A 56951-nucleotide genomic window follows, 5' to 3' on the forward strand; every position below is an offset into this window, starting at 1 on the left:
GCGCGTGTGGCAAGGAGTCCAACACCCTGCGCTACGGCCATCATGTGATGTTCCAGCACGGCTGCCGTGAGAACTTCCTCGCCGAGGCCGGGCGGCGTGGCCTCGGGGTGCGGGACATCGTCTCCAACCTCAACTGGTTCATGAACGTGCCGGTCGAGGCGGACGGCGCGCTGGGCATTGTGGACGGCATGTCGGCGCCGGGCCGCCGGGTCGCGGTGCGCGCCGAGACGGACGTGCTGGTGATGGTGTCCAACTGCCCGCAGATGAACAACCCGTGCAACGACTTCAACCCCACCCCGCTGCGGATGATCGTCGTGGAGCCGGCACCGGCCGACGTCGACGCACGGTCCGCGCAAGCCGCTCGCACCGCGAAGGAGGGCGCGTGATCCGCCCCACCGCCGTTCTCGTCGCCAACCGCGGTGAGATAGCCCGCCGTGTGATCCGCACCGCCAGGAGGATGGGCCTGGGCACCGTCGCCGTCTTCTCCGACGCCGACCGGGCCGCCCCGCACGTCCGCGAGGCCGATCACGCGGTCCGCATCGGTCCGGCGCCCGCCCGCGCGTCGTATCTGCGCGGGGAGGCGATCATCGAGGCCGCGGTCGCCCATGGCGCGGACATCATCCACCCCGGCTACGGCTTCCTCTCCGAGAACACCGTCTTCGCCCGTGCCGTGGAGGAGGCCGGTCTGCGTTTCGCGGGACCGACCGCCGACCAGATCACGGCCTTCGGTGAGAAGCACACCGCGCGCGCCCTGGCCAAGGCCGCCGGAGTGCCGCTGCTGGCCGGGACGGAGTTGCTCGCAAGCGCCGAGGAGGCCGTCACCGCGGCCTCCTCCATCGGGCTGCCCGTAATGGTCAAGGCCACCGGCGGTGGCGGCGGCATTGGCATGCAGGCCTGCGCCACCGCCGATGAGGTACCCGGGGCCTTCGCGCGCGTCGCGGCGCTCGCGGAGTCCAACTTCGGGTCCGCCGGGGTGTTCCTGGAGCGCCTCGTGCGCCCCGCCCGCCATGTCGAGGTGCAGGTCTTCGGCGACGGCACCGGCCGGATCGCCGTCTTCGGCGACCGGGACTGCTCGTTGCAGCGCCGCAACCAGAAGGTGATCGAGGAGGCCCCGGCCCCGGCCCTGCCTCCTCATGTGCGGGCATTGCTGCACGACTCCTCGCGCCGGCTGCTCGCCTCGGTCGGCTACCGGGGCGCGGGGACCGTGGAGTTCGTCTACGACCCCGTGCGCGAGGAGGCCGCCTTCCTGGAGGTCAACACCCGCCTCCAGGTCGAGCACCCGGTGACCGAGGAGGCGTACGGCGTCGACCTCGTCGAACTGATGCTCGTCCTGGCCCGCGACGGCTGGGTCGAGGACGCGGTGTTCGAGCGGGATTGGACGCCCGCCGGGCATGCCGTGGAGGCCCGCGTCTACGCCGAGGACCCCGGCAAGGACTCGCTGCCGTCCCCGGGCCTGATCACCCGGGCGGCCTTCCCCGGCCAGGGCGCCGACAACATGCCCGGCGTGCGCGTCGACGGCTTCGCCGAAACGGGTCTGGAGGTCTCGCCGTACTACGACCCCATGCTCGCCAAGGTGATCGCGAAGGGTCCCACCCGGGAGGCCGCGTTCGACGTGCTCGGCGGGGCCCTGGCCGCGAGCCGGGTCGACGGCATCGTCACCAACCTGGGCCTGCTGCGCGAGCTGACCTCGCGGGGCGAGGTGCGCGAAGCCGTGCACAGTACCAGCACGCTCGCCACCACGGCCGACCCCGAGCCGCGCATCGACGTCCTGGTGCCGGGCGCGATGACCACCGTCCAGGACCTTCCGGGCCGGCTCGGCCACTGGCACGTGGGCGTGCCGCCGAGCGGCCCCTTCGACGCCGTCTCCTTCGCCGAGGCCAACCTGGCCGTCGGCAACCCGGCGCAGGCCCCTGGCCTGGAGGCCACCGCGGGCGGGCTGAGTCTGCGCTTCTCGGCCGCCACCGTGGTCGCCGTCACCGGCGCTCCCGTCCCGGTCACGGTCGACGGCAGCCCGGTAGCCCTGTGGGAGCCCGTCACGGTCACGGCCGGCGCCACCCTGGTGCTGGGCGCCTGCCGGGGGCCGGGCCTGCGCAGCTACGTGGCCGTCCGGGGCGGCATCGACGTACCCGAGTACCTGGGCAGTGCCTCCACGTTCACCCTCGGCGGCTTCGGCGGGCACGCCGGTCGGGCGCTGCGCGCCGGGGATGTGCTTCGACCCGGAGCTTCGGCGACGGCCGGTGGCGGCCCGACCCCGCGCGAGCGCCGGCCGGCGATCACCTCGCACTGGCAGATCGGTGTCACCGAAGGACCGCACGCGGCGCCCGAGTTCTTCACCCGCGAGGACATCGACACCCTCTACGCCACGGACTACAAAGTCCACCACAACTCGGCCCGCACCGGCGTCCGCCTGATCGGGCCCAAGCCGCGGTGGGCGCGCCAGGACGGCGGTGAGGCCGGGCTGCACCCCTCCAACATCCACGACACTCCGTACGCGGTGGGTGCCCTTGACTTCACCGGCGACACGCCGATCATCCTGGGCCCCGACGGGCCGTCCCTCGGCGGGTTCGTCTGCCCCGCGGTGGTCGCCAGCGGCGATCTGTGGAAACTCGGCCAGCTCCGCCCGGGCGACACCGTCCGCTTCGTACCGGTCAGGGAAGCCGAGGCGGCCGCCCTGGATGCCCGCCGCTCCTCCCCCACGCTGATCAGCACGGGCGGAGACGGCGACGACGGCGTACTCGGGCGCCTGGAGGCCACCGATGCCCGCCCCGCCGTCACCTACCGCCGGGACGGCGACGACAACGTCCTGGTCGAGTACGGCCCCATGGTGCTCGACCTCGGCCTGAGGATGCGGGTCCACGCCCTGCAGGAGACCCTCGCCGCGCACGCGCCCGACGGCGTCCTCGACGTCACCCCGGGCATCCGCTCCCTCCAGATCCACACCGACGCCCGCCGGCTGAAGGCCCGTGATCTCACCGCCCTGCTGCGCGAGCTGGAGGACGAAGTCCCGCCCAGCGACGAACTGGTGGTCCCCTCCCGCACGGTGCGGCTGCCGCTCAGCTGGGACGACCCGGCGACCCGGCTCGCCATCGAGCGGTACATGGCCGGGGTGCGCGACGACGCCCCGTGGTGCCCGTGGAACATCGAGTTCATCCGCCGAGTCAACGGTCTTCGGACCGCCGACGACGTCTACCGCACCGTCTTCGACGCCTCCTACCTGGTGCTCGGCCTCGGCGACGTCTATCTCGGCGCCCCCGTCGCCACCCCGCTCGACCCGCGGCACCGCCTGGTGACCACCAAGTACAACCCGGCCCGCACCTGGACCGCGGAGAACTCCGTCGGCATCGGCGGCGCCTACCTGTGCATCTACGGCATGGAAGGCCCCGGCGGCTACCAGTTCGTCGGCCGCACCGTGCAGATCTGGAACCGGTTCCGCAAGGGCGGCCTGTTCCGGGACTTGCCGTGGGCGCTGCGCTTCTTCGACCGCATCGAGTGGTATCCCGTCACCGCGGAGGAACTGCTCGAACTGCGGGCCGAGACCGACGCCGGGCGCGGTGACTTCCCGACCGAGGAGGGCACCTTCTCCATCGCCGAGTACAACGCCTTCCTGACCGCGGAGGCCGACTCGATCGCCGCGTTCCGCCGGCGGCAGAGCACCGCCTTCGAGGCCGAGAAGCAACGCTGGCGAGCCGCCGGAGAGTTCGACCGCGACGACGATCCCGAACCCGTGACCGCCACTGCTGCCGTCACCCTGCCGGACGGGGCGGTCCCGGTCACCGCGCCGTTCACCGCCACCGTCTGGCAGATCGCCGCCGAGCCGGGCGCCACCATCGCGAGCGGCGATGCGATCCTCTCCCTGGAGGCGATGAAAATGGAGTCCACCGTGAACGCCCCCGCCGCCGGGACACTGCTGGAGATCTACGTCAAGCCCGGTGAACAGGTCGCCCCCGGCCAGATCCTCGCGGCGGTGCGGGCATGAACGCCATGACACCGGCCGCACGCGTCCAGGCCGCTTACGACCGCATCGAGGGCGCCGGCCGGCCCGAGATCTGGATCAGCCTCAGGCCACGCGAGGAGGTGCTCGCCGAGGCGGCCGGCATCGACCCGGCGCTGCCGCTGGCCGGCCTGGTGGTGGCCGTCAAGGACAACATCGACGTGGCCGGCCTCCCCACCACCGCGGGCGCCCCGTCGTACGCCTACGAACCGCAGGCCGACGCGCCCGCGGTGGCCCGGCTGCGCGCGGCCGGCGCGGTGGTGCTCGGCAAGACCAACCTGGACCAGTTCGCCACCGGCCTGGTCGGCACCCGCAGCCCCTACGGCGCGGTGCGCAACGCCTGGGACGCGGCCCGCATCTCCGGCGGGTCGTCCTCCGGATCCGCCGTCGCGGTGGCGCTGGGCACTGCCGACATCGCGCTCGGCACCGACACGGCCGGCTCCGGGCGGGTGCCCGCCGCCCTCAACGGCATCGTCGGCGTCAAGCCCACCAAGGGTCTGGTGCCCGTGACCGGGGTGGTCCCCGCCTGCTACACCCTCGACTGCGTGACCGTCTTCGCCCGCGACCTGCAACTCGCCCGCACCGCCGCGGAGTTCGTCGAGGGCCCCGATCCGGCCGATCCGCTCTCCCGCACCGGCACCCAGCTCCCGCCGCCCCCCGCGCGCCCGCGGATCGCCGTACCGGCCGGGGAGCATCTGAAGGGCATGGCCGGCGGCTGGCACGAGGCCTTCGACGCCGCCGTCGCCCGCATGGCGAGCACCGGGGCGGAGATCGTCGAAACCGACGTCACCCCGCTGCTTCAGGCCGCGGAACTGCTGTACGGCGGCGCGTTCGTCGCCGAGCGGTACGCCGCCGTGGGCGCGCATCTGGAGAAGCACCGCGACCTGATCGGAGCGGACCTCGATCCGACCGTCGCCGCCATCGTGCTGGCAGGCCGGGAGAAGACCGCCGCCGACTGGGCCGCCGACGCCGCCAGGCTCGCCGCGCTCGGCGCCGCCGGACGCGCGGTGCTCGACGGCTGTACGGCTCTCCTGACGCCGACCACCACCTGGCACCCCACCCTCGACGAGGTGGCGGCCGACCCGGTCGGCGCCAACGCCCGGTTGGGACGGTTCACCAACTTCGCCAACCTGCTGGACTGCGCCTCGCTCGCCGTTCCCGCCGGGTTCGTGGACGGCCTGCCGTTCGGCGTGATGTTCACCGGACCGGCCTTTTCCGACCACGCCCTGGCCGTGCTGGCCGAGCGGTTCGCCAACCCTGGGCTCGACCTGTTCGTGGTCGGCGCCCACCTCACCGGTCAGCCCCTCAATGCCCAGTTGGTGCAGGCGGGCGGCACTCTGACCGGCAGGGCCCGCACCGCAGGCGGTTACCGGCTGTACGCCCTGGCCACCGAGGTGCCCAAGCCCGGCTTGCTCCGAGTCACCGAGGGCGGGCGGGACGCCGGCGCCGGGGCGGGTCACGCCACGGCGTCAGGCGGCGACGTGGGCATGGGAATCGAAGGCGAGATCTGGCGGCTGCCGGCTTCCGGGCTCGGGGCGTTGACCGCCGCCGTGCCCGCGCCGATGACCATCGGCACCGTCGAACTGGCCGACGGGCGGCAGGTCCGCGGCTTCCTCGTCGAGCCGTACGCCGTCGAGGGCGCGCCCGACATCACCCGCTTCGGTGGCTGGCGGGCGTACACGGCGTCCGCGTGACCGGAGGCCGCGGGGCGGACACCTGGTGGCAGGATGGGACCATGACGACGACGCGTCCCCGTCAAGGCAGGCCCCGGCACACGCCGCCGTCCGACCCCGGCACCTCCGCCCGGGAACAGATCCTCGACGCCGCCGGGGCGCTCTTCGTCGACCATGGGATCACCAGCACCAGCACCCGCATGATCGCCGAGCGGGTCGGCATCAGGCAGGCCTCGCTCTACTACCACTTCGCCACCAAGGAGGAGATCCTCGCGGAGCTGCTGGCGACGTCCGTGCGGCCCAGCCTGCAGATGGTGGACCGGATCCGGGCCCTGGTGCCCGAGCATGCGGATGCGGCCGCCGCACTCTACGCCGTGGCCGCCATGGACGTACGCACCCTCTCCCGTACTCCGTACAACATCGGCACGCTCTATCTGCTGCCGGAAGTGCGGGCCGAGCGGTTCGACGCCTTCCGGGCCGAGCGGGGCCGTCTGCAGTCGAGCTACGGCACGCTGGGCGCCCTGGCGGCGAGCGAGGACGTCGCGCGCGGCCTGCCAGCCGAGCGGCTCGGTGAACTGCTGATCCAACTGGTGGAGGTTGTCATCCAGATACGGCGCTCCCGTGATCCGGATGCGGCTGACACCGAGGCCATCGCGTCGTCGTGCCTGCGCCTGTGCGGGCTCGGAGAGCCGGCGGTGGCCGCCGCCCGGGAGGAGGGCCGAACGCTGCTGAGCAGCCTGGACTGACCGGCGGCCCACCGCACACCCTCCCGCGCCGCCATGCACGCCGTCGCTGTCGGGGAGCCGCAACGCACCTTCTACGGCTCCGTTCCGGCACCTCCTTCCCCGTCTTCGTCCACTTCCGCATCCCTCTGTGGGTCCCGGAGGTCGGCCGCCCGATCGACCCGGACAATGAGGCACACGATCTGGTCATGTCCTTCTTCGGCGGCATGAGCAAGGGAGAACGCAACCAGACGCACCACCCCTCGCTCTCGGTGCGCTCCTCCAGGCATCCTCGTCCTGCTTCTGCTGCTGCGCTCCGTCCGAAACGTCCGCCGATACCCAGCGGGATCACGGCCTCGCCTGTCCCTCCCGCTCGCGAAGGAGCCGAATGACGACCGCCCCTGCCACCGTCGACTACTGGGAGCCGCTCTGGGCCAGCGGACGCCGGTACCGGGAAGTCAGCAGGCCCGAGGCCACGCTTCTGGCGGAACATGTCGGACCCGGCCGTGGACGCCCGGCCCTCGACATCGGCACCGGCGACGGCGCCCTTGCCCACCACCTCCACGAACTCGGTTACCGCACCACCGGTATCGACTTCTCCCCCAGCGCCATCGCCGCAGCAGCCCAGAAGACCCGGAGCCACCAGCACCGCGAAGGGCCCGCCTGGCATCTGATGGACTTCGCCGACGACGACGTCAACGCCCTGCCAAACCGCTCGTACGCGGTCGTCACCTGCCGCCTGGTCTACCGGTGGATGGACGACAAGCCGGCCTTCCTCGACCGCGTCCGGAAGGTCCTGGCACCCGGCGGGACCTTCTGGGTCGTCACCGAACTCGCCGGCCGCCGCGAGGACAGCGACCCCTGCAAGCACCTCGGGATCACCGCCACCGAGGCCCAGACGCTCACCGCGGGCTGGTCGGTCGTACGCACCGCCGATCTCGACGTGCTGCGCTGCTACGCACTCCGCCCCTGAACCCGGCACGGGAGACAACACGTTGGACATCGAACGACAAACACGCCTCGCCTGGGACGCCTACGGAACACACCACCTGCGGCGCGGTACGCCCCTGACGGAGGTGGACCAGATCACGTGGGGCCCGGCCAACGGGCCGGGGGACGGCATCCTCGGGGACCTCAAGGGCCTGCGCGTCCTGGACCTCGGCTGCGGCCCCGCCCGGCACGCCGCACACCTGGCCCGCACCTACGGCGCACACGTGGACGCCATCGATGCCTCCCCAGCCAGATCGAACGGGCCCGCACCCGCTACTCCGACGTGCCAGGACTGCGGCTGGTCAACGCCGACGCCGTCGAGCACCTGGACACGGCAGCTCCCTACGACGTGATCTACTCCCTGAGCACCATCCACTTCCTCAACCCCCACCGGCTCCTGCCCGCCCTGGCGACCGCCCTCAAGCCCGGGGGGCGGCTGTACTTCACCGTGCTGCACACCAACTCCGCCGGCGACGGCCCCACCTCCACCGTCACCCCACGCCCGGAGATCCTGCACCTGGCCGGCGGCGGCGACCTCACCGTGCACATGTGGGTGCTCACACCCGAGGTGTGGGAAGACCTGCTCGAGCAGTACGGGCTCCGCGTGCAGGACGTCACCGTCCTCGACGCGCCGCAGGACGACAGCCACGCCTCCTACCGGCTCTTCCAGGCCCACCGACCCGCCCGCATCACCGCACGCCCCCGCACCGCGAAGCCACCTGTCGCCAGCGCCGCAGTAGGCGTCGGCGCCGTGCTGCTCGGGCCCCAAGGCCTGCTCCTGGGCCGACACCGGCTGGCCACACGAGAGCTGCCCGGCGGGACCGTGGAGCCGGGCGAGACGCTGCAGGAAGCAGTCGTACGCGAACTCGCCGAGGAGACCGGCCTCTACGCCGACCCCGACGACGTCCGCCTCCTCGGCATGCTCCTCGACCAGGTCGACGACGTCGTCCGCATCACCTTCGGCGCACTCGTCACCCGATGGCGCGGGGAACCGGCCGACCAGCCCGACGAGAGCGTCGGCGACTGGCGCTGGTGGCCTCTGGACACCCTGCCCCCAGACCTGTTCGAGTGCAGCGCCCAAATCCTCACCGCATGGCGCCCCGACCTCCCGATCGACCACGCACCCGCCCGCTTCACCCCCATCACCGACCCGCACACGCCCACCACCGCGTGATCCCCCCTACATACGGGCGGGGACAATACTGTAATCGCCAAACACGAAGGACCGGTCCCGTGACCGCTCCCCACCGCGCCGCGCCCTGCTACGGGAATCGTGGGGTTACCGCAGGTGCTCGGCGAACTCGCCGTCTACGGCTGGCGCGTCACACGGTAGCGGAGGTAGACGACTCTCGAGCTGAAGGTGCGGGTCTCGAGGAGTTCGAGATCCACCCGGCGCTCGTGCTGGGGGAAGAAGGGGATGCCCCCGCCGACCAGCACCGGGTGGACCCTGGCGCGGTACTCGTCGATCAGACCCAACGCGGCCGCCTCGGCGGCGAGAGTCGCGCCGCCGATCGCGATGTCACCCTCTCCCGGCTCGGCTCGCAACCGCTCGATCTCCTCCGCCAGGCCGCCGGAGGCCAGGCGGGCATTGCCCTGGACTGCCGACAACGTGGCGGAGAACACCACCTTGGGCAGCGACTTCCAGATCGCGGCAAACTCGAGCGTGGAGAAGTCGAGCGATGGATCCTGGTCGGCGGTCTCCCAGTACAGCATCGTCTCGTACAGCCGTCGCCCCAGCAGGTGGACGCCGACCTCTCTCACCCCGTCGGTGGCGAAGCGAAAGACCTCCTCGTCGGGCACCGTCCAGTCGAAGCAGCCGTCCGGCCCAACGATGTAGCCGTCAAGTGAGACGCTCATGGAATAGGTCACGCTACGCATCAGAAGTCCTCCTCAGTAACGGGTTCGACCCTACGACCGCCGGACACCGCAGGACTCGTCGCCGCTCGCAGAACCTCCTGGGCTGAGTCAGCCCACGAGATCATTTCGTCGAGAAATCCTCATTGCCTCACAGGCATCAAGTGCGCAGGGCATTTCAAGGACGACGGCCATATCTCGACGCATGGCGTCGCCGGGGCCACGCAATCCGGCCACGCAGGCGGAGCCTTCAACCCATTGCACAGCAATCTTCACTCGTTCAGGTCAACATTCTGTATTTCTGTGCAGCCGACCCGCTCTGTCCGGGCAGGGCCACGGTGAGGCAACGCACAGCGAGCAAGGGGAGGCGCCGATCATGGGAGCGCCGCACCGTCCGGCCGAACAGCCCCCTACGGGTCAAGTCTTCTTGACCGCTTGGGCCCGTAATTGGTCTCCCGGCTCCTCCCCCGTCGGCATGCCGTCCGCCAGTGGTCTGCGGTTTGCGTCCTACGGCCGGGTGTCGGCCGAGGACCATCAGGACCCCGCCACGTCGCAGGCCTGGCAACTGCTTGGCGCGCAGGCCCTGGTGTCCGGGCACTGGCGGATCGTCTCCGAGTTCTTCGACACCGGCCGCAGCCGCACCATCCCTTGGGCGCGGCGGCCCCAAGCCGCCGCACTGCTGGCGGCGATGGCCGATCCCGACCGGGAGTTCGAGCCGTTGTCATCGGCTCCAGTGAACGGGCCTTCCACGGCAACCAGTTCGCGACCATGGCTCCGCTCTTCGACCACTACGGCGTCGAGGTGTGGGTGCCGGAACTGGGTGGAGCCGTCGACCCGCGGGTCGGCGGGCAGGAAGAGTTGATGATCGTGCTCGGCATCCTGTCCAAGCGGGAGATCGCCCGCGCCCGGATCCGGGTGCGGGCCGCGATGACCGTGCAAACACGCGACCAGGGTCGATATCTCGGCGGTCGCCCGCCGTACGGTTACCGCCTCGTCGATGCCGGTCCGCACCCCAACCGGTCGCTTGCCCGCCGCGGTGTCCGCATGCAGCGTCTGGATGCCGGTCCCGAGTGCGGGCCGTGCGGTCCATCCTCACCAATCCCCGCTACACCGGCCGCCAGGTGTGGAATCGCCGGCGCACCGACCACGACCTAATCGATCCTGCAAACACCGCCCTCGGCCACCGCGACGTCATGCGCTGGAACACCCCCACCGACTGGATCATCTCCGCCCGCCCCGCGCACCCGGCGCTGGTCAGCGAGGCCGACTTCATCACAGTCCAGAACCTCCCCTCGCCGAGCGACGGCACCCGAACGCATCTATCTCCTGACCGGGCTGCTGTGGTGCGGTGTTTGCGGCCGGCGCATGGAGTCCCGCTGGACCCACCACCGTGCTGCCTACCGCGCCACGGCCATACCAGCGCCATCCGCCCCGATTCCCGGCCGCGCCCCCAACGCGTACGTACGTGGGATCATGTCCTGCCACACCTGCCGGCCCTGCACTTCCGCCTCACCGGCCACCTGGATATTCCTGGACCGGATTCGGTGAGCAGCAACTCGGTACGGCCCACACCGGCCCAGGCGATCGCCCACCTCCGCAGCGAGGAGATCACCCTGGCCTACGACCCCGCGGCCAGGACCCTGACCGCGAACACACCCCGGGCAGAAAGGATCACCATCGGCTGACCAAGGCCCGGCGAAAAGCCGGCGAAGGGAGAGAAGCCGCACCGAAGGCACCGCAACGACGAACACCCGCCCCGGCCGGGAGCCGGAACGGGTGCCAATGTCCCCTATCCGGAAACCGGGCGCCGTGGGGCAACTCTGTGTCCGAGAGGTGAGTTGACGGCTGACGATAGGGTCGTGCTGGCACGAGGGCAGCTCGACCAGTAAACCGAACACGAGTCAGACCGCTGCCGATGGCTTGCCGCGTGCCCCGCCAAGGGTGCTGAGCGTGGAGGCCCCCGGCCGACGCGCAACAACAACTCCAGGCCGCCCGATCCCCCGCCGCGCCGACCGCCGGCCCAGCCCGCCCGTCCCAACCCTTCTCTTTTCTGTTTCGGGGTCGGCTGCGAGAGGCGCATAGGGGGATGTCGGGCTCCCGACCACCGCCGGTTACGCCGTCCAGGGTGCGGCAGGGCACGGTCAGTTGTCGGAGGAGATATCGGCGGGGATGCCAGCACGGTCGGGGGCGGTGTTGTCGCATCGTGACCGTGGTCGGGCCTTCGTGGTCGGTGGTTCGGTCGGGGTTGCCTGCTGCTGTAGCCGGTATACGCGGCGCCGGGCAGGACGGCGCCGCTCCGTACGAGAGAGGCTGTCGGCGACGCGTGAATCGTGACCCACTCCCGACGCTCCGACGTAGGGCAGATGACGCGCCCCTCCGTGCTCGTCATCGAGCAACTTGAGCATGGAAAGGTGCTGCTCGACCTGGTCCACGAGCGGCTCGGTGCCGAGCGACGACGTCATTCGGGGCGTGTACTGACCGCGTCCCGCAGTGCCGTCGAGGTACTGGGCGACGATCGCGAGGAGTCCCGCGCCCGAGATCGCAAGGAACCGGCGACGTTCGACAAGCCCTCCCATCACCCAGTCCTCCACGATCGCCTCCATGCCCTGCACGGTCCAAGGCCGCGCGAGATCCGTGTCCGCAGGGGCCAGCGCTGACGAGTCGCCCACACGGCCCTGCCACAGTTCGGCCACCGAGACATTCCTACCCAACTCCTGGGACAGCACGTAGGCGGCCATCATCGGCAACGGCGAGCGCGGCAGGGAGCCGGCGTCCCGCCAGTGGTACGGCGCCGACTCGGCCACCGTCCCCGCGCCGAAGACCCGGTTGAGCTTGCGAGCGAGCGCCTTCGGGCTCCACCCGAGTTCGTCGAGGCACCCCGCCAGTACGACGTTGGGCTCGCCTGTCTGCGGTGCCACGTGCGACCACCCTTCGCTCCAGAGGTTCGTCCCATCACTTCGCGGGCCCCATGGTGATGCCCCTGAACGGACGATTCACCACCGCCGCATGGAAGTTGACCGAGTTGACCCACTGATCGGGTCCTGTCTGACCGTCCCCCTCCTGTGTTCTTGGATCCCGGCGGAGGCGCCCGTCTTCCGCGCCGACGGAGAAAGAGGTGGGCCTTGAGACAGCACACGAGCACCTCCCCAGGCCGACCGGGCGGTGTGCTGGACCGTGACGCCGGACGACCAACCTCCGCCCCCGGACGCGGGCTCGCCGCTGGCGACGGCACGACCACCCTGATCACGGATCTGCCGTATGGACCGGAAGCGGCCGAGGTCGCCCGGTGCGCCGTGACGCTGGCACTGCGTGGCACTGAGACGGACGTACTTGCTGACGCCCGCCTGATCGGGTCGGAACTCGCGACGAACGCCTTCGTCGCGGGCAGTCCTCCGTTGGTTCTGTGCGTCGACCGCAGGAGTCTGGCCAGGGGCGGCCTGGAGGTCGAGATCACTGTCACCGACGGCGGCTGTTCCTGCCCCGCACCCGCTTCTCCTGCCGCTCCCTACGAGCAGGCCGAATCAGGACGGGGACTGGTCATCGTCGATGCCTTGGCCGATGCCTGGTCGCTGACGACTGGCACCAGCGGCTCTCGTGCCTCGTGCCGACTCACCCACAGGCCGTGCTCCTCGTCCGCCGGCGCCTGACGTCCACACCTGCCCAAACCCGTCCTCCAAGGAGGCACCACACAGTGCGCATCGACCATGCGACTTCCCCACCCCCACTCACGGCTGTGCCGGAGGCCGCTCGCCAGCCCAGGGTCGTCGTCGCTCTCCACGAGGGCTTCTACGGCGCGGAGTCGGGCACCGGCTTCAGCAACCGCGCCTTCCTCACGGCACTGGCCCGGCTCCTGCCGGCAGGCCGCCTCTCAGTGATCACCCCGCACGTGCCCGAGACCGCGGGAGCGCACAATCAGCGGTGGGCCGGCGAGGTGCGGCAGATGCTGCGACAGGCCGCAGCCGAGGTCATCACGATCCCCAAGGTCAACGCGCCGCCCGACTCGGTCCGCGGCTCGGTTCAGCTGTGCGACCTGGCGGGCGAGGCGGCCATACGCATCGCCGCGCGGGCGAGCCGGTGCCTCCTCGTCGGCCTCGACATCCCGTTCCTCGGCCTCGCCTCCTACACGTCGCCGACCACGGACCTGCTGCTCGTGCCCCGCTCCACGACCGCGCTGACGCGGCCCAAGGACGTCTCCCGAGTCCGCTGGGAGCGAGACGCCCTGCGAGCGGCGACACTCCGAGGTGCGCGCGTCGGGGCTATCTCCTCCCACATGCGAGGCCACCTCGTCGTCAACTGCGCCGTCCCTCGGTCGAGCATCGTGAGCATCCCGAACGGACTGATCCGTGAAGAGATGGTCAGGCCGGCCACGGCTCCGCCGCTGCCTTTCAAGGTCCGCGCCGGATTCCTTCTCACCATGGGCCGCGCAGTCCCGACCAAAGGCTTCGAAGACCTCCTGGAGGCGTTGCGCCTGCTGAGGGAACCGGTGTCCCCGTTCCTCACCTGCTGCTGGCTGCCGTGGCCTCGGAGGAACACAAGCACCCCTCCGCCCCGGACCGGCTCTCCGCCACCATCGAAGCGCTCACCCACGCGAGCGCCGCAGCGAGCACTGCAGAGCCCCAGACCCCCGAACAGGCTCAAGCACGCCAGGCGATCAAGGACTGCGAGCGGCGACTCGCCCGCTACCAGGCAGCCCTCGACGCCGGAGCCGACCCCGCCGTCGTCACCCAGTGGATCAACGAGGCCCAGCGGGACAAGGACGCTGCGCAGAAGAAGCTCGACGCGTACCCCGCCGTCCCCCGGAAGAAGCAAGCGCCGCTCGACGCGCGACAGATCCGGGAGATCACTGAGAGCCTTGGAGATATTGCACAGCGCATCCAGACTGCCGCCATCGAGAAGAAAGGTCCGCTCTACGAGGCCCTGGGCATCACCATCAGCTACGAACACGCAACGAGGGCCGCGACCGTAAGGTCGAGGCCCTCATCACCGTATCGTCAATCGTTGTGTCCGAGGGGGGACTTGAACCCCCACGCCCGATAAAGGGCACTAGCACCTCAAGCTAGCGCGTCTGCCATTCCGCCACCCGGACCAGGTGCCTGTCGCCTTGCCGGAGGTGTTCCCCGCGGCGACATGGACAACAATACCAAGGTTTCGGAGTGCGTTTCACCTGCGTATCCGTGCCGTGGGGGCAGCCTGGGCCGGGTCGGGCCGCCGGGATCGCCGACGGTATACAGAATGCAAGATCCTGTGTACACCAAGTGAGGATCGCGGCATGAGCTGGTACTCCGGGAAGTTCCCGGGCGGCCGCTCCCCCGCCGGACCCCGGGTGACGGCGCGCACGAGGAGGTCGCCACCGACGAAGGCGCCGACCGGGGTGCTGGGGGCGGTTCATGAGGTGAGTGACGGGGGCCGGCCGACTGTCGCACCGCGCGCGACGGCACACCGTGCTGGGCGCGGCCTGTGCGCTACTGGGAGCCGCGCAGTTCGGGGTGCTGGTCGCCCTGCGCACGGGCTCCGGCGCCGTCCTGCTCGGCTGCGCCGCGATCGCCGCTGCCGCCGGTGGAACACCGCACGCACGCCGGACCGTCGGCGCACTCCAGCTGCTGGTGGCCGTGGCAGCGGCCGGTTCAGGAATCGTTGCGGTGGTGGTAGGAGTGCCGGGTGTGCTCGGTGTGCTCGCGCATCAGCCTGGCGGCCTTCTGCTCGTCCCGCTCCTTGATCGCGAAGACCAGGTCGGAGTGCTCGGCCCAGGAGGTGCCGCCGCGCAGCTTGGCGACGGGGGTGTAGTACCAGCGGACCCGGCGGTCCACCTGGGCGGCCAGTTCGGCGAGGACCGCGTTGCCGGCCAGCTCCATGACCTTGGCGTGGAAGGCCGCGTTCAGCGCGACGGCGCGGGTCACGTCGTTGACGCCGACCGCCGTCCGGCCCTTCTTGACGATGTCGAAGAGCGCCTCGACGCCCTTGGCGTCGGCGTTGAGGGCCGCGAGCCTGGCCGCCTCGGCCTCCAGCAGGGTGCGGACCGTGAGCAGCTGGTCGGCCTCCTCCTCGGTCGGCTCGTGCACGAACGCCCCCTGCGCGGGCCGCAGATCGACCCAGCCCTCGGTGTTCAGCCGCTGCAGCGCCTCGCGCACCGGCTGCCGGGAGACCCCGAGGTGCCCGGCCAGCTCGCTCTCCACCAGATGCTGGCCGGGCTGCAGCGCGCGGGTGGTGATCAGTTCCAGCAGGGCCTCGTAGACGCGGTCGCGCAGCGGGCCGGGGCGGTCCAGTTTGGGCACGGCCCCCTGCGGCAGTCCGGTCGACAACATCGCGGTCCCCCTCCTGGGCAGCTCTGGCGCGTAGACGCTGGCGGCTCAGTGTCGATTGTGTTTTGTCTACAGACTACGGTGAACAAAATCCAGGCCCAGTGTCTGCTTCATCCAGACCTGTTGCACCGCTCGGTCGGGCTCACGGGCAGCGTACGACCTGTCCGGCGTACGACAGATTGCCGCCGAAGCCGAACAGCAGCACCGGTTCGCCGCCGCGCAGCGCTCCCTGCTCGAGCAGCTTGGAGAAGGCGAGCGGGATGCTGGCCGCCGAGGTGTTGCCGGATTCGGTGACATCCCGGGCGACCACGGCGTTGACGGCACCGAGCTTCTCGGCGAGCGGTTCGATGATGCGCAGGTTGGCCTGGTGCAGGACGACGCCGGCCAGCTCCTCGGGGGCCACGCCGGCCTTCTCGCAGGCCTGGCGGGCGATGGCCGGCAGCTGGGTGGTGGCCCAGCGGTAGACGCTCTGTCCCTCCTGCGCGAACCGCGGCGGGGTGCCCTCGATCCGCACCGCGTGCCCCATCTGCGGCACCGACCCCCAAAGCACCGGCCCGATCCCGGGCTCCCGGCCAGGCGGGCACGCCTCGACCACGGCGGCCCCGGCCCCGTCACCGACAAGGACGCAGGTGGTGCGGTCGCTCCAGTCGGTGACGTCGGACATCTTGTCGGCGCCGATGACCAGCGCCCGGGTGGCCGCGCCGGCCCGGACGGTGTGGTCCGCGGTGGCCAGGGCGTGCGTGAAGCCGGCGCACACCACGTTGACGTCCATCGCGGCCGGCTGCGCGATGCCGAGCCGGGCCGCGACCCGGGCAGCGGTGTTCGGGGAGCGGTCGATCGCCGTGGAGGTGGCGACCAGGACCAGGTCGATGTCGCCGGGGGCCAGCCCGGCGGCCGCGAGGGCCTTGGCGGCGGCGTGCGCGGCCAGCTCGTCCACCGGCTCGTCCGGTCCGGCGATGTGGCGGGTACGGATACCGACCCGGCTGCGGATCCACTCGTCGCTCGTGTCGACCAGACCCGCCAGATCGTCGTTGGTCAGGACTCTGGCGGGCTGGTAGTGACCGATGGCCGCGATGCGCGAGCCGTTCATGGCGGGGTCCCCTCGGTGCCGTGGGTAGCGGGATCCACCAGTCTGATCAGTGACTCACGGGTACGACGGCAGGTGAAGCCACAGGAATAGCGTGTTCGAGTTGTGGGCTTCGCTCAGGCCCTCGGACGCCCGAGTACTCACTTCGTGAACAGCTGCGTCGCCTTCTGCACGAGTTCGTACACCCCGTAGGCGAGGGGTGCCGCCACCCACAGCCAGGCGAGGACGATCAGGCCCCTCCGGTTAGGCGGGCTGCTGTCGCTGGGCATCTGCGGTCTCCCTCTCGTCGCGGACGTGGTGGCGGGCGTGGACGGGACGGACGAGTTCGTTGGCGGCGAAGCCGACGACGAGCAGAGCGATCATGATGCCGAACGACAGCGTGTACAGCGCCGAGCCGTGTTCGCCGGCGCGTTTCTGCCGGTCCGCGATCCAGTTGACGATCAGTGGACCGAGCACGCCCGCGGTCGACCAGGCGGTGAGCAGCCGGCCGTGGATCGCGCCGACCTCGTACGTGCCGAAGAGATCCTTCAGATAGGCGGGCACGGTCGCGAAGCCGCCGCCGTAGAAGGAGAGGATCACCAGCGCGCACACGACGAACAGCGGCTTCGCCGAGTCCCCGAACACCGCGATGACCAGGTACATCAGCGCGCCGGCACCGAGGTAGAGACGGTAGATGTTCTTGCGGCCGATCCTGTCGGAGGCGGACGACCAGCCGATCCGGCCCGCCATGTTGGCCGCCGACAGCAGCGCGACGAAACCGGCGGCCGCGGAAGCCGACACGGGGGTGGAGCTGTCCGCGAAGAAGTCCGTGATCATCGGGGCGGCCTTCTCCAGGATGCCGATGCCGGCGGTCACGTTCGTGCACAGCACGATCCACAGCAACCAGAACTGCGGGGTGCGCACCGCGTTGCGGGCCGACACCCGCACCCCTTCGACGACGGCGGGCCCGTCCGCGCCCGCGACGGGAGCGTCCGCGCGCGGCACGCGCACGAGGAGCACACCGAGCGTCATGAAGGCGGCGTACGACAGACCGTGCACCAGGAACGCGAGCGCGATCCCCGAGTGGCCGGTGCCGAAGGAGCCGAGCATCTGCGCCGACCAGGGCGAGGCGATCAGCGCGCCGCCGCCGAAGCCCATGATGGCGATGCCGGTGGCCGTGCCGGGCCGGTCCGGGAACCACTTGATCAGGGTGGAGACGGGTGAGATGTATCCGATGCCGAGGCCGATCCCGCCGACGAAGCCGTAGCCGAGGACGATCAGCCAGTACTGCTTCGTCTCGGCACCGAGCGCGGAGATCACAAAGCCGGAGGAGAAGCAGACGAGGGCCACGGTCATCGCCCAGCGCGGCCCGTTGCGCTCGACGAGCGTGCCGCCGAACGCGGCCGACAGCCCGAGCATCACGATCGCCAGCTGGAAGGGCAGGGCGCTCTGGGTGCCGTCGAGGTGCAGGGCGGACTCCAGGGGCGGCTTGAACACGCTCCAGGCGTAGGCCTGCCCGATGGAGAGGTGGATGGAGAGGGCGGCGGGCGGAACGAGCCAGCGGCTCCAGCCCGGGGGCGCGAGAGGGGGGCTGCTCATGCCCGTGGACGGTAGGGCGGGGAGCGGGAGTTGAGAAGGTCTGCGGTCGACCGTATGCGATGAACGGTATCCAGGATGCGTTCAACGGTCGCCGCGCGACCCGGCGGTCGAGAAGAACATGGAGACGCTGGTCAACGCGCTGCCGATCCTGACGCGGGGCGCCCCGGCGTACGCGGCTACCGGCACGGAGCGCTCCACGGGGCCGAAGCTGTTCTGTGCCAGCGGCAGCGTGGCCCGGTCGGCAGGAGGAGGCGCTGCGCCGGATCACCGAGCGCACCGGGGCCGCGGCGACGGCATCGCCCTGCTGCGGGAGATCGGCCGGCCCCTGTGGGACGCGTCGATCTGCGGTCTGGGGCAGACCGCGTGGAACGCTGTGGACTCCGCCATCGACCGTCTGGGGGCGTACGCATGACCGTGACACCGCTCAGGATCTCGGGATCCCGCGCCGGCTCATGGAGTGCCCGATCGACGGCGAGCCGGTCCGGGTGCCGGAGGGCTCGACCGTCCTGGACGCCTGCCGGGCGGCGGGCAAGGCCATCCCGGCTCTGTGCCAGGGCGACACGCTGCGCCGAGGAACGCCTGCCGGGTGTGCGTGGTGGAGGTCGAGGGCTCGCGGACGCTGTCGACAACGACGTGTACGTCGGGACTACGGCAAGTGCAGCCTGTGCTGCAAGTGCGTCGACGCCTGTGGCGAGCAGTGGCGGAACAGCTTCGCGATCTCGGTCTCCGGGCGCGGTTTCGACGCGCGGATCGCCGTGGAGCACGACGCCCCGCCGACCGACCCGGCCTGTGTGTGCTGCGGGAACTGCGGGAACTGCGTCGAGGTGTGCCCGACCGGGGCGCATTCGCCGCGCACGGAGTCCGACATGCGCGCGGCGGGCACCTGGGACGGATCACGGCAGGGCGAGACGTCCACGGTGTGCGTACTGCGGAGCGGGCTGCACTCTCACCCTCCATGTGCAGGACAATGAGATCGTGAAGGTCACCTCGCCGCACGACGATCCGGTGACCCACGGCAATCTCTGCATCAAGGGCCGTTTCGGCTACCAGCACGTACAGAACCGGGGCTGATCAGAACATGGGACGAGTCACGGAACGTCGCAAGGTCATCCGCATCCGGGCGGGGGCGGTCTCCGCCCGGCCGGACACGCTCGTCGCCGAGGAACCCCTGGAGATCCGGCTGAACGGAAAGCCGCTCGCGATCACCATGCGCACGCCGGGCGACGACTTCGCGCTGGCGGCCGGGTTCCTGGTGAGTGAGGGTGTCCTGGCGACTGCATACGATCTGCAGAACATCGTCTACTGTGCGGGGGCGACTGCAGACGGATCGAACACCTACAACGTGGTCGACGTGAAGACCGCGCCGGGCATCACGCTGCCGGACTTCTCCCTGGAGCGGAACGTCTACACGTCCTCCTCGTGCGGCCTGTGCGGCAAGGCCAGCCTGGACGCCGTCCGCACGACCGCCCGTTTCCCGATCGCCGACACTCCCCCGGTCCGGGTCACCCCCGAGCTGCTGGCGGGCCTGCCCGACCGGCTGCGGGCGGCCCAGCGGGTGTTCGACCGGACCGGGGGCCTCCACGCGGCGGCTCTGTTCACCGAGGACGGCGAGTTGCTGGACATACGGGAGGACGTGGGCCGGCACAACGCGGTGGACAAGCTGGTGGGGCGGGCGCTGCAGAGCGGTGCTCTGCCGCTGTCGCGGGCGATTCTGCTGGTCTCGGGGCGGGCGTCGTTCGAGCTGGCGCAGAAGGCGGTGATGGCAGGCATCCCGGTGCTGGCGGCGGTGTCGGCGCCGTCGTCGCTGGCGGTGGACCTGGCCGCCGAGGCGGGGCTGACCCTGGTGGGATTCCTGCGGGGCAGCTCGATGAACGTGTACGCGGGCGAGGACCGCATCGCCCTGCGAGAGGCGGCCGCCCAGGGCTGAGGCTGCCTCCCCGCGGCACGGGCGGCGGGGCCCCGGCCGGCGTGGCGGGGCGCGCCCCCTGCGCCGCGGGGCCCCGCCTCAGCCGAGGGACTGCACCGCTGCGACGAACGCCGTGATCAGGGGTGAGCGGCGGCCCGCCGCCCAGGCCAGCAGGACCTGGTCGGGTTCGGCGTCGGTGACCGGCACATAGCTGATGTCCGGGCGCGGGTACTGCGCGGCGACCGAGCGCGGCACGAGGGTGATACCGGTGCCGGCGGCCACGCATTCGAACTTCTCCTCGACGGTCCGCACCGGCAGGTCGCCGGGCCCGGGAAGGGAGTACCGGAGCCAGGTCTCGCCGTCGAGGTCGGCCAGGGACAGGTCCGGCTTGCCCGCGAGCCGGTGTCCGGACGGGAGCATCACCACGCGGGACTCGGTGTACAGGGGCCGCAGCTCCAGGCCCTCCTCGCGGACCGGGGAGCGTACGCAGGCGATGTCGAGGGTGCCGTCGAGCAGGAGCTGTTCCTGGTCGTCCCATTCGAGTCGGCGGGCGGTGGTCTCGACGTCCGGGTGCTCGGCGCGGAAGGCGCGCAGGGCGTCGGTGACCGTGATTCCGGCGCGGAAGCCGACGACGAGCCGCCGGGGCCCGCGCGCGGCCCTCAGGACGCGTCGCCGGGTGCCTTCGGCGGCGGTCAGCAACTGCCGCCCGTCGTCGAGGAGTTGCTGGCCGGCATCGGTCAACCTGACGCCGTGGCTGTCGCGTACGAACAGTTCGGCACCCAAGTCCTTCTCCAGCGCCCGGATCTGACGGCTCAGCACGGGCTGGGCGATGTGCAGCCGCTCGGCGGCACGGCCGAAGTGGAGCAGTTCGGCGACCGCCGTGAAGTAGCGCACCTTCCGCAGGTCGAGGTCCATGGCCGCCCCTTTCACCGGCGATGCCCTCAGGGTATCGCCACGGCGGAAAGAGGTCTTGGACGGCGGGTCGGAGCCGGTCGCAGGCTGGGTCCTGTCGGGCAACCACGAAAGGGACACACCATGGGCCTGCAAGGACAGCGGATCGTCGTCATCGGGGGTACGTCGGGCATCGGGCTCGCGGTCGCCGAGGGCTCGGCGCGGGAGGGCGCACAGGTGGTCGTCGCCTCACGCCGGCAGGAGAGCGTGGAGGCGGCGGTGAAGGTGCTGGGCGACGGCACCGAGGGGCACCTGCTGGACGCGACCGATGAGGACGCGGTGCGCGGCTTCTTCGAGCGGATCGGCGCGTACGACCACCTGGTGTACACGGCGGGTGAGTCGCTGCTGCTGGAGCCGCTGGCCGAGGCGGATGTCGCACGGGCGCGGCGGTTCCTGGACACCCGGCTGTGGGGTGCGTACACGGCGGTCAAGTACGGCGCCGCCTCGATCCGCCCGGGCGGTTCGGTGGTGCTGACCACGGGAACGGCGGGGCGCCGGCCGATGCCGGGTTCGAGTGCCGCCTCGGCGCTGTGCGGGGCGATGGAGTCGCTGACCCGGGCGCTGGCGGTGGAGCTGGCGCCGGTGCGGGTCAATGCGGTCTCGCCCGGGCTGGTGCGGACCGAGCTGTGGCGCGAGCTGCCTCAGGCGGACCGGGAGGGGCTGTTCCGGTCGTCCGCCGAGTCGCTGCCGGTGGGGCGGGTCGGCGAGCCGGCGGATGTCGCGGAGGCGTACCTCTATCTGATGCGAGGGGGTTACAGCACCGGGTCGGTGGTGGTCGTGGACGGGGGTGGCACGCTGGTCTGAGCGGTCAGGCGGAGGCGAGGCGTACGCCGGCGGCGGTCGTGACCGTGCCGAGCCGGGGGAAGTCGAGCCGCACGGACGCCTCGTGCTCGGCGGCGGTGAGCGCGGCCATGGCGTCCTCCACGAAGACGAGGTCGTAGCCGAGGTCGGCGGCGGCGCGGGCGGTGGACTCGACGCCGAGGTTGGTGGCGATGCCGGCGAACACCAGCGTGGTGACGCCGCGTTCGCGCAGCCGCTCGTGCAGGTCCGTGCCCTGGAAGGCGCCGATGGTCCGCTTGACCACCTCCAGGTCGCCCTCTCGGCGCAGGCCCGCGACCAGGGCGCTGCCGGGCGGCTGTTCGGCGGCCGAGGGGCGTTCGACCCGCACGAGCACGACGGGCGCTGCGGCGGCGCGGAATGCGTGTGCCAACTCTTCGGCGGTGGCGAGGACTTCGGCGCCTTTGCGGGGTTCCAGGGGCAGCGCGACGATGCGTTCCATCAGGTCGACGAGGAGCAGGGCGGTGCGCTGCGGATCGAGCACGGGAGCTGCGGTCATGACGGAACGTTAGCCGCCGTCAGCCATCCGTGCCGGAAATCCGGATCAACAGGCCCATGAACTGATCCCGTTCGGCGGCCGTCAGCGGGGCGAGCAGTTCGTCGTTCGCCTCTCCGGCCGCCTTCTCGCACCGCCCGAGGAGGCGGGCGCCCTCGCCGGTGAGGGAGACGGCGTTCTTGCGGCGGTCCCTGGGGTCGGGGGCGCGTACGACGTGGCCGGCGGACTGCAGGTCGTTGAGGACGCCGACCAGGTCCTTGGGGTCGAGGCCCACGCTGCGGCCGAGGTCGGCCTGGGCAACGGGCTGGAGGTCGCGGACGGCGGAGAGGACCACGTGGTGCCACATCTTCTGACCCTCGGCCGCGAGGGCGCCGGCGACGAGGGTACGGCCCCGTGCGGCGGCGCGGCCGAGGAGCCAGCTGGGCAGGGAACGGATCGCGGACAGGGGTGCTTCGGCCATGCCGTCAGCCTATCCGAATTCATTGGACTTCCCCACGATCCTTGGATATCGTTGGGGCTCCCAACGAATTCGTGGGTCTCCCCAACGATCGATGCGGGCCGGGTCCTCCCGGCCCTGGAGGTGCTGATGCGTCGCGTCCGGTACGAGTCCACCGGCGGCCCGCTGTTCCTGGAGGAGGCCCCCGTCCCCGAGCCCGGCCCCGGCGAGCTGCTGGTGCGGTGCGAGGCGGTCGGCGTCACCCTGCCCGTGGTACGCAAGGTCACCGAGGCCGCCGAACCGATCGCGCTGGGCGGCGAGATCGCCGGTGAGGTGGTGGCGGCCGGCGAGGGCGTGACCCGCTTCCGGCCGGGCGAGCGGGTGACCGGGCTGTGCTTCGGGCACGGGTACGCCGACTTCGCCCTGCTGCACGAGGCCATGGCCTCGCCGGTCCCCGATGACGCCACCGCCCTCGACGCGATCGCACTGGTGCGCAGCGGTCTGGTGGCGTTCGGGGCGCTGGAGGCGGCGCGGCCGGTGCCGGGCGAGGCGGTCCTCGTCACCGCGGCGGCGAGCGGCGTCGGACATCTCGCCGTGCAGCTGGCACGGGCCCGGGGTGCGGGCCGGGTGGTGGGAGCCGTGTCCGGCCCGGCGAAGGCGGACTTCGTGCGCGGGCTGGGCGCGGACGACTGTATTCAATACGCAGACGACAGTTGGGGGGATCCGGTCGACTGTGTACTGGATGCGGTCGGCGGTGACCTGCTCACCCCGGCCCTCGCCGCCCTCGCCCCGCACGGCCGCCTGGTCGCCTACAGTTCGGGCGGCGGCACGATCCGGGCCTACGACCTGCTGGTGGGCGCCAAGTCGGTGATCGGCTTCCAGATGGCGCTGATCGCCCGCGGCCGGCCGGAGCTGTACGAGCAGTGGCGCAAGGAACTGTGGCGGTTGTTCGCCGAGGGCGCCGTACGGCCCGCCGTACACGCCGAGTTCGCACTCGAGGACGCGGCGAAGGCGCACGAGGCGATCGAGACGCGGGCCAATCTCGGCAAGGTCGTCCTGCGGCCGTAGGTCCTGCGCGCAGCCCGCGGCCTTTCGCAAAGACCTCGTGCTGCACGCTTCTTGTGAGGCGACCTGCCCCCAACTACCTTCGGTGGGGCGCACGTTGGACATGGGATGTCCGGATGTCCAGATGCCCGGCCGACGAAGGGCAGGTCGCACCATGCCGTCAGGTCTTCGCGCCCGTCCCAGATCCGCACTCGCCCTCGCCCTCACCACGGTGGTGCTGCTCATGCTGCCGCTCGCCGCCCCCCCACCCGGCACACGCTCAAACTCCCCCGCAGACACCCGAGTTCGAGCAGCAGACCCTGTTCAGGGCGTCCCAGGATCCCGGCTACGCCTGCTTCCGGATACCGGCGATCGTCAAGGCCGCCGACGGCACGCTGCTGGCGTTCGCCGAGGGCCGCGTCCTCAACTGCGGGGACGCCGCCGACATCGACATCGTGCTCAAGCGCTCCACCGACGGCGGCCGCACCTGGGGCCCGCTGCAGGTGGTCAGCGAGGGAGGCGGCGACACCCACGGCAACCCGGCGCCGGTCGTCGACCGGGACACCGGCCGCGTCTGGCTCGCCGAGACGTACAACACGGGCCGTACGGACAGCGCCAGTTGCTCGGTGCCGTGCGACCGCACCCCGCACCTGCAGTACAGCGACGACAACGGCCTGACCTGGTCCGCACCGCGCGATCTGAGCCCCGAGATCCTGCCCTCGGCCTGGAACTCCTGGTACGCGACCGGACCGGTGCACGGTATCCAGCTCACCCACGGCCGGTATGCCGGGCGGCTGGTCCTCGGGGTCAACGCCGAGAGCTGGGACGGTACCCGGATCACCGCCAACCACGCGGCGCTGATCATCAGCGACGACCACGGCGGCCACTGGCGGATCGGCGCCCAGGACACCTGGCCCATCGCCGCGGACGGCACCTTCCGGCAGAAGCCGTCCGAACTGACCCTCGCCGAGCGCGAGGACGGCTCGATCCTGGTCAGCGGCCGGGAGCAGGACGGCACCGACCTCGGCCACCGCACGCAGGCCGTCAGCCGCGACGGCGGCTCCAGCTTCACCGCGCCCTTCCGCGACCTGCCGGACCTGTACGCCCCGATGGTGCAGGGTTCGCTGCTGCGGCTCGGCGACCGCCTGCTGCTCGCCTGCCCCGCCGACCCCGACCGGCGCCGCATGATGATGATCCGCTCCTCCTACGACGGCGGCCGCACCTGGGACAGCGTCGACCGCGGCACGGTCGTCACCACGGACTGGTCCGGCTACTCCGACCTGGTCCGTGTCGGCGGGGACACGGTGGGCCTGATCTACGAGGGCGGCGCGGTGGACGCGCGGGACGAGATCCGCTTCGCCCGCTTCACCGAGAACTGGCTCTCCGCGCGCCGCGGCCCCGACCCGGTCACCGCCGACCTCGCCCCGCACGCCCGCCCGGCCGCGGTGCTCGGCGGCGCACGGCAGACGGACGGCGTCTTCGGCGGGGCGCTGACGTTCGACGGCATCGACGACGCCGTACGCCTGCCGTACAGCAGCCGGCTGCCGCTGGGCACGAAGGACTTCACGGCGTCGCTGTGGTTCCGGTACACGGCCACCAGCGGCGAGCAGCCGCTGCTCTGGATGGGCGGGGCCGGTACCACGCAGCCTCAGGTGTGGCTGCGCGGGGAGCCGGCGGACAACCGGATCCAGGGCCTGATCACCGTGCGGGACGGCGCGGCGGCCCCGCAGACCGCATACGTTCGCACGAATACTGCATACAACGACGGCCGGTGGCATCACGTGGTGCTCCGGCGGGGCGGCGGCCGGCTGATGTTGTCCGTCGACGGTATGCGGTCATCCGTAGCCGATATACCGGGTTCGGTCAGCCGTAACTCCCCCTTCGGTGTGCACATCGGGCAGCGCATGGACAGCCGGGCCTTCTTCACCGGCGCCATCGACGAGGTGCACGTATGGGACCGGGCCCTGACCGACCATGAACTGTCGGACCCGAAAGCGCTGCGGTCAGCGAAGGACACGGTCCTGTGGCTGCCCCTGGACCACGTGAGCGGCTGACGCCCCGGAAGCGGCCGGCGTCTCCTCCTGGTCGCGGGCACGGCGCTTGGCGAGGACCGCGCACACCATCAGCTGCATCTGGTGGAAGAGCATCAGCGGCAGCACGGCGAGGGAGGCGTGGGCGCCGAACAGGACGCCGGCCATGGGCAGCCCGGAGGCGAGGGACTTCTTCGACCCGGCGAACTGGATCGCGATCCGGTCCGCCCGGCCGAAGCCGAGTGCCTTGCCTCCGTACCAGGTCAGCACCAGCATCAGGGCCAGCAGCACGGCCTCGACGGCGAGCAGGCCGCCGAGGCGCGCGGGACTCACCTGGTGCCAGATGCCCTGGTTCATGCCCTCGCTGAAGGCGGTGTAGACGACCAGCAGGATGGAGCCGCGGTCGACCAGGCCGAGGACCTTCTTGTGCCGGGTGATGAAGCTGCCCGCCCGTGGCCCGCCATCCCGCTCGGCGCGCTGCGCGCGGCCCCGGCCGATTTCGCAGCGGCGCAGCAGCTGCCCGGCGAGGAACGGCACCAGCAGCTGGAGCACGATCTTCACCAGCGAGTCGGCGGAGAACCCGCCGCCGCTGCCCCCGAGGAGCGCGGCCGCCAGCAGCGGGGTGAGCAGTATGCCGGCCAGGGAGGAGAAGGAGCCCGCGCAGATCGCGGCGGGCACGTTGCCGCGCGCGATCGAGGTGAACGCGATGGACGACTGGATCGTGGAGGGCACCAGCGTCAGGAAGAGCAGGCCCTGGTAGAGCGGCTGGGTCAGCAGCGTCGGCACCAGGGCGCGGGCGGCCAGGCCGAACACCGGGAACAGGACGAACGTGCAGAGCAGCACGGTGACATGGAGCCGCCAGTGCCGCAGCCCGTCCAACGCCTCCCGGGTGGACAGGCGGGCGCCGTAGAGGAGGAAGAGGAAGGCGATGGCGGCCGTCGACGCGCCCGAGGCCACGTCGGCGGCGGTTCCCCGGGCCGGCAGCAGCGCGGCCAGTCCCACGGTCCCCAGCAGCAGGACGATGTACGGGTCGATCGGCATCCAACTCGGCCAGTGCAGGCGTCTCACGGTGCTCCGATTACTCTGTGTGTGTCTGTGAGGTGTGTGCGGATGTCGCCAGTTGATCGGCAGGTGTCGCTTGCTGTCGTCTCGTTCTCGGGCCCGCGGGAGCCCCTCTCCATCGTCCCCTGCACCAGGCTGATCGGGAATCCCGTACACCACTCTGACTGTCATCATGTTCTGCGATAGGCGTCTAGGCTGGACGCCGTGTACGACCCCACGCAGCTGCGCACGTTCCTGGCCGTGGCCCAGACCTTGAGCTTCACACAGGCCGCCCGACGGCTGGGGCTGCGCCAGTCCACGGTCAGCCAGCATGTGCGCCGGCTGGAGGAGGCGACCGGACGGCAGCTGTTCAGCCGGGACACCCATTCGGTGGAGCTGAGCGAGGACGGCGAGGCGATGCTGGGCTTCGCCCGGCGGATCTTGCAGGTGCACGAGCAGGCGACGGCGTTCTTCACCGGCACCCGGGTGCGCGGCCGGCTGCGCTTCGGCGCCTCGGAGGACTTCGTCCTCACCCGGCTCCCGGAGATCCTGGAGAGCTTCCGCTACGACCACCCCGAGGTCGACCTGGAGCTGACCGTGGAGCTGTCGGGCACCCTGCACGAGCAGCTGGCCGCCGGGAAACTGGACCTGGTGCTGGCCAAGCGCCGCCCCGAGGACCCCCGCGGTGAGCTGGTCTGGCGCGACGACCTGGTGTGGATCGGCGCCGAGCGGCTGCGGCTGGACGCCGACCGGCCCGTCCCGCTGATCGTGTATCCCCCGCCCGGCATCACCCGGGCCCGCGCGCTTCAGGTGCTGGAGAGCGAGGGCCGGCCGTGGCGGATCGTGTGCACCAGCGCCAGCCTCAACGGCCTCATCGCGGCGGCCCGCGCCGGGCTCGGCGTGATGGCCCACTCCCGGCGCCTGATCCCGCCCGGCCTGTTCCGCCTGCCGGACCGTTCCGGCCTGCCCGACCTCGGCAGAATCGACTTCGTCCTGGTGCACGGCCGCCGCCGGGGCACGGCGGACGGTGCCGCGGACGCGCTGGCGGCGGCGATCCTGGCCGGCGGCGAACGCCTGCGCCGGCGAGGCGACTGAACGGCGCGGCGACCGAACGCGGAGGCGACTGAAACGGCGCGGCCACCGAACGGGCCGGTCTGCGGCCGGCCCGCAGCAGCCGGGCGCGTCCTGTCAGCGCGCCACCGGATACGTCAGGTGCTTGACCCGGCGCAGGAACGGTGTCGTCTCCACGTGCTGGACCCCCTCGAGGCGGCCGAGCGGGCCGCTGAGGTAGGCGTACAGGTCGGCGGTGCTGCGGGCGAGGGCCGTTGCGACGAGGTTGGAGGGGCCGGCCGTCGCCGAGACGTGGGCGATCGGGTCGTGCGCGGCAAGGGCCTCGCCGACGGCCGACAGGGCGGCCGGGGCCGCGGTGATCCACAGCAGGGCGGCCACGGGGTGGCCGAGGATCTCCGGCTGGTGTTCGACGTCGAGATAAATCGCACCGGAGGCCCGCAGCGCCGCCAGCCTGCGTTTGACGGAGGACTCCGAGCGGCCGGTCGCGCGCTGGAGTTCGGGGTAGGTGGCCCGGCCGTCGCGTTCCAGTACGGCCAGCAGGGGCTCGTCGCCGGGTTCGAGGCGAGCCGGACCGGGCCGCGGGCCGCAACCGGTGCCGGTGCCGGTGCCGGTGCCGGTGCCGGTGCCGGTGCCGGTGCCGGTGCCGGTGCCGGTGCCGGAGCCGGTGCCGGTGCCGGTGCCGGAGCCGGAACCGGGGCGGAGTGCGGCGATCTCGTCGTCGCCCAGCGCGCCGAACTTGCGGATCCAGCCGTCGACACCGCCGTAGAAGCGGTGCAGGACCTGGTGGGCGCGGATCTCGACCACGCTCGGGGTGCGCGGCAGTTTGCCGAGCAGCAGGTCGTCGTGGTCGCCGGGGCGGCGCGGCCGGGTCAGGAAGATCACCTCGGTGCCGCCCGAGGCGAGGCCGATCCAGGAGGTGTCGGGGCGCTTGGCGAGGGCCTCGCCGATGGCCAGGGCGTTGTCGGGGGCGCAGCGCACCCGCACCATCCACTGGTCCTGGCCCAGCCGGAAGGCGTCCCTGAGGGCGAGGACCCGCACGCCGCCGATCGCGGTGAGCCGGCGGTAGCGGCGGGCGACGGTCTGGTCGGAGACGCCGAGCACCGCGCCGATCCGGCTGAAGGAGGCCCGGCCGTCCACGTCCAGCGCCGACAGCAGGCGCAGGTCGAGTACGTCGATTGCGTCGGATTCCAGCTCCAGCACGCGATCTCCCGTCGGTTTCCGTCACTCATGGGCGACCAAGCGGTCTGATCGGCCCTGCCCCGGTCATCGTACGCAGCGACGGGAAGCCGACGGGAACGCGGACGACACGGGGAGTGGATCATGCGGAGCTGGGGGACGCTCACGGCTGTGTGCCTGGGCACGTTCATGCTGCTGCTGGATGTGACGATCGTGGTGGTGGCGCTGCCGGACATGGCCCGCTCGCTGCACGCGTCACTGGGTGATCTGCAGTGGGTGGTCGACGGATACGCGCTGGCGCTGGCCGCGCTGCTGCTGGGCGTGGGGGCCGGTGCCGACATCGTGGGGCGGCGCCGGGTGCATGTGACGGGTGTGGTGCTGTTCGCCGCGGCCAGTCTGCTGTGCGGGCTGGCGTCGGGACCTGACGCGCTGGTGGCGGCGCGGGCGCTGCAGGGCATCGGCGGCGCGGCGATGTTCGCGACGACGCTGCCGCTGCTGGGCTCCGTCTACCAGGGGCGGGAGCGCTCGGCGGCGCTCGGCGTGTGGGGTGCGGTCAGCGGCGGGGCCGCCGCGGTCGGGCCGGTGCTGGGCGGGCTGATCACCGAGGGCCCGGGCTGGCGGTGGATCTTCTTCGTGAACCTGCCGGTGAGCCTGGTCGCGGTGTGGCTGACGCTGCGGGCGGTACCCGAGTCGCGCGGGCCGCGCGGGATGAGCGTCGACTGGGCGGGTACGGCGGCCTTCGCGCTGTTCGCGGGCGGTGCGACGTACGCGGTGGTGCGCGCCGGTGAGGACGGCTGGACATCGGCCGCGACGCTGACGGCGTTCGCGGTGGCCGCACTGGCTCTGGTGGTGTTCGTACTGGTGGAACGGCGGGTGGCACATCCGCTGCTGGATCTGTCGCTGCTGCGCCGGCCGGCGTTCGTCGGGGTGATGCTGGGCTCGTTCGCGTTCAACGGGGTGGCGTTCGCCGGGATCCCGTACCTGTCGCTGTGGATGCAGACGCTGCTGGGTCTCAGCCCGGTGCGCGGCGGACTGACGCTGCTGCCGATGACGGTGGTGGCCATGGTGACAGCGGTGCTGGTGGGGCGGCTGCTGCATGGGGTGCCGGCCTGGCTGACGGTCGGCGGCGGGCTGCTCCTGATCGCCTCGGGCACCCTGTGCCAGGCCGTGCTGGACGCGGGCTCGCACTGGACCGCGCTGGTGCCGGGGTTCGTGCTGGTCGGCGTGGGCACCGGGTTCGTCGCGCCGACGGTGGCGGGCGCGGCGCTGGCGGCGGTCCCGCAGGAGCGGGCCGGCATGGCGGGCGGCGCGGTGAACACGGTCCGCCAGCTCGGCTACGCCCTCGGCGTGGCCGTCTTCGGGACCGTCCTCACCTCGCGGATGACCGGCACACTGCCGAGCGGCGCGGCCCACGCGCTGGCCGGCGGCGGCGCCGGGGCGCTGCGCGGCAGCATCCCCGAGCACACGCTGCGCACCGCGTTCGCCTCGGGCCTCGACGGTGCGCTGGTGGTGGCGGGGTTCGCCGGGACGGTCGCGGCCGCGCTGGTGCTGCTGCTCGTCCGGGCGGGCCGGCCCACCAAGCACGCGGCGCCGGAGACGGTGGCGGAGCGGGCGGTGGCGGCGCGCCACTGAGACGTGGCGTACGGCAGCGGGGCGGCCCCGGAGACGGCTCCGGGGCCGCCCCCGCGCGTACACGCGTCCGCGCCGGTTCCCGTCCTGGCCGCCGTGGGCCGTAATCGGCCCGTACAGATTCGGTGGAGATTACGGCACCGAAACTTACTGACCCGTCAGTATCGTGTCCGGCCCTTCCCCATGTGCGGGCATTTTCCCGTCACCTCCCGAGAAAAACGTGAGGTTTGCACGGTTAACCACCCCCTCCCGCCCGATGACGCCGTGGGGTAGCTTTCACCGCGCTGTGCCGAGAATCACGGGCGTGACCAAGCAGCGAGGATCGGGGAGCGAGGTTTGCGCGAGTTCACCAACCCGCCATTGGCGTCGGCGCCGCCGGTGGGCGGTCTGGCCGACATCGTCTTCGAGCATGCCCAGAACGACCCGGCGCACATCGCCCTCGGCCGCAAGGACGCCACCGGGCAGTGGCGGGACGTGACCTCCGCCGAGTTCCGCGACGAGGTGCTGGCGCTCGCCAAGGGCCTCCTCGCGCGCGGCATACGCTTCGGCGACCGCGTCGCGATCATGTCCCCCACCCGCTACGAGTGGACCCTGTTCGACTTCGCGCTGTGGACGATCGGCGCCCAGGTGGTGCCCGTCTACCCCACCTCCTCGGCCGAGCAGTGCTTCTGGATGCTCTACGACGCCGAGGTGTCCGCGGCGATCGTGGAGCACGAGGACCACGCGATGACCATCGCGACCGTCATCGACCGTCTCCCGCAGCTGCGCCAGCTGTGGCAGCTGGACGCGGGCTGTGTGCAGGACCTGTACGACGCCGGCGCGCACCTGGACGACGAGGTGGTGCACCGCCACCGGCAGGCCGTCACCCCGGACTCGGTCGCGACGATCATCTACACCTCCGGCACCACCGGCCGGCCCAAGGGCTGTGTGATCTCGCACGCGAACTTCATGTTCGAGGCGGACACGATGATCCAGCGGTGGGAGCCGGTATTCCACACGAAGAAGGACAGCGAGGCCTCCACGCTGCTGTTCCTGCCGCTGGCGCACGTCTTCGGCCGGATGGTGGAGGTGGCCGCGATCCGCGGCCGGGTCCGTTTCGGCCACCAGCCGCAGCTGCACGCCGCCGCCCTGCTGCCCGATCTGGCCGCTTTCCGGCCGACGTTCATCCTGGCGGTGCCGTACATCTTCGAGAAGGTGTTCAACGCCGCCCGCCGCAAGGCGGAGAAGGACGGCAGATCCGGGCCGTTCGAGAAGGCGGTCGACATCGCGGTGAAGTACGCGGAGGCCGTCGAGGCGAAGGCGTGGGGTCTTGGTCCGGGCCCGTCGGCGGGGCTGCGCATGCAGCACCAGTTCTTCGACAAGGTCGTCTACGCCAAGGTCCGCGCGGCGATGGGCGGTCGTATACGCAATGCGATGTCCGGTGGTTCGGGGATGGACCGCCGGCTCGGGCTGTTCTTCGCGGGCGCGGGCGTACAGATCTACGAGGGCTACGGCCTGACCGAGTCGACGGCCGCGGCGACCGCCAACCCGCCCGAGCGCACCCGCTACGGCACCGTCGGCCAGGCCATCCCCGGCGTCACCGTGCACATCGCGGACGACGGGGAGATCTGGCTGCACGGCGGCAACGTCTTCCAGGGGTACCTCAACAACCCCAAGGCCACCGACGAGACGCTGCACGACGGCTGGCTGGCCACCGGCGACCTCGGCTCGCTGGACGAGGACGGCTATCTGACCATCACGGGCCGCAAGAAGGAGATCCTGGTGACCTCCGGCGGCAAGAGCGTCTCCCCCGGGGTGCTGGAGGAGCGGGTCCGCGAGCATCCGCTGGTGAACCAGTGCATCGTCGTCGGCAACGACCGGCCCTACATCGCGGCCCTGGTCACCTTGGACCAGGAGGCCGTGGAGCACTGGCTGCAGATGCGCGGCAAGCCGAGGATGACCCCGGTCCAGCTGGTGCGCGACGCCGACCTGGAGACGGAGGTACGGCGGGCGGTGGTGGCCGCCAACACCCTCGTCTCCCAGGCCGAGTCGATCCGCACCTTCCGCATCCTGGCGCAGCCGTTCACCGAGGAACACGGCCTGCTCACGCCGTCGTTGAAGCTGAAGCGGAAGGCGATCGAGAAGGTGTACGGCAACGAGGTCGAGGCCCTCTACGGGACCTGACGCTCCGTCAATTCCGGAGCCTCAGTTGTTGTCGCGGTTGATGGTGGACAGCCGCAGTTGGCCGGCGCCGGGCACCTTGGTGACGGTGCGGAGCCGGCCGCAGGAGCCGACGTGGTACGCGGCCTGTGTGCCGGTGCTCCCGGTGCCGGCGTCGACGGGGATGCGCCACAGCCGTTGCCCCGGATTCAGCGGTCAGGAATGCGACGCGGCGCGTGATCGTTGACGATGGGAGTAGCACCTGTCCGCAACCGAAGGATCCAAGGCTCGTGAGCAGCAAGGTCCCCCCGATCATCCTCAACAACGGCATCGAGATGCCCCAGCTGGGCTACGGCGTCTGGCAGGTGCCGGACGACGAGGCCGAGCGGGCCGTCAGCACGGCACTGGAGGCCGGGTACCGCAGCATCGACACCGCGGCGATCTACGGCAACGAAGAGGGCACCGGCAAGGCCATCGCCGCCGCCGGGCTGCCCCGCGAGGACATCTTCGTCACCACCAAGCTCTGGAACAGCGACCAGGGGTACGACTCCACGCTGCGCGCCTTCGACGCGTCGCTCGCGAAGCTGGGCCTCGACCACGTCGACCTGTACCTGATCCACTGGCCGCTGCCGGCCCGCGACAACTACCTCGACACCTACCGGGCGTTGGAGAAGCTCTACGCCGACGAGCGGGTCCGCGCCATCGGCGTGTCCAACTTCCTCCCCGAGCACCTGCGGCGGCTCATCGACGCGACCTCCGTCATCCCGGCGGTCAACCAGATCGAGCTGCACCCTCACCTGCAGCAGCACGCCGCCCGCGAGTTCCACGCGGAGCAGGGCATCACGACCGAGGCCTGGTCCCCGCTCGGCCAGGGCAAGGGGCTGCTGGAGGTGCCGGCGATCGTCGCCATCGCGCAGAAGCACGGCCGCACCCCGGCCCAGATCGTGCTGCGCTGGCACATCCAGCTCGGCAACGTCGTGATCCCGAAGTCCGTGACGCCGTCGCGGATCAAGGAGAACATCGAGGTCTTCGGCTTCAGTCTGGACGACGAGGACCTCGCGGCGATCAGCGCGCTCAACGAGGACCGGCGCCTGGGCCCCGACCCGGCCACCTTCGACATGGGCTGAGCCGCGTCCGGAGCGGACCGGGCCACCGGCCGGCCCGCTCCGGTTCAGGCGCGGCCACCGCGGCCGTCCGCCACGGCGGCGCTGCGCCTGGCGGTACGCGCCTCCCTGCAGGAACGCGGCAAGGGCGCCCGCGGGTGGCGTACGCCCCCGCGGCTCAGTCGGTCCGCACGTCCGCGTGCACGATCTCGAACTCCTCCAGGGCGACGACCGCGACGTGGGCCTTGGCCACGCCCTCGCGTCTGACGGCCGCCTGACGCGACCGGGACGCGGCGAGCGCGTCGCGGTCCGCGAAGAGGACCCCGGTCATGCCGCGCCCGCGCCCGCGGTCCAGGAACAGCGCCGCCCCGGCGAACCCGGGCAGCACCTCCAGGTGCGGCAGAACGCCCGCGTGGAAGGTGTCGAAGGCCAGGTCCGCGTCCGCGGGCGCGAACTCCAGCCGGGTCAGCCGCATCCCGCCGCCGGTGAGCGGCCGGTGCCCGACGGGGAAGACCGTGGCCTCGTAGTTCTCGACCGCGACCGTCCCGGCGAACGGCAGCAGCAGCGCCGGCCGCCGCTCGCGCATCACCTCGTCGCTGTTGTCGCGCGCCTCGGCGGACTCCCACCAGCTGACCGAGAGCAGGGTGCCGAGGTCCCGGTCGACGAAGACACCCGCGCCCCTGAAGCCGGGCCGCTCCTCCAGCAGATCGTGCCCCTGGGTGTTCAGGACCCGGATCGCCGTGCCCAGCTGTGCCGGGTCGCCGGTCGCGTACACCGTGCGGACGAACAACATGCCTCTCACCTCCCGGTGCCGTGACCGAGCCGGGCCGACGGCTGCAGACATATCCGGAGAAATCACTTCCCTCAGTCTTACGGCGTAGGCAAATCACCGCAATACGCACAGGTTTCGGGACTCCGCAACCTGACGCTTGACGAGGGCATGCCCAGAGGTGCACGGTGTACGGCGCACGGTAAGGAAACTTTCCTAACAGAAGGGTCCCCCACAGTGCGCCTTCGAACGCTGACTCTCGCCGCGGCCTCCGGAACCGCCCTGCTCGCCGCCGGAGTGCTCCCCGCGCACGCGTCCGCCGCCCCGTCGGCGAAGCCCCGCCCGGCCCTTGCCCAGGAGGGCTCGGTCAGTGCCGCCGACCTGCTGGCCAAGGTGAAGTCCTGCTCGCAGATCTCCAACGGCAAGTACAAGACCGACGACGAGACGTCGGCCACGGTCCCGGTGTGCGGCAAGAACGGTGCGGTGTTCTGGAAGGCCGACATGGACATCGACTGCGACGGCCAGACCACCACCAACTGCAACAGCAGCCGCGACCCCTGGTACCAGAACGACACCGCCTTCCACCAGTCCGACGGCAAGCCGCTGAGGGCGGAGTCCCTGCCGTACGTCGTCGTGCCGAGCGCCAGCAGCATCTGGAACTACGCCGGCGCCGGCATCAAGGGCGGCGGAGTGGTGGCCGTCATCTACAACAACAAGGTGGAGTACGCCGTCGTCGGCGACACCGGCCCCACGAAAATCATCGGCGAGGCCTCGTACGCCACCGCCAAGGCCCTCGGAATCGACCCCGACCCGAAGACCGGCGGGGCCGACTCGGGCGTGACCTACATCCTGTTCAAGAACTCCCAGGTCTCCCCCATCGAGAGCCACAGCGCGGCGGTCTCGCTCGGGGACCAGCTGGCCAAGAAGTTCCTCGCCGCCAACTGACCTGCCGGCAACGGCCGCCGGGCGTTCCCGGCGGCCGTTGCCGGGCGGCGGCGCCGATGCCGGCGGCCCCGGAACCGGCCGCCCTCGCCCGTCTCCGAGGCGCCGGCGCACCGGTCGCCTCCGAGGCGCTACCGGACCGGCCGCACCGCGCGGTGCACCGTGTGGGCCGCCAGCACGAACACATCGGGGCGGCGGTGGGCGCTGCCGGGATCGGCGGGGTCGAGGAGCCGGTCGAGGGTGGCGCGGTCCTCGGCGTCCAGGGCCTCGGCGTGCACGTCCCGGGCGCGGGTGAGCGTGGTGACGACGAAGGCACGGGCCCGCTCGGGTACGGGGGCGGGGATGTCGAGCAGGAAGCTGCGGGTGCCGGTGTGCCTCAGGCCCGCGGCGGCCAGCAGGGCCGGCCAGTCCTCCGTCTCGGAGACCGCGCCGGGCAGTTCGGCGCGCATCGCCGCGAACCGGGCCTCCTGGGCGGCGTCGAGACGGGCCTGCAGTCCGGGGCGGCCGAAGCCGAGCTCGCGGGGCAGATACCGGGGAGCCAGGCCGCCCTCCAGGATGGCGAGCGTGCCGCCGGGGGCGAGCCGGGCGCCGAACGCGGCGAGCGCGGCCTTCTGGTCGCCGAGGTGGTGCAGGCTGCGGCTGGCCCACAGCAGATCCGCCGGATACTCCAACTCGGTGAGAGACCCGGGGAGTTCACCGACGAGGGTGTCGAAGCGGTCGGCGACGCCGAGGCGGGCGGCCCGGGCCCGGGCACGGTCCAGGAGCGGCGCGGAGCCGTCGGCAGCGACCACCCGGGCGCCGGGGAAGGTCTGCGCGAACAGGCAGGCGATCACTCCGGGCCCGCTGCCCGCGTCCACGACCAGCCCGGGTTCGGTCACCTCCTTGCCCAGCCAGGCCAGCGCGCGCTCGTAGGCGGGGGCGTGCACCTCGGCCTCCGTCTCCAGCACCGCCGCCAGGGCGGCCCAGTCGAACTCGTCGCCGTGCCGGTGGCCGTGACTGTGGTGGGCGGGATGCCCGTGGTGATCGTGGGACTCATGCTCATGGGGCTCATGGGGCTCGTGGGCCATGGTGGTCAGCCTCTCCTTCGGATGCGGCCAGCGTGCGACGGCCCCCCGCAGGACGGCCAGTTCCGTTGCCGGTGCCGCAAAAAACTTGCCGGCGCCGCAAAAACCGGATGCGCGAGAGCAGCCTGCGGCAGCACGATGGGGCCTCGTGGACGACGAACTGGTGGAGCGCTTCCTCACCGACGGCTTCGTGAAGATCGACGGCGCCGTGCCGCCCCGGGTCGCCGGGGACTGTGCCCGGCTGCTGTGGCGCGAGACCGGCTACGACCCGGACGACCCCGGCACCTGGCAGGAACCGGTGGTGCGGCTCGGCGACATGGCCCAGGAGCCGTTCGACGCGGCGGTCAACTCCCCCGTCCTGCGCCGGGCGTTCGACCTGCTCGTCGGCGAGGGCCGGTGGGCGCCGCGCAAGTCGCTCGGCACGTTTCCGCTGCGCTTTCCGCACCCGGAGGAACCGGACGACGCGGGCTGGCACATCGAAGGCAGCTATCTGCCCGAGGGCGCCGGCTGGTACTACTCCAACGTGCGCTCGCGGGACCGCGCGCTGCTGATGCTGTTCCTGTTCAGCGAGGTCACCGAGGCCGACGCCCCGACCCGGATCCGGATCGGCTCGCACCTGGACGTGCCGCCGCTGCTGGAGCCGTACGGCGAGGAGGGCGTGTCGGGGCTGGCGATCGCGCCCGCCCTGGTGGCGGCCTCGGCCCACCGGCCGCTCGCGTATGCCACCGGCCGCCCGGGCGACGTCTACCTGTGCCATCCGTTCCTGGTCCACGCGGCCCAGCCGCACCACGGCACCCGGCCACGCTTCATGGCGCAGCCGCCGCTGTATCCGGCGGTGCCCTGCGAACTGGACCGGGCCGACGGGGCGTACTCGCCGGTGGAACGCGCGATCCGCCGGGGCCTGCGCCTGGAGGAGGGCTGACCCCGGCGGACGTTCACCACGCCGGGCCTACGGCAGCGGCGGGTAGGCGTTCTGCATCAACTGCTGGAACTGGGCGGAGAACCAGTGCCCGGCCAGCGGCGCGCCGGGCAGCGCGCCCGACATGCTGTTGCCGTTACGGGCGTTGCCCGTGTACGTCGGGTCGCACATCCGGTCGAAACCCTTGCCCTCGTCGTTGGCGATGGCGGTGCTGGAACCGTCCGACTCCCCCGGCGGCTTGGCCCACACATAGGCGTCGATACCGGCGGCCGGTGCGGCGGTCGGCCGTTCGCCGAGACCGGCGCCGCTCTGGTTGCACCAGTTGCCGACATGGATGCGCCGGTCGATCCGGCCGCCGTTGACGTAGGTGTCGACGGAGGTCAGCGGGCCGGGGCCGGTGGGCCGGGCGGTGCCGCCCCAGCCGTTGCGGGAGGTGTCGATCAGCATGCCGAGACCCGAGCCGAATCCGGCCGAGACCAGCTTGGAGCGCAGCGCGAGGGCGTAGGACTGCTCGTCCACGTACTGGTTCCAGTCCACCCACTTCGACTGCCGCACGCTCGTGCCGTTCACCGTGTCACCGATCTTGACGTACGGCTCCGTGGTGGCACTGTAGTTGGCGGTGTTGACGATGAACCCGCTCACGTCGTCCACGCTCGCGCCGTTGGTGGTGGCCACCTTGTAGAACTCCTGCACGGCCGGGCCGAGGTTGGTGTCCCAGCCGAGCCAGCCGTGGTGGCCGGCGTCCACGTAGTTGTAGACGTTCGGGATCGCGCCGAGTTTCTGCAGGGCGTAGGAGACGCCCTTTTCGTAGTTGCCGTTGGCCTTCATGGTCTCGCACTCGGCGGTGCTGCTGGCGGTGCCGCCGGCGTTGGTGACCAGGTTGGGCAGTGAGTCGGGTTCGATGACGGTGGCGATCCTGAGGGAGGCGTAGGCCGGGTCGGACAGGATCGAGGCGATCGGGTCGATATAGCTGCTCTTGTACTTGTCGATGTCGTCGGGGCCGAGTTCGCCATTGGAGGCGAGGGCGGCGCAGTCGCGGCCGGGCAGGTCGTAGATGACCAGCTGGACGACCAGGTCGCCCGAACCCTTCTGCTTCAGGGCCTCGTCGAGGTGGTCGCGCAGGCTCATGCCGCCGTTCACCCCGTTGATGGTGGCGATCCGGTCGAGCCAGACGGCGGTGGGCTGGCCGGAGATCCGGGTGCCGCCCGGTTCGGCGGCGGCCTCGGCGGACCACTCGGGGTCCACATAGACCTTGGCTCCGGCATAGGGGTTGTCGACGCGGCCGCCGGTGCTGCCGCCGCCGGTGCCACCACCACCCGTTCCGCCTCCGCCCCCGCCGCTGCCGCCGCCGTCGTCGACGTTGCAGGTGACGCCGTCGAGGGTGAACGTGGCCGGCACGGCGTTGGTGCCGCTGTAGGAGCCGTTGAAGCCGAAGCTGACCGAACCGCCGGTCGCCAGCGAGCCGTTGTAGCTCTCGTTGGCGGCGGTGACGTCACTGCCGCTCTGGCTGATCTGCGCGTTCCAGCCACTGGTGACCTTCTGGTTCCCGGCGTAGCTCCACTTGAGCGACCAACCCGCCTTGGCGGCCGAGTTGTTGGTGACGGTGACGGCGGCGGTGAAGCCGGTGTCCCACTGGTTCTGCATGCTGTAGGCGACGGTGCAGGGCACGGCGTCGGCGGCGGCACCGGCCGGGGTCGTGAGCAGTGCCGTCCCTGAGGTCCCGGCGACCAGCGCCAGGGCGGCGAGCAGCGGTGTTCTGGTACGAGTCATCAGTGCGGGTTCCTTCTTCCGTGGCGGGTTACGGGTTGAGGGCGCGCAGGTGGTCGCGCAGCCCGATGCCGTAGGCGGTGGGTGTGCCGTCGTAGGCGGAGATCAGGGACGGCCCCGAGGAGCAGTCCCAGGTGTTCCAGGCCCAGCCGAGGTAGGACAGGTTCCGGTCGTCGAACCACTTCATGGCCTGGTCGATGAAGCCGTGCGCGCAGGTGTTCTCGCCGATCTCGCCGGCGATCAGGGGCACCTGGCCCGCGACGGGGGCGAGGGTGGAGTTCCAGCAGCTCTCGCTCGCGCAGGTGTTGAAGTTGTAGCCGTGGTAGGAGGCGGCGAGATTGCCGGCCGGGTCGGCGGGTTTGTATGCGGTCCACTGGCTGAGGTCGTTCGCATACGCCAGACCGCCGGCCATGATGACGTTCTTGGATCCTGTGTTGCGGATACTGTCGACGAGATCCTGCATACCGGCGACCTCGTACGAGATCCCGGGGCAGGTCCCGCCGTCGCGCCAGCACTTCCAGGCATCGGTCGTGCTGGACGTCGCCCGGTCCGGGTACGGCTCGTTGAACAGGTCGAACACGGGTGCCGGGTCGTCCTTGAAGGTGCTCGCCACCGACGCCCAGAACGACGGGCCGTACTGTGCGTCGGGCATCGGCTTCTGGCAGGTGGCGTGGACGTCGGAGCAGCCGGCCGAGTTGCCGGTGTACTGGCCGTAGGACCAGTGCAGGTCGAGGACCGGGGTCAGGCCGTGGGCCTCGACGCGGGTCACCAGGTCCTTGACGGCGTTGATGTAGTTGGCGCCGCCGTACTCGGGCTTGACATCGGAAAGGCCGAGCCAGCACTCCTCGTTGAGCGGGATCCGGACGGCGTTCGCCTTCCAGTCGGCGATCGCCTTGATCGCCGCGTCGTCCACCGGGCCGTCCCAGATGCCGTGCCCCTGCACGCACATGAACTCGCCGCCGGAGCGGTTGACGCCGAGCAGCCGGCGGGGCGCGCCGGACGCGTCCACGAGCTTGGCGCCCAAGACGTGCAGGGCGGGCGCGGTGCCGCTCGGGGGCGGCGGGGTCGGCGGTGGCGAGGTCGGGGGTCCGCCGCCGGTGGCGCAGGTCGTGCCGTTGAGCTTGAAGACCGTCGGTACGGTGTTGTTCCCCTGCCAGGAGCCGAGGAAGCCGGCGGTGACGCTCGCGCCGGAGCCGAGGGCGGCGTTGTAGCTCTCGTTGGCCGCGGTCACGGTGGCGCCCGACTGGGACCAGGCGGCGTTCCAGCCCTGGGTCACCTTCTGGCCGTCGGCGAAGTCGAAGGTGAGCTGCCAACTGCTCACCGCGGGGCCGTTGTTGGTGATGGTCACCGAGCCCTGGAAGCCGCCGGCCCACTGGTTGGTGACGGAGTACGCCACCGTGCACGCGGGCGTGGCCCCCTGGGCCTTCGCCACCGGTACGAGCGCGCCGGTGACGAGCACGCTCGTACCGGCGGCGGTTAAAAGTACTGAACGCGGGGGGTGTCGCATGAGCGACTCCTTGCAGTTTGGCGCGCCGTGACAGGCGCGTCGACTGACTGGAACCGCTCCCACTGGTGCGAAGGAAGGTAGCGCCAAGCGGGCAGGTTGCCCAGGGGAGTTGCTGACTTTTCCTCAACGGCATTGCGTCGAATCTTTTCGACTCTTCAAGCACCTTGACCGCGCACAGGGTCGTCCCCACTATGGGAGCGCTCCCACTGGTTCAAGCCTTGACTTTTCGCGAGCCGCAAGCCGCAAGGAGGAACCAGCACATGGATCCCGGACGCAGACGCAGAGCCGTACGGCGGTGGTGGACCGCCGTCGCGGCCGCGTTCACCCTGCCCCTGTCGATGCTCGCCGCCGGCGCGACGACCGCGCACGCGGCGTCCGTGCAGTGCAGCGTCGACTACACGACGAACGACTGGGGGTCGGGCTTCACCGCCGGCCTCACGATCACCAACCGCGGCACCGACGCCATCGACGGCTGGACCCTGTCCTACGCCTACTCGGGCGACCAGAAGCTGACCAACGGCTGGAACGGCACCTGGTCCCAGTCGGGCCGCACGGTCACCGTGCAGAACGCCCCGTACAACGGCACCGTCGCCGCGGGCGCGGCCGTCACCACCGGCGCGCAGTTCACCTACAGCGGCACCAACACCGCCCCGGCGTCCTTCTCGGTCAACGGCACGGCGTGCACCGGCGCGCACCAGCCGCCGGTGACGGTGCTGACCAGCCCGGGTCCGGGCGCGGTCTACACGCAAGGGGACGCGATCCCGCTCGCGGCGAGCGCGGCGGCGGCCGACAACGCGACGATCAGCAAGGTGGAGTTCTACGACGACACCACGCTGCTGGGCACCGACACGAGCGCGCCGTACACGCTGTCCGTCTCCAGTTTGACCGTGGGCAGTCATTCGCTGGTGGCGAAGGCGTACGACAGCACGGGCGCCTCGGCCGAGTCCGCTCCGGTGGGCGTCACGGTGGTCGCGGGCCCGGCGGTGGTGGCCTCACCGGCTCAACTGGGCGTCCAGCAGGGCAAGTCGGGGACGTTCGGGGTGAAGCTGTCGACGCAGCCGAGCGCGGACGTGACGGTGGCCGTGGCCCGCACGGACGGCAACACCGGCCTGTCCGTGACCGGCGGTTCCTCCCTCACCTTCACGCCGTCGAACTGGGACACCGCGCAGACGGTGACCGTCTCCGCGGACTCCTCCAACACCGGTGCGGCGACCTTCACCGCCTCGGCCGCGGGCCATTCCAAGGCGACGGTCACCGTGACGGAGCTGGCGGCGACGAAGGAGTACGACGCGCGCTTCCTGGACCTGTACGGGAAGATCACCGACCCGGCGAACGGCTACTTCTCCCCTCAGGGCATCCCGTACCACTCGGTGGAGACCCTGATCGTCGAGGCGCCGGACTACGGCCACGAGACCACGTCCGAGGCCTGGAGCTACCTGCTGTGGCTGCAGGCGATGTACGGCAAGGTCACCGGCGACTGGTCGAAGTTCAACGGCGCGTGGACGCTGATGGAGAAGTACATGATCCCCACGCATGCCGACCAGCCGACGAACTCGTCCTACAACGCCTCCAAGCCCGCGACGTACGCGCCCGAGGAGGACACCCCGGACCAGTACCCGGCGAAGCTGGACACCTCGGTGCCGGTGGGCACGGATCCGATCGCCGGTGAACTGAAGACTGCATACGGTACCGACGATGTCTACGGTATGCACTGGATCGAGGACGTCGACAACGTCTACGGCTACGGCGACACACCGGGCGGCACCTGCGAGGGCGGGCCGACGGCGAGCGGGCCGTCGTACCTGAACAACTTCCAGCGCGGCCCGCAGGAGTCGGTGTGGGAGACCGTTCCGCAGCCGACCTGCGACGCCTTCAAGTACGGCGGCAAGAACGGCTACCTGGACCTGTTCACCGGCGACAGTTCCTACGCCAGGCAGTGGAAGTACACCGACGCCCCGGACGCGGACGCCCGCGCGGTGCAGGCGGCGTACTGGGCGGACGTGTGGGCGAAGCAGCAGGGCAAGGGCAGTGACGTCTCGGCGACGGTCGCCAAGGCCGCGAAGATGGGCGACTACCTGCGGTACGCAATGTACGACAAGTACTTCAAGAAGATCGGCAACTGTGTGGGGCCCTCGGCCTGCGCGGCCGGCACCGGCAAGGACGCCTCGCACTATCTGCTGTCCTGGTACTACGCCTGGGGCGGCGCCACCGACACCAGCGCGGGCTGGGCCTGGCGGATCGGCTCCAGCCATGTCCACGGCGGCTACCAGAACCCGCTGGCCGCGTACGCGCTGAGCAGCTACCCCGACCTGGAGCCCAGGTCCGCGACGGGCGCCTCGGACTGGGGCAGGTCGCTGCAGCGGCAGCTGGAGTTCTACCAGTGGCTGCAGTCGTCCGAGGGCGCGATCGCGGGCGGCGCGACCAACAGCTGGCAGGGCCGGTACGCCGCCGCGCCGGCCGGTACGCCGACCTTCTACGGCATGTACTACGACTGGGAGCCCGTCTACCACGACCCGCCGTCCAACCAGTGGTTCGGCTTCCAGGCGTGGTCGATGGAGCGGGTCGCCGAGTACTACCAGCAGACGGGGAACGCGACCGCGAAGGCGGTCCTCGACAAGTGGGTGAAGTGGGCGCTGTCCATGACCACGGTCAACCCCGACGGCACCTACCGGATCCCCTCGACCCTCCAGTGGTCCGGCCAGCCGGACACCTGGAACCCGTCGAGTCCCGGCTCCAACAGCTCACTTCACGTCACGGTCGCCGACTACACCGACGACGTCGGCGTGGCGGCCGCGTACGCGAAGACGCTGACGTACTACGGCGCCAAGTCCGGTGACGCGACGGCGAAGTCGACGGCGAAGGCGCTGCTGGACGGCATGTGGAACAACTACCGGGACAGCCTGGGCATCGCCGTCCCCGAGACCCGGGCCGACTACAGCCGGTTCGGCGACAGCGTGTACGTGCCGAGCGGCTGGAGCGGCACCATGCCGAACGGCGACGCGGTCAACTCCTCGGCCACCTTCACCTCGCTGAGGTCCTTCTACAAGAACGACCCGGCCTGGTCGAAGATCGAGGCCTACCTCAAGGGCGGCGCCGCGCCCGTCTTCACGTACCACCGGTTCTGGGCCCAGGCGGACATCGCCCTGGCCATGGGCTCGTACGCGGAGCTGCTCGAGTAGTCCCCGCTGACGCTCCGCGTGCGCGGCCCCGTCACAGGGCGACGGGGCCGCAACAGGACCGGGCGGTCCCCACCCGTGCGGGGGCCGCCCGGTCGTCACGTCCTGCTCCCCTCACGCCCAGGAAGGACGCACGGGCAAGGAAGTCCGGGCCGTCAGCCCGCCGTCAACCCGCCGCCGGCCTGCGGTAGGCGCGGACCGCGAACACCGGGTCCGGGCGTGGGCGGTCCTGGTCCGGGAGGCGGGCGAGACGCGCCGCGTACTCCTCGGTGTGCGGCTCGCCCGGCGGCAGCAGCGTGAACCAGCCGCGGCGCAGGTCGGCGATGGTGACGCGGGGGCTGCGGCCCTGGCCGACACCGTGGAAGACGGTGGCACCGGCCGGTTCCAGGCCGTGCCGGGCGGCGTGCGCGGTGACGGTGGCGGCGGCGTCCTGCGCGGGGTGGCACGGGCGGGAGGCGAGGACGGCGTCGATGTCGCTGCCGACGTCGTGCGCGGCGGCCTTGTCGACGGTCGTGACGTAGATCCCGCCGGGACGCAGCACCCGGGCGCACTCGGCGACGACGGCGCGGACGTCCTCGGCGTCGTCCAGCAGATGCAGCAGCCAGATGCTGGTGACGGCGTCGAAGCTGCCGCTGGGAAAGGGCAGACGGCGGCTGTCGGCGCGGACGATCGCGCCCGGCAGCCTCGCCCCCGCCCGGCGGACCATGGCCGGGGTGAGGTCGGCGCCGGTCACCCGCAGCGCGGGGCGGCGGGCGGCCAGCCGACGGGTGACGATGCCGGTGCCGCAGGCCACGTCGAGGAGCCGGCCCGGCCCCTCGGGGATCAGGCTGAGCACCGCTTCGGTGGCGGCGTGGGCGCGAGCCTCACCGCCGCGGGACGCGTCGTAGGCGTCGGCTTCCTTGTCGTAGTCGAGCACGCTCCTCAGTGTGCGCCGTGGCCTGGGGCGATGTCCTCCACTCTGCGGGCGAGAGCGAAGTCCTTCGCGGTGACGACGCCACCCGCGCTGTGTGTGTTCACGCTGAGGGAGACGGTGTTGTAGCCGAGGGTGAGATCGCTGTGGTGGTCCAGCTCGTGCTGGACGGCGGCGATGTGCATGACCAGCGCCGCGGCCGCGACATGCGAGCCGAGCCGGTAGGAGCGGGTCAGCCGGTCCCCTTCCACCGACCAGCCCGGCAGCTCCGCGAGCCGGTCCTCGATCTCCTTCTGCGACAGCGGTTCGACGGCCATGGCCTTCGGCTCCCTTCGGGACGACAGGACGGGCAGGACGGCGGGGTGCGGGTGCAGGGGTACGGGTACGCCTACGGGTTCAGCCTGCCACGTGTGCCGTGTGTGTACTCGTCGCGCAGGCGTCGTCAGTCGCGTGCGTACTGCGCCGCGAGGTCGTCGGCGAGCGCGGCGATGCGGTACCGGCCCTCCACCTGGGCCACCCAGTCGTGCGGCAGGCCGGTGTCGCCGTACCACGCGCCGAGCAGGTTGCCGCAGATCGAGCCCGTGGAGTCGCTGTCGCCCGAGTGGTTGACGGCCAGCAGCAGCGCCTGCTCCGGGCGGGGCTCGGCGAGCGCGCAGTACACGCCGATGGCGAGGGCCTCCTCCGCGACCCAGCCCGCGCCGAGGGACTCGACCTTCCCGGGCGTCGGCGTCCCGTCGGCTGCGAGGTCCAGGGCCTCGCGCAGGGCGGCCGTGGTCTCGGCGTGGCCGCGGTGCCGCTGGAGCAGCCGCAGCGTGCGCAGCACCGCGCCCTCGAGGCAATCCCCGGCGACCAGGTGGGCCACGATCGCGGCGAGCGCGCCCGCCGCGTAGTAGCCGGTGGGGTGGCCGTGGGTGATCTGGGCGCCGCGCGCGGCCATGGCGAAGGCCGCCTCGGCGGAGCCGGCCGGGCCGGAGCCGGCCGGGTCGAGGGGGGCCGGGGTGAGGGGGGCCAGGCCGAAGGGGGCCGAGCGCATGACCGTGCCGCAGCCCTTGGAGTCGGGGTTGACCTCGCCGGGCGTGCCGTCGAGCGGGCGCGCGGGGTCGGGCGCGTACCCCTGGGCGACGCCGGACAGGCAGGCGTTGCCGGGGGCGCGGCGGGAGTACAGCCAGGCCTCGCCGACCAGGCCGCCGCCCGCCGGTGCGCCGGGCCAGGGCGCCGCAGGCTGCTCGGGGCCGGGCGCCGACTGGGTCCGCAGCCAGCGCTCGTACGCCTGGCGCAGCAGCAGCGGCCAGGCGTCGTCGCCGCCCTTCTCGCGCCGCTGCGCATGGGCCAGGATCAGGGCCTCGACGGTGAACAGGGTCATCTGGGTGTCGTCGCTGATCAGCCCGATCGCGCCGTGGGCTGCGGGGACCAGGCCGGTGGCACCGCGCGGGCCGTGGGCGGCGCGGATCCGGTCCAGGGAGGAGAATTCGACGGGGTAGCCGAGGGCGTCACCGAGCGCGCCGCCGAGCAGACAGCCGCGGACGCGGGCCCGGTACACGGCCGCCGCCCAAAGGGGCGGCGTCTGCCACGGTTTCGTCGACAGCTCGTTCCTGCGCAACTCGGCAACTCCTCGACTACGGTCGGACGTATGACCATTGTCGCCACCGGCCCTTCCCCGTCCGCCACCGCCCCCGCCCCCGCCGGCAAGGACGTCGGCCCGCTGCTGCGCGCCTGGCGGGAGCGGCGCCGGGTCTCCCAGCTGGAGCTGGCGCTGCGCGCCGACTCCTCGGCACGGCACATCAGCTTCATCGAGAACGGCCGCTCCCGGCCGAGCGAGGAGATGGTGCTGCGGCTCGCCGAGCACCTGGAGGTGCCGGTGCGCGAACGCAACTCCCTCCTGCTGGCGGCCGGTTACGCCCCGCACTATCCGGAGACCCCGCTGGAGGACCCGGCGCTGGACGCGCTGCGCGACGGCCTCACGCGTCTGATCGAGGGCTACGAGCCCTACCCCGCGCTGGTGGTCGACGCCACGTACACGGTCGTCGCCGCGAACCGGGGTATCGCGATGCTGCTGGAGGGTGTGGCGGACGAGCTGTTCCAGCCGGCGCCCAACGCGATGCGGCTGACCCTGCACCCGGAGGGGATGGCGCCGCGCATCCGCAATCTGCGCGAGTGGCGCGGGCATCTGCTGGAGCAGATGGAGCGGCAGATCGGCCTGCAGCGCTCCGGGCAGCTGCGCGCCCTGTACGAGGAGGTGAAGGCCTACCCGGTGCCCGAGGACGCGCCGGGCGGCGAACCGGACGAGCCCGTCGCCTACTTCGCGCTGCCGCTGCGCGTCGAGCACGGCGGCCGGATCCTGTCGTTCGTGTCGTCGATCTCCACCTTCAACACCCCGATGGACGTCACGGTCGCCGAACTCGCCATCGAGACGTTCCTGCCGGCGGACCCGGCGACCGCCAAGTACCTGCACACGCACGCCGGTTGACCGTTCCTCCCGTCGTCACCCGGTCCGCCCGCCGCTGCCCCCTCGCCCCGGTTCCCCGCGAAGTCACACCTGTTCCCCTCGGACCCGTGTGCGAGCGGGGATCACATGGCAGACTGCCCGGGTACTTCGGCGCGTAGGGGAGGCGTGGCGTGAGTGAGCGGCGGGCTGCGCCCACCGTGGGCCAGGTGGTGCTCGGCAAGCGGCTGCAGGAACTGCGCGAGGCGTCGGGCCTGAGCCGGGAGGAGGCCGCCCGGGTCCTCAGGGTGGCCTCGGCGACCGTACGGCGCATGGAGATGGCCGAGGTCGCGCTGAAGATCCCGTACGTGCAGGTGCTGCTGGAGACCTACGCGGTGCCCGAGGAGGAGGCGGCCGCGTTCGTGCGGCTGGCCGAGGAGGCGAACCAGCCCGGCTGGTGGCAGCGGTTCCACGACGTGCTGCCGGAGTGGTTCAGCCTCTACGTCAGCCTGGAGGGCGCCGCCCGCATCATCCGCTCCTACGAACCGCACTTCATACCGGGCCTGCTGCAGACCGAGGAGTACGCGCGCGCCGTGCTGGAGGCCGGCACGATCGGCCACAGCTCGCCGGAGTCGGTCGAACGGCATGTGTCGCTGCGCCTGGAGCGGCAGCGGCTGCTGGAGCGGAACGATCCGCCCCACCTGTGGGTGATCATGGACGAGACGGTGCTGCGGCGCCCGGTGAGCATGCGCGGCGAGGTGATGCGCGACCAGCTGGACAAGCTGCTGGAGTACACCGAGCGGGACCGGGTCACGCTCCAGGTCGCCGAGTTCGCGGCGGGGCCGCATCCGGGGACGTACGCGCCGTTCACGCTGTTCCGGTTCGCCGAGCCGGAGTTGCCGGACATGGTGTTCACCGAATACCTGACCGGTGCCCTGTACCTGGACTCCCGCCGTGAGGTCGCGGCCCATCTGGAGGTGCTGGACCACATGACGGCGCGGGCCGCGTCGACGCAGCGCACGCAGACGCTGCTGCGGGAGTTCCGCAGCAGCCTGTGACGGGTCCCCCCCCCCCGGACCGGTGCCCGGGAACGGCGATGCCGCGCCCCTCGAGCGGGGCGCGGCACGCGGGGACGTACGGGCGTCAGGCCAGCTCGGCCGTCAGCGTGATGGTCGTACCCGTCAGGGCCTGGCTGACCGGGCAGTTCTTCTTGGCGTCCTCGGCGGCCGAGGCGAAGCCCTCCGCGTCCAGGCCCGGCACCTCGCCGCGCACGGTGAGGTGGATGCCGGTGATGCCCTCGCCCGGCTGGAAGGTCACGTCGGCCTTCGTCTCCAGCCGGGTGGGCGGGGTGCCGGCGCCGGCCAGGCCGTGCGAGAGGGCCATGGAGAAGCAGCTGGAGTGGGCGGCGGCGATCAGCTCCTCGGGGCTGGTCCTGCCGTTCGGCTGCTCGGCGCGCGAGGCCCACGTGACGTCGTAGGTGCCGATGCCGGAGGAGTCGAGGGAGACAGTGCCGCTGCCCTGCAGCAGGTTGCCTTCCCAGACGGTGTGCGCGGTGCGCGTGGTGGCCACGGTGGTTCCTTTCGCGGGTGGTCGGTCCCGTTTCCGGGTTTGCGTCTCCTGGTTTTCCCTGCCCCTATCCGATCACATCCGGGCCCCTCGCACGCCGAAGACCGGCTCACGCGCGGTGAACGGCGGATGACGTCGCCGGCCCGCCGGATCGTGCACGGCCCTCAGGCCACCCGCTCCTCCTCTTCGGCGGTGGCGGTGGCAGTGGCGGTGGCGGTCAGCGGGCTCTCGGGGCCGTGGAGTTCGCGCAGCCAGCGGCGCAGGACGCGGTGGACGTGCTCGGCACCGGCCAGTTCCTCCCGCTCCCCCACCGGCGCGGACAGGTCGAGCGGGGAGAGCAGGAACGGGCGGGACTGGGCGCCGCCGAGGCCGCCGTGGGAGCCGATCTGCTCCTCGAAGGCGAGGACCTCGCCGTCGGCGGGCTCGTGGGCGGAGTTCACCATGATGTCGGCGGTGTGCGGGAAGGAGTGGGTGCGCCGTACGGCGTCGGCGGCGCCGGGACCGAAGCGCGCCAGCGGCCCGGGCTCGCCGTCCAGCGCGGCCAGCGGGATCTCGACGCCGTGGGCGCCGAGCACCACGCCGTCGTGCTCCTCGCTGCGCACCAGCAGGAAGCCGATGCCGGGGTGGTCGGCGAGGGTGCTGAGCAGGGCTGGGTGGCGGGCGTCGATCTCCTCCTTGGTCATACGGTGGTGCACGTCCGGGAAGGAGACCAGGCCGAGGTTGCCCGAGGCCAGCACGATCGGCTCACGGCCCCTAACGGGCCGGTGCCTGCCGCTCTTCTCCTCCACGGGCCGGCGCAGCGCGGCACGGACGGCGGCACGGGCCTCGGCACCGCTGTGCGTCCTGCCCGCCCGGCGCGGCACGGGCAGCCCGCAGCCGGCCCGGACGAGGTCGCCGAGGGTGAGGCCGTAGCGGGCGCGGAAGGTCTCGCCGGGGCTCTGTCCGTGGTCGGAGAGGACGACGATGCGGTAGGGGCGGGGGGCGTGTTCGGCGACCCGCTCCAGCAGGGCGAGGGCCCGGTCGAGGCGTTGCAGGACCTTCTCGGCGTCCCGGCTGTGCGGGCCGGAGTGGTGGGCGACCTCGTCGTAGGCGACCAGGTCGGCGTAGACGACGGTGCGGCCGGCGAGCATGTCGCCCATCACCGCGGCGACGACGACGTCCCGTTCGACGACGGTGGCGAAGGCCCGCACGAGGGGGTACAGGCCGCCGCGGCCGACCCGGGGGCGCTGTCCGCGCAGCCGGGCGCGGGTGGACTGGCCGATCTCGCGGGCCACTTCGGCGACGAAGGACAGGGCGGTGCGGACGGCGCCCGCGGGGTCGGAGAAGTAGGCGAAGTAGCCGGCGCGGGAACGGTTCTCCCTGCTGCGGCGGCGGGCGGCGATGGACAGCACGAGGGCCTGTTCGCCGGCACCGCCGCTGAAGAGGTTGCCGCGGCTGGCTCCGTCGACGGTGAGCAGTCCACGGTCGCCTGTATGCAGTATGGCGCGGCGCTGGAGTTCGGCGGCGCTCGTCGGCCGATTGCACACCATCACCTCCCCGCGGTCCTTCTCGTACCAGCGGAACGCGGGCACGTCGAAGGTGCTGCCGTGGAGGATGCCGAGCTGGCTGGCACCGGTCTGGCTGGACCAGTCGGTGCGCCAGGGGGTCAGGCGGTGGGTGGGCCGCACACCGTCGGCCTTCTGCCGGTCGACGGTCGACTGCATATCGTCGACCGTCCGCACGTCGTCGGCTGTCGGCCGTATACCGTCGCCCGTCGACAGCCAACGGTCCACCGTCGGCATCAGCCCCTTGCGGACCGCGGCGGTGAGGACGTCGTGGCCCACGCCGTCGAGTTGGACGAGGACCAGGCCGGGGGTGGTGGGGCAGGGCGGGTCGGATCTGCGGCGGCGGGTGGCGAGGCGGTGCAGGCGGCGGCGGTAGGTCTCGTCGTCGCGTACGGCGAGGGCGGCGCCGGTGGCCGAGGCGACGGCGGACATCACGGCGGCCACGATGACGGCGGTCTGCGGGGCGACGGCGCCGCGGCCGGAGGGGTTGATGCGCAGGGCGAGCAGCAGCAGGGAGCCGTTGAGGAAGAAGACGAGCAGGCCGAGGACGAGGGCGGGGACGAGGAGCAGGAGCCGGACCAGGAGCGGCCAGGCCACGGCCGACAGGACGCCGAAGGCGCCGGCGCCGCAGGCGGCGGTGATGGCGATCCGGGTGGCGCTGTCGCCGTCGGGGGACTGGAGCTGGAAGTCGGGCAGGAGGCCGGCGAGGACCAGCATGGTGGCGGTGGAGGCCGCCCATACGGTGATGCTCCGTCCGATCTGCCGGGTGACTTGCCGGGTGACCTGCCGCCATCGCACGCCTCGTATGCCTCGCACGCCTTGTACACCTCACGTCCTGGTCCTCCGTCACCGCCCGCGCTCCGGGCACCGGGCATCGGGCACCGGGCAGGGGGACCGTGTCTCGCTTCGCCGGCCGATCGGCCGCGGCTGTCCACCTTGTCATACCGGGCGGGGAACGCCGGCCGGTCGCCTGCGGCGGGGGCGGCCCCCGAAAAGGGCGGGTCAGCGGCCGTCGTAGCCGGCCGTCGGCATCGACAGCCGGCGGTGTACGTGTGCCTTCATCTGGGCGTCGTAGGCGGGTTCGGCGCGGCCGACCGTCTCCACGCGTACGCCGCGCCGGGCGCATTCGGCGGTGAAGGCCTCGACGGAGGACAGGGCGCGCTTGAGGACCCGCAGGCTGGGGGCGACGAACACGTCGACGCCGGGGCGGACGCCGTCCCACAGGGCGCAGTGGTCGAAGCGCAGTCCCCCGACGAGGAGTTCCCGGGCGACGACGTATCCGTGTTCGGCGGCCCAGCGGGCGCACATGGCGTGCTGGCTGCGGGAGTCGACGAGGAAGGGGTCGGCTTCCAGTTCCTCCAGCGGGGTCAGGCTCGCGATGGCGGTGACCCGTACGGGCACGGCCGCGTCGGAGGCGGCCTGCGGTCGTCCCATGGCGTCCCCCCTCACCTCCGGGTTTCCTCGCCGACCCTACTCCTGCCCGTAGGCTTCGGGGAGTCGCGTGAAGGAGGCGAAGGGGTGCCGGTGGAGATCACCTGGTGGGGTCACGCCACCTGCACGGTCGAGGACGCGCACATACGGGTGCTGACCGATCCTCTGTTCGCGCGGCGGCTGGCTCATCTGCGGCGGCGCCGGGGGCAGGTGCCGCCGGCCGGGGCGCGGCGCGCGGACGTGGCGCTGGTGTCGCATCTGCACGCCGACCATCTGCATGTGCCCTCGCTGGCGTCGCTCGCCGCGGGTACGCGCCTGCTCGTGCCCCGGGGTGCGCCCCGGGCGGTGCCTGCGCTGCGCCGCCTGCGGCAGGTGCGGGTGACGGAGGTGGTGCCGGGGGACGAGGTGCGTGTCGGTGAGGTGCTGATCCGGGTGGTGCCCGCGTTGCACGACGGGCGGCGGCTGCCGGTGGGGCCTCGTCGCTCGCCGGCGCTGGGGTATGTCGTGGAGGGCGAGGCGCGGACCTATTTCGCCGGGGACACCGGGCTGTTCGACGCGATGGCGGAGCGGGTCGGGCCGGTGGATGTGGCGCTGCTGCCGGTGGGAGGCTGGGGGCCGTTCCTCGGTGAGGGGCATCTGGACGCGGGGCGGGCGGCGCGGGCGGTGGCACGGCTGGCGCCGCGGGTGGCGGTGCCGGTGCACTACGGGACGTACTGGCCGATCGGGATGGACGCGGTGCGGCCGCACGAGTTCCATGCGCCGGGCGACGAGTTCGTGCGGCTGGCGGCCGAGGTGTCGCCGCAGGTGGTGGTGCGCAAGCTGGGGCACGGGGAGAGTGTGCGGCTGGAGGTCGCGCGGTGAGCGGGTTCGTCTCGGCGACGGCGTTCGCGGCCGCGTCGACGTCCGCGGTGCCGCCGGAGTCGACGCAGCAGGCGGTGGGCTATCCGTCGTTGTTCCTGCTCGTGCTGATCGGTGCGCTGGTGCCGGTGGTGCCGACGGGTGCGCTGGTGAGTTCGGCGGCGGTGGTGGCGATCCATCAGGCGGCGCCGTTCTCGCTGGCGCTGGTGTTCGTGACGGCGTCGCTGGCGGCGTTTGCCGGGGACGGGGCGCTGTACTGGCTGGGGCGGCGCGGGATGGGGTCGCGCAGCGGGTCGCGGTGGCTGGAGGCGATCCGGTCGCGGGCGCCCGAGGAGCGGGCGGCGCGGGCGCGGGGGAAGCTGGTGGAGCACGGTGTCGCGGTGCTGGTGCTGTCGCGGCTGGTGCCGGCCGGGCGTATTCCGGTGATGTTGGCGTGTTTGATGGCCGATTGGCCGCTGGGGCGGTTCAGCCGGGGGAATGTGGCGGCGTGCCTGGCGTGGGCGGCGACGTATCAGGTGATCGGCATCGTGGGGGGTTCGTTGTTCAGGGAGCCGTGGGAGGGGGTTGTGGTGGCGGTGGCGCTGACCGTGGTGATCAGTGCGATGCCGGGTGTGGTGCGGCGGTTTCGGTAGCAGCGCCGGGGGTCCGGTTCCCTTCGGGCTGCGGGTTCGTCGTGGTTGTGCGCGCCGTTCCGCGTCCGCCTCGAGGAGCGCTGTGCTCCAGCACCCGTGAACCGCCGACCGGCAGATCCCACAGGTCGCCCCGCTCCAGGCCCGCCTTCTCCCAGGCCGCGCGCACCCGGGTGAGCGGTTCGAGGACCGGTTCGGCCGAGAGGATGAAGGTGCCCCAGTGCATGGGGGCCATGCGGTGGGCGCCGAGGTCGAGGGTGGCCTGGACGGCTTCCTCGGGGTCGCAGTGCACGTCGCTGAGCCACCAGCGGGGGTCGTAGGCGCCGATGGGCATGAGGGCGAGGCCGATGCCGGGGTAGCGGCGGCCGATGCGGGAGAACCAGTGGCCGTAGCCGGTGTCGCCGGCGAAGTAGAGCCGCTCGCCGTGGCCGGTGGTGAGGATCCAGCCGCCCCACAGGCTGTGGCAGGTGTCGGTGAGGGTGCGCTTGGACCAGTGGTGGGCGGGGACGAAGTCGAAGCGGATGCCGTCCAGTTCGGCGCCTTCCCACCAGTCCAGTTCGGTGACGCAGGAGAAGCGGCGGTGCCGGAACCAGCGGCCGAGTCCGGCGGGCACGAACACCGGTGTGGAGCGCGGGAGGCGGCGCAGGGTGGGGGCGTCGAGGTGGTCGTAGTGGTTGTGGCTGATGACGACGGCGTCGATGCGGGGCAGGCTCTCCCAGGGGACGCCGACGGGGGTGATACGGGCGGGGGTGCCGAGGATGCGGCGGGACCAGACGGGGTCGGTGAGGACGGTCAGCCCGCCGGTCCGGATGATCCAGCTGGCGTGTCCGGCCCAGGTGACGGCGAGGGCACGGGGGTCGGCGCGGGGCAGCGGGGCGGGTTCGACGGGCAGGCGGGGGATGTCGGCGAGGCCTTCGGGGCCGGGGCGTACGGCGCCTTCGCGGGCGAAGCGGGCGAGCGCCTTGAGGCCGGGCAGCGGGGCGGTGAGCCGGTCGTGGAACGTCCTTGGCCAGACGCGGAGTTCGCCCAGGGGACGGGGCTCGGCGAGCGGGGGGAAGGGGGGCGCGAGGGGGACGGGTGCGATTGCGGTGCCGGCCGTCGGGGATGCGGGGGTCGCCGGGGATGCGGGGCTTGTCGGGGGTGCGGGGGCCGTCAGGGGTGCGGGGCTCGTCGAGGATGCGGGGGCCGTCGGGGGTGCGGGGGTCGTCGGGGATGGGCGAGGCGTCGTGGGCGTCGAGGTCGTCGGGGGCGATCCGGGCTCATGCGTCTGCTGCGTCATCGAGGCGGCTCCCGTCGCTGGGCGTCGTCGCGGAGATCGTCGAGGACCGACGTCAAGAAGGTCAACGCGCGTCGCACGTGCGGCAGTTCCAGCGGCGCGGGTGACGTGAGGCATTCCGTGCGTTCCTCGTCGGTGCCGCCCAGCAGGGGTCCCGTGGCGAGCCGTACGCGCAGGGCACCGAGGTCGTCGCCGAAGCGGTGGCCGCCGGGGGCGGGCATGCCGAGCCGGGCGGTGAGCAGCTCCTCCAGTTCCTGTGCGTCACCGACTCCTTGTGCGGCGAGGGGTTCGCGCAGCGGGCCGAGGTCGGCGTACAGGTGGCGGCCGGCCTGCGGGGGGCGTGCGAGGGCGCCGGCGGCGACGAGGGCGGCGTGCGCGGCGGCGGCCACGCGCGCGTGCAGCCGTACGGTGGCCTCGCGGCGCTCGGTGACGGGCGGGGGTTCGTCGAGGGCGTAGCCGGCCGCGGCGGCGACGGGGGTGGCGATGCGTGCGCCGAGCGCGGTGAGGATGTCGAGCACGCGCGCGTGGAGGTGAAGTCCGGTGTCGGTGGCGGGGAAGCGGGCGACGGCGGCGGGCCAGCCGGGTGGCAGCAGGGAGCCGGCGAGGTCGGTGACGACGGTGACCCGGTCGGGCCGCATCTCGGCGGGACTGAGCAGGACGGTGTCGTGCGGCTGGTGCAGGGTGTCGCGCCAGGTCTCGTCGCTGACGAGGTGCAGGTCCTCGGCGGTGGCGGCTTCCACGGTCTCGTGCAGCAGTTCGGGCGGGGCGACGGTGGCGGTGGGGTCGTCGGCGACGGACAGCACGAGCAGTTGTGGGTCGCCGCCCTCGGCCCGGACCCGGCGGACGGTCTCCAGCAGGGCGTAGGGGTCGGGGACGCCACCGCTCTCGGCGGGGGTCGGCACGTGGTAGGCGGGCCGGCCGAGCACCCGGGCGTACGGCGCCCACCAGGCGGCGCAGGGGCGGGGTACGAGGATGTCGGCGCCGTCCGAAGCCAGTGCGGCGGTCAGGGCGAGCAGCAGGGCGGGGGCGCCGGGGCCGGCGGCGACCTGGTCGGGGACGGTGGGCAGGCCGCGCCGGGTCCAGTAGCCGCAGGCCGCTTCCAGCAGGGCGGGGGCGCCGCCGACGGGCTGGGCGTCGGCGCGGCTCGCGGCGGCGGCGAGAACGGCGGTGAGTTCGGGGAGCACGGGCAGGCCGTCGCCGGGGAGCGGGGGGCCGTAGCGGACGGGGCCGTGTCCCTCGGGGTCCGTCCGCCGCATGTCCGCCTCCGCGCAGTCCGTGATGCCGTGTGCCGCCCGGTGCGGGCGGTGCGGTGTTGGTGGCCGTGTCGTCGTGGGCTGCTGTGCTGTGCTGTGCCGGGGTGGGTGGGGTGCCGGGGTGGGTGAGTTCAGTGGCGGGTGGGGTCGGGTGCCGGTCGCCGTGTGCTGTCCGGGCGGGTGGTGCGGGGTGGTGCCGGTGGAGCGGGTGGAACGGGTGGAGCGTGCCGGTGTCCTCGGGGTGTGTACCCGCCCGGCGGGACCCTATGGGTGGTGCCGGGCATCGGCCCGGTCACACTCCGGCGGGCCGGTGTGCCGTGGTGCGCAGGTGACCGCGCAGCCGGTAACCGGCCCCGGCGCACGCGGTGGCGACAAGGATGCCGCCGGCGACCAGAGCGGGGACGGAGTCGGTGAAACTGCCCCCCTGACCGGCTTCGACGCCGTGCTGCACACCGGCCGGGGCACAGGGGTCACCACCGCGGGACAGGCCGTCGTGGGACGAGCCGTCGTAGGGCTGCTGGGGGGCGCGGGGCTCGGTGCAGGTCTGGTTGCCGTCGGGGCAGGCTGCGGTTCCGGAGCACTCCCGTGCGCCGGCCTGGACGGGGTGGTCCGCGAACGCGGTGGGACCGGTCAGGGCGAGCGCGGCGCCGGCGACGAGGGCGACGGACAGGGCTCGGGCGGTGCGGCGCATGGGGCGGGCTCCTCGGCGGCTGCGGCGGGTCGGCCCGGCGGCGGTACGGCGGCACTGCCGGGCGGCGCCACGGGTACCGGGCACGGGGCCGGGGCACGGGGTGTGCCCTCGTTGCCATCTCAGCCCGTGCGACGGCGCACCGCGCGCGGCCGGACCCCATTCGCGGGACACGGA

General features: G+C 72.0%; 50 protein-coding genes, 1 tRNA gene and 5 pseudogenes (1 of these 56 only partly in view). 30 read left to right on the plus strand and 26 right to left on the minus strand.

Translation table 11 applies throughout. From position 1 onward, the window contains the following. The 7 genes from A6P39_RS09940 to A6P39_RS09970 all read left to right on the plus strand — a co-directional run. A protein-coding gene (locus A6P39_RS09940) for an urea amidolyase associated protein UAAP2 (RefSeq protein WP_067044563.1) crosses the window boundary here: on the plus strand, positions 1-386 show its 3' end. It extends 415 nt beyond the left edge of the window; only the last 386 of its 801 coding nucleotides appear in the window; its start codon lies off the left edge, out of view; the stop codon is at positions 384-386. Further along, entirely contained in the window at positions 383-3976 is a 3594-nt protein-coding gene (uca, locus tag A6P39_RS09945) for an urea carboxylase (RefSeq protein ID WP_067044566.1), read from the plus strand. Before A6P39_RS09940 ends, uca begins: the two co-directional genes overlap by 4 nt. A 5-nt stretch (positions 3977-3981) precedes the next feature. Continuing rightward, positions 3982-5685, plus strand: coding sequence for an allophanate hydrolase (locus A6P39_RS09950; RefSeq protein WP_067044569.1), 1704 nt, complete (start codon positions 3982-3984; stop codon positions 5683-5685). 41 nt (positions 5686-5726) lie between these two features. Next, positions 5727-6410, plus strand: a complete 684-nt coding sequence (locus tag A6P39_RS09955; RefSeq protein ID WP_067044571.1) for a TetR/AcrR family transcriptional regulator — start codon at positions 5727-5729, stop codon at positions 6408-6410. Between the two features lie 364 nt (positions 6411-6774). Next, the gene (locus A6P39_RS09960; RefSeq protein ID WP_067044574.1) at positions 6775-7359 is read left to right on the plus strand and encodes a class I SAM-dependent methyltransferase; all 585 of its coding nucleotides are present in this window, start codon (positions 6775-6777) and stop codon (positions 7357-7359) included. Between the two features lie 22 nt (positions 7360-7381). Then, on the plus strand, positions 7382-7729 hold the full coding sequence (locus A6P39_RS09965) for a class I SAM-dependent methyltransferase (RefSeq protein WP_199840777.1): 348 nt from the start codon (positions 7382-7384) through the stop codon (positions 7727-7729). After that, positions 7660-8550: an NUDIX domain-containing protein gene (locus A6P39_RS09970; protein WP_275883839.1), complete on the plus strand. Its 891-nt coding sequence runs from the start codon at positions 7660-7662 to the stop codon at positions 8548-8550. Before A6P39_RS09965 ends, A6P39_RS09970 begins: the two co-directional genes overlap by 70 nt. A gap of 134 nt (positions 8551-8684) precedes the next feature. Here A6P39_RS09970 and A6P39_RS09975 read toward each other — a convergent pair whose 3' ends face one another. Beyond that, positions 8685-9254 (minus strand): dihydrofolate reductase family protein, encoded by a 570-nt coding sequence (locus A6P39_RS09975; RefSeq protein WP_067044578.1) that lies wholly within the window; start codon positions 9252-9254, stop codon positions 8685-8687. 510 nt (positions 9255-9764) lie between these two features. Further along, a complete protein-coding gene (locus A6P39_RS09980; RefSeq protein WP_067044581.1) occupies positions 9765-10241 on the minus strand; it encodes a hypothetical protein in 477 nt (158 codons plus the stop codon). A 110-nt stretch (positions 10242-10351) separates the two neighbouring features. On the opposite strand from A6P39_RS09980, the pseudogene A6P39_RS45470 reads away from it, so the two are divergent. From A6P39_RS45470 to A6P39_RS09985, 3 genes and pseudogenes are all read left to right on the plus strand, one after another. Next, positions 10352-10459 (plus strand): annotated as a pseudogene (locus A6P39_RS45470) (hypothetical protein); the annotation flags it as partial. A 109-nt stretch (positions 10460-10568) separates the two neighbouring features. Then, positions 10569-10778, plus strand: coding sequence for a hypothetical protein (locus tag A6P39_RS45475; protein WP_443053059.1), 210 nt, complete (start codon positions 10569-10571; stop codon positions 10776-10778). Continuing rightward, positions 10775-10915, plus strand: a complete 141-nt coding sequence (locus A6P39_RS09985) for a hypothetical protein (protein ID WP_234378838.1) — start codon at positions 10775-10777, stop codon at positions 10913-10915. Before A6P39_RS45475 ends, A6P39_RS09985 begins: the two co-directional genes overlap by 4 nt. Positions 10916-11509: 594 nt before the next feature. On the opposite strand, the pseudogene A6P39_RS09990 reads toward A6P39_RS09985, so the two are convergent. Next, positions 11510-12148: pseudogene (locus A6P39_RS09990) on the minus strand (carph-isopro domain-containing protein); the annotation flags it as partial. Between the two features lie 204 nt (positions 12149-12352). Between A6P39_RS09990 and A6P39_RS09995 the strand changes: the two are divergent. The 3 genes and pseudogenes from A6P39_RS09995 to A6P39_RS10005 all read left to right on the plus strand — a co-directional run bounded on the left by A6P39_RS09995 (position 12353) and on the right by A6P39_RS10005 (position 14267). Then, entirely contained in the window at positions 12353-12877 is a 525-nt protein-coding gene (locus tag A6P39_RS09995; protein WP_107304321.1) for an ATP-binding protein, read from the plus strand. Positions 12878-12921: 44 nt separating this feature from the next. Continuing rightward, positions 12922-13808 (plus strand): annotated as a pseudogene (locus tag A6P39_RS10000) (glycosyl transferase); the annotation flags it as partial. Continuing rightward, the gene (locus A6P39_RS10005; protein WP_331454202.1) at positions 13800-14267 is read left to right on the plus strand and encodes a hypothetical protein; all 468 of its coding nucleotides are present in this window, start codon (positions 13800-13802) and stop codon (positions 14265-14267) included. The pseudogene A6P39_RS10000 and the gene A6P39_RS10005, both read left to right, overlap by 9 nt. Here the strand turns inward: A6P39_RS10005 and A6P39_RS10010 are convergent. The 5 genes from A6P39_RS10010 to A6P39_RS10030 all read right to left on the minus strand — a co-directional run bounded on the left by A6P39_RS10010 (position 14232) and on the right by A6P39_RS10030 (position 18194). Beyond that, positions 14232-14316 (minus strand) — tRNA-Leu (locus A6P39_RS10010). The genes A6P39_RS10005 and A6P39_RS10010 overlap by 36 nt on opposite strands. A gap of 538 nt (positions 14317-14854) precedes the next feature. Then, positions 14855-15532, minus strand: a complete 678-nt coding sequence (locus A6P39_RS10015; protein WP_067044590.1) for a GntR family transcriptional regulator — start codon at positions 15530-15532, stop codon at positions 14855-14857. Between the two features lie 139 nt (positions 15533-15671). After that, the gene (locus A6P39_RS10020; protein WP_067044593.1) at positions 15672-16619 is read right to left on the minus strand and encodes a beta-ketoacyl-ACP synthase III; all 948 of its coding nucleotides are present in this window, start codon (positions 16617-16619) and stop codon (positions 15672-15674) included. A 137-nt stretch (positions 16620-16756) separates the two neighbouring features. Beyond that, on the minus strand, positions 16757-16885 hold the full coding sequence (locus A6P39_RS10025) for an MFS transporter small subunit (protein ID WP_267893304.1): 129 nt from the start codon (positions 16883-16885) through the stop codon (positions 16757-16759). Further along, the gene (locus A6P39_RS10030; protein ID WP_067044596.1) at positions 16860-18194 is read right to left on the minus strand and encodes an OFA family MFS transporter; all 1335 of its coding nucleotides are present in this window, start codon (positions 18192-18194) and stop codon (positions 16860-16862) included. The genes A6P39_RS10025 and A6P39_RS10030 overlap by 26 nt, the downstream gene beginning before the upstream one ends. 118 nt (positions 18195-18312) lie before the next feature. On the opposite strand from A6P39_RS10030, the gene A6P39_RS10035 reads away from it, so the two are divergent. From A6P39_RS10035 to fdhD, 3 genes and pseudogenes are all read left to right on the plus strand, one after another. Beyond that, positions 18313-18606, plus strand: coding sequence for a hypothetical protein (locus tag A6P39_RS10035; protein WP_067044598.1), 294 nt, complete (start codon positions 18313-18315; stop codon positions 18604-18606). A 40-nt stretch (positions 18607-18646) separates the two neighbouring features. Then, positions 18647-19265, plus strand: a pseudogene (locus A6P39_RS10040) (2Fe-2S iron-sulfur cluster-binding protein). 7 nt (positions 19266-19272) lie between these two features. Then, positions 19273-20121 (plus strand): formate dehydrogenase accessory sulfurtransferase FdhD, encoded by an 849-nt coding sequence (fdhD, locus tag A6P39_RS10045; protein ID WP_067044600.1) that lies wholly within the window; start codon positions 19273-19275, stop codon positions 20119-20121. Between the two features lie 78 nt (positions 20122-20199). Here the strand turns inward: fdhD and A6P39_RS10050 are convergent, their stop codons facing one another. Continuing rightward, positions 20200-21015, minus strand: coding sequence for a LysR family transcriptional regulator (locus A6P39_RS10050; protein ID WP_067044603.1), 816 nt, complete (start codon positions 21013-21015; stop codon positions 20200-20202). A gap of 120 nt (positions 21016-21135) precedes the next feature. On the opposite strand from A6P39_RS10050, the gene A6P39_RS10055 reads away from it, so the two are divergent. After that, entirely contained in the window at positions 21136-21855 is a 720-nt protein-coding gene (locus A6P39_RS10055; protein WP_067044607.1) for an SDR family oxidoreductase, read from the plus strand. Positions 21856-21859: 4 nt separating this feature from the next. Here the strand turns inward: A6P39_RS10055 and A6P39_RS10060 are convergent, their stop codons facing one another. Continuing rightward, positions 21860-22387: an isochorismatase family protein gene (locus A6P39_RS10060; RefSeq protein ID WP_199840773.1), complete on the minus strand. Its 528-nt coding sequence runs from the start codon at positions 22385-22387 to the stop codon at positions 21860-21862. Between the two features lie 19 nt (positions 22388-22406). Then, positions 22407-22844 carry a MarR family winged helix-turn-helix transcriptional regulator gene (locus A6P39_RS10065; protein WP_067044613.1) on the minus strand — a complete coding sequence of 146 codons (438 nt, stop codon included), beginning with the start codon at positions 22842-22844 and terminating at the stop codon, positions 22407-22409. A gap of 126 nt (positions 22845-22970) precedes the next feature. On the opposite strand from A6P39_RS10065, the gene A6P39_RS10070 reads away from it, so the two are divergent. Then, on the plus strand, positions 22971-23888 hold the full coding sequence (locus A6P39_RS10070; RefSeq protein WP_067044616.1) for a quinone oxidoreductase family protein: 918 nt from the start codon (positions 22971-22973) through the stop codon (positions 23886-23888). Between the two features lie 151 nt (positions 23889-24039). Continuing rightward, positions 24040-25918 (plus strand): annotated as a pseudogene (locus tag A6P39_RS10075) (exo-alpha-sialidase). On the opposite strand, the gene A6P39_RS10080 reads toward A6P39_RS10075, so the two are convergent. Next, entirely contained in the window at positions 25868-26962 is a 1095-nt protein-coding gene (locus tag A6P39_RS10080) for a bile acid:sodium symporter family protein (protein WP_079133312.1), read from the minus strand. The pseudogene A6P39_RS10075 and the gene A6P39_RS10080 overlap by 51 nt on opposite strands. A 198-nt stretch (positions 26963-27160) precedes the next feature. Between A6P39_RS10080 and A6P39_RS10085 the strand changes: the two genes are divergently transcribed. Then, on the plus strand, positions 27161-28030 hold the full coding sequence (locus A6P39_RS10085; protein WP_067044621.1) for a LysR substrate-binding domain-containing protein: 870 nt from the start codon (positions 27161-27163) through the stop codon (positions 28028-28030). 93 nt (positions 28031-28123) lie between these two features. Here the strand turns inward: A6P39_RS10085 and A6P39_RS10090 are convergent, their stop codons facing one another. After that, positions 28124-29203: an Lrp/AsnC family transcriptional regulator gene (locus tag A6P39_RS10090; protein WP_107304324.1), complete on the minus strand. Its 1080-nt coding sequence runs from the start codon at positions 29201-29203 to the stop codon at positions 28124-28126. Positions 29204-29326: 123 nt separating this feature from the next. Between A6P39_RS10090 and A6P39_RS10095 the strand changes: the two genes are divergently transcribed. The 3 genes from A6P39_RS10095 to A6P39_RS10105 all read left to right on the plus strand — a co-directional run bounded on the left by A6P39_RS10095 (position 29327) and on the right by A6P39_RS10105 (position 34077). After that, complete coding sequence (locus tag A6P39_RS10095) at positions 29327-30814, plus strand: MFS transporter (RefSeq protein ID WP_067044627.1); 1488 nt, start codon at positions 29327-29329, stop codon at positions 30812-30814. Positions 30815-31147: 333 nt separating this feature from the next. Further along, on the plus strand, positions 31148-32974 hold the full coding sequence (locus A6P39_RS10100) for an AMP-dependent synthetase/ligase (RefSeq protein ID WP_067044630.1): 1827 nt from the start codon (positions 31148-31150) through the stop codon (positions 32972-32974). A gap of 266 nt (positions 32975-33240) precedes the next feature. Beyond that, the gene (locus A6P39_RS10105) at positions 33241-34077 is read left to right on the plus strand and encodes an aldo/keto reductase (RefSeq protein WP_067044633.1); all 837 of its coding nucleotides are present in this window, start codon (positions 33241-33243) and stop codon (positions 34075-34077) included. A 154-nt stretch (positions 34078-34231) separates the two neighbouring features. Here A6P39_RS10105 and A6P39_RS10110 read toward each other — a convergent pair whose 3' ends face one another. Then, positions 34232-34846: a hypothetical protein gene (locus tag A6P39_RS10110; RefSeq protein WP_234378841.1), complete on the minus strand. Its 615-nt coding sequence runs from the start codon at positions 34844-34846 to the stop codon at positions 34232-34234. Between the two features lie 213 nt (positions 34847-35059). On the opposite strand from A6P39_RS10110, the gene A6P39_RS10115 reads away from it, so the two are divergent. Next, complete coding sequence (locus A6P39_RS10115) at positions 35060-35767, plus strand: glycoside hydrolase family 75 protein (protein WP_067044635.1); 708 nt, start codon at positions 35060-35062, stop codon at positions 35765-35767. Positions 35768-35895: 128 nt separating this feature from the next. Here the strand turns inward: A6P39_RS10115 and A6P39_RS10120 are convergent, their stop codons facing one another. Further along, positions 35896-36831 carry a class I SAM-dependent methyltransferase gene (locus tag A6P39_RS10120; RefSeq protein WP_067044638.1) on the minus strand — a complete coding sequence of 312 codons (936 nt, stop codon included), beginning with the start codon at positions 36829-36831 and terminating at the stop codon, positions 35896-35898. Between the two features lie 145 nt (positions 36832-36976). Between A6P39_RS10120 and A6P39_RS10125 the strand changes: the two genes are divergently transcribed. Next, positions 36977-37750, plus strand: a complete 774-nt coding sequence (locus A6P39_RS10125) for a phytanoyl-CoA dioxygenase family protein (protein ID WP_067044641.1) — start codon at positions 36977-36979, stop codon at positions 37748-37750. A 27-nt stretch (positions 37751-37777) separates the two neighbouring features. Here the strand turns inward: A6P39_RS10125 and A6P39_RS10130 are convergent, their stop codons facing one another. Both A6P39_RS10130 and A6P39_RS10135 read right to left on the minus strand, forming a co-directional pair. Further along, positions 37778-39517 (minus strand): glycoside hydrolase family 6 protein, encoded by a 1740-nt coding sequence (locus A6P39_RS10130; protein ID WP_067044644.1) that lies wholly within the window; start codon positions 39515-39517, stop codon positions 37778-37780. 28 nt (positions 39518-39545) lie between these two features. Then, complete coding sequence (locus A6P39_RS10135) at positions 39546-41021, minus strand: cellulase family glycosylhydrolase (protein ID WP_079133313.1); 1476 nt, start codon at positions 41019-41021, stop codon at positions 39546-39548. Between the two features lie 260 nt (positions 41022-41281). Here A6P39_RS10135 and A6P39_RS10140 point away from each other — a divergent pair, with 260 nt between their 5' ends. After that, a complete protein-coding gene (locus tag A6P39_RS10140; RefSeq protein ID WP_067044649.1) occupies positions 41282-44200 on the plus strand; it encodes a glycoside hydrolase family 48 protein in 2919 nt (972 codons plus the stop codon). Positions 44201-44363: 163 nt separating this feature from the next. On the opposite strand, the gene A6P39_RS10145 is transcribed toward A6P39_RS10140, so the two are convergent. The 3 genes from A6P39_RS10145 to A6P39_RS10155 all read right to left on the minus strand — a co-directional run bounded on the left by A6P39_RS10145 (position 44364) and on the right by A6P39_RS10155 (position 46707). After that, entirely contained in the window at positions 44364-45113 is a 750-nt protein-coding gene (locus tag A6P39_RS10145) for a class I SAM-dependent methyltransferase (protein WP_067044652.1), read from the minus strand. A 5-nt stretch (positions 45114-45118) separates the two neighbouring features. Next, complete coding sequence (locus tag A6P39_RS10150; protein ID WP_067044655.1) at positions 45119-45424, minus strand: 4a-hydroxytetrahydrobiopterin dehydratase; 306 nt, start codon at positions 45422-45424, stop codon at positions 45119-45121. Positions 45425-45549: 125 nt separating this feature from the next. Beyond that, the gene (locus A6P39_RS10155) at positions 45550-46707 is read right to left on the minus strand and encodes an ADP-ribosylglycohydrolase family protein (RefSeq protein WP_234378842.1); all 1158 of its coding nucleotides are present in this window, start codon (positions 46705-46707) and stop codon (positions 45550-45552) included. Positions 46708-46737: 30 nt separating this feature from the next. Here A6P39_RS10155 and A6P39_RS10160 point away from each other — a divergent pair, with 30 nt between their 5' ends. After that, a complete protein-coding gene (locus tag A6P39_RS10160; RefSeq protein ID WP_067044658.1) occupies positions 46738-47574 on the plus strand; it encodes a helix-turn-helix domain-containing protein in 837 nt (278 codons plus the stop codon). 149 nt (positions 47575-47723) lie between these two features. After that, positions 47724-48587, plus strand: coding sequence for a helix-turn-helix domain-containing protein (locus A6P39_RS10165; protein WP_079133314.1), 864 nt, complete (start codon positions 47724-47726; stop codon positions 48585-48587). 85 nt (positions 48588-48672) lie between these two features. Here the strand turns inward: A6P39_RS10165 and A6P39_RS10170 are convergent, their stop codons facing one another. From A6P39_RS10170 to A6P39_RS10180, 3 genes are all read right to left on the minus strand, one after another. Further along, positions 48673-49098 (minus strand): OsmC family protein, encoded by a 426-nt coding sequence (locus A6P39_RS10170; RefSeq protein ID WP_067044665.1) that lies wholly within the window; start codon positions 49096-49098, stop codon positions 48673-48675. A 161-nt stretch (positions 49099-49259) separates the two neighbouring features. Further along, positions 49260-51446, minus strand: coding sequence for an alkaline phosphatase family protein (locus A6P39_RS10175; RefSeq protein ID WP_275883983.1), 2187 nt, complete (start codon positions 51444-51446; stop codon positions 49260-49262). 195 nt (positions 51447-51641) lie between these two features. Beyond that, positions 51642-52073, minus strand: coding sequence for a hypothetical protein (locus tag A6P39_RS10180; protein ID WP_067056364.1), 432 nt, complete (start codon positions 52071-52073; stop codon positions 51642-51644). 84 nt (positions 52074-52157) lie between these two features. Between A6P39_RS10180 and A6P39_RS10185 the strand changes: the two genes are divergently transcribed. Further along, positions 52158-52931: an MBL fold metallo-hydrolase gene (locus tag A6P39_RS10185; RefSeq protein ID WP_067056367.1), complete on the plus strand. Its 774-nt coding sequence runs from the start codon at positions 52158-52160 to the stop codon at positions 52929-52931. Further along, on the plus strand, positions 52928-53560 hold the full coding sequence (locus A6P39_RS10190) for a DedA family protein (RefSeq protein WP_067056370.1): 633 nt from the start codon (positions 52928-52930) through the stop codon (positions 53558-53560). Before A6P39_RS10185 ends, A6P39_RS10190 begins: the two co-directional genes overlap by 4 nt. On the opposite strand, the gene A6P39_RS10195 is transcribed toward A6P39_RS10190, so the two are convergent. The 3 genes from A6P39_RS10195 to A6P39_RS10205 form a co-directional block, all read right to left on the minus strand. Then, positions 53523-54836 (minus strand): MBL fold metallo-hydrolase, encoded by a 1314-nt coding sequence (locus A6P39_RS10195; RefSeq protein ID WP_234379295.1) that lies wholly within the window; start codon positions 54834-54836, stop codon positions 53523-53525. The genes A6P39_RS10190 and A6P39_RS10195 overlap by 38 nt on opposite strands. Then, positions 54833-56089: an aminotransferase class I/II-fold pyridoxal phosphate-dependent enzyme gene (locus A6P39_RS10200; protein WP_067056373.1), complete on the minus strand. Its 1257-nt coding sequence runs from the start codon at positions 56087-56089 to the stop codon at positions 54833-54835. The genes A6P39_RS10195 and A6P39_RS10200 overlap by 4 nt, the downstream gene beginning before the upstream one ends. A 289-nt stretch (positions 56090-56378) precedes the next feature. Beyond that, positions 56379-56777, minus strand: coding sequence for a hypothetical protein (locus A6P39_RS10205; RefSeq protein WP_067056376.1), 399 nt, complete (start codon positions 56775-56777; stop codon positions 56379-56381). Positions 56778-56951: the final 174 nt, after the last annotated feature.

The sequence above is a fragment of the Streptomyces sp. FXJ1.172 genome, from assembly GCF_001636945.3.
Taxonomy (GTDB): domain Bacteria; phylum Actinomycetota; class Actinomycetes; order Streptomycetales; family Streptomycetaceae; genus Streptomyces.

Bases quoted from the DNA above. Each gene is read 5' to 3' on its own strand.
- A6P39_RS10195 (WP_234379295.1), bottom strand. From the start codon at position 54,836: ATGACGCAGCAGACGCATGAGCCCGGATCGCCCCCGACGACCTCGACG.
- A6P39_RS09955 (WP_067044571.1), top strand. From the start codon at position 5,727: ATGACGACGACGCGTCCCCGTCAAGGCAGGCCCCGGCACACGCCGCCG.
- A6P39_RS10055 (WP_067044607.1), top strand. From the start codon at position 21,136: ATGGGCCTGCAAGGACAGCGGATCGTCGTCATCGGGGGTACGTCGGGC.
- A6P39_RS10205 (WP_067056376.1), bottom strand. From the start codon at position 56,777: ATGCGCCGCACCGCCCGAGCCCTGTCCGTCGCCCTCGTCGCCGGCGCC.
- A6P39_RS10130 (WP_067044644.1), bottom strand. From the start codon at position 39,517: ATGACTCGTACCAGAACACCGCTGCTCGCCGCCCTGGCGCTGGTCGCC.
- A6P39_RS10200 (WP_067056373.1), bottom strand. From the start codon at position 56,089: ATGCGGCGGACGGACCCCGAGGGACACGGCCCCGTCCGCTACGGCCCC.
- A6P39_RS10110 (WP_234378841.1), bottom strand. From the start codon at position 34,846: ATGTTGTTCGTCCGCACGGTGTACGCGACCGGCGACCCGGCACAGCTG.
- A6P39_RS10135 (WP_079133313.1), bottom strand. From the start codon at position 41,021: ATGCGACACCCCCCGCGTTCAGTACTTTTAACCGCCGCCGGTACGAGC.
- A6P39_RS09950 (WP_067044569.1), top strand. From the start codon at position 3,982: ATGACACCGGCCGCACGCGTCCAGGCCGCTTACGACCGCATCGAGGGC.
- A6P39_RS10035 (WP_067044598.1), top strand. From the start codon at position 18,313: ATGGAGACGCTGGTCAACGCGCTGCCGATCCTGACGCGGGGCGCCCCG.
- A6P39_RS10140 (WP_067044649.1), top strand. From the start codon at position 41,282: ATGGATCCCGGACGCAGACGCAGAGCCGTACGGCGGTGGTGGACCGCC.
- A6P39_RS10025 (WP_267893304.1), bottom strand. From the start codon at position 16,885: ATGCCCAGCGACAGCAGCCCGCCTAACCGGAGGGGCCTGATCGTCCTC.
- A6P39_RS10065 (WP_067044613.1), bottom strand. From the start codon at position 22,844: ATGGCCGAAGCACCCCTGTCCGCGATCCGTTCCCTGCCCAGCTGGCTC.
- A6P39_RS10020 (WP_067044593.1), bottom strand. From the start codon at position 16,619: ATGAACGGCTCGCGCATCGCGGCCATCGGTCACTACCAGCCCGCCAGA.
- A6P39_RS10150 (WP_067044655.1), bottom strand. From the start codon at position 45,424: ATGGCCGTCGAACCGCTGTCGCAGAAGGAGATCGAGGACCGGCTCGCG.
- A6P39_RS09975 (WP_067044578.1), bottom strand. From the start codon at position 9,254: ATGCGTAGCGTGACCTATTCCATGAGCGTCTCACTTGACGGCTACATC.
- A6P39_RS09960 (WP_067044574.1), top strand. From the start codon at position 6,775: ATGACGACCGCCCCTGCCACCGTCGACTACTGGGAGCCGCTCTGGGCC.
- A6P39_RS10120 (WP_067044638.1), bottom strand. From the start codon at position 36,831: ATGGCCCACGAGCCCCATGAGCCCCATGAGCATGAGTCCCACGATCAC.
- A6P39_RS10160 (WP_067044658.1), top strand. From the start codon at position 46,738: ATGACCATTGTCGCCACCGGCCCTTCCCCGTCCGCCACCGCCCCCGCC.
- A6P39_RS10050 (WP_067044603.1), bottom strand. From the start codon at position 21,015: ATGGACCTCGACCTGCGGAAGGTGCGCTACTTCACGGCGGTCGCCGAA.
- A6P39_RS10015 (WP_067044590.1), bottom strand. From the start codon at position 15,532: ATGTTGTCGACCGGACTGCCGCAGGGGGCCGTGCCCAAACTGGACCGC.
- A6P39_RS10030 (WP_067044596.1), bottom strand. From the start codon at position 18,194: ATGAGCAGCCCCCCTCTCGCGCCCCCGGGCTGGAGCCGCTGGCTCGTT.
- fdhD (WP_067044600.1), top strand. From the start codon at position 19,273: ATGGGACGAGTCACGGAACGTCGCAAGGTCATCCGCATCCGGGCGGGG.
- A6P39_RS10070 (WP_067044616.1), top strand. From the start codon at position 22,971: ATGCGTCGCGTCCGGTACGAGTCCACCGGCGGCCCGCTGTTCCTGGAG.
- A6P39_RS10060 (WP_199840773.1), bottom strand. From the start codon at position 22,387: ATGACCGCAGCTCCCGTGCTCGATCCGCAGCGCACCGCCCTGCTCCTC.
- A6P39_RS10095 (WP_067044627.1), top strand. From the start codon at position 29,327: ATGCGGAGCTGGGGGACGCTCACGGCTGTGTGCCTGGGCACGTTCATG.
- A6P39_RS10180 (WP_067056364.1), bottom strand. From the start codon at position 52,073: ATGGGACGACCGCAGGCCGCCTCCGACGCGGCCGTGCCCGTACGGGTC.